The sequence below is a fragment of the Rhodococcus sp. G6(2025) genome, assembly GCF_058628105.1.
In genome coordinates this window covers 6,383,476-6,441,146 of the sequence record NZ_CP179750.1, presented here as the reverse complement: position 1 = coordinate 6,441,146, position 57,671 = coordinate 6,383,476, and the positions used below count along the sequence as shown (strand labels likewise).

48 protein-coding genes, 1 pseudogene and 2 riboswitches (2 of these 51 only partly in view) are annotated in these 57,671 nt (G+C 68.4%); of the genes and pseudogenes, 27 read left to right on the top strand and 22 right to left on the bottom strand.

Annotation, left to right across the window (positions count from 1 at the left end; translation table 11 throughout):
• The 3 genes in view from ACLIVD_RS29860 to ACLIVD_RS29850 are tightly spaced (each overlapping or abutting the next) and all read left to right on the top strand, a layout consistent with a single transcriptional unit that may run on beyond the window.
• Positions 1 to 483: the 3' portion of a condensation domain-containing protein gene (locus ACLIVD_RS29860; protein ID WP_491931084.1), read on the top strand. It extends 3,948 nt beyond the left edge of the window; only the last 483 of its 4,431 coding nucleotides appear in the window; its start codon lies beyond the left edge, outside the window; it ends in the stop codon at positions 481 to 483.
• The gene (locus ACLIVD_RS29855) at positions 480 to 1,340 is read left to right on the top strand and encodes a 3-hydroxyacyl-CoA dehydrogenase family protein (protein WP_491931083.1); all 861 of its coding nucleotides are present in this window, start codon (positions 480 to 482) and stop codon (positions 1,338 to 1,340) included. The genes ACLIVD_RS29860 and ACLIVD_RS29855 overlap by 4 nt, the downstream gene beginning before the upstream one ends.
• Positions 1,327 to 12,861 (top strand): amino acid adenylation domain-containing protein, encoded by an 11,535-nt coding sequence (locus ACLIVD_RS29850; protein WP_491931082.1) that lies wholly within the window; start codon positions 1,327 to 1,329, stop codon positions 12,859 to 12,861. Before ACLIVD_RS29855 ends, ACLIVD_RS29850 begins: the two co-directional genes overlap by 14 nt.
• Here the strand turns inward: ACLIVD_RS29850 and ACLIVD_RS29845 are convergent.
• On the bottom strand, positions 12,817 to 13,776 hold the full coding sequence (locus tag ACLIVD_RS29845; RefSeq protein WP_491931081.1) for an alpha/beta hydrolase: 960 nt from the start codon (positions 13,774 to 13,776) through the stop codon (positions 12,817 to 12,819). The two genes, ACLIVD_RS29850 and ACLIVD_RS29845, sit on opposite strands and share 45 nt — an antisense overlap.
• Before the next feature lie 92 nt (positions 13,777 to 13,868).
• Here ACLIVD_RS29845 and ACLIVD_RS29840 point away from each other — a divergent pair, with 92 nt between their 5' ends.
• Both ACLIVD_RS29840 and fgd read left to right on the top strand, forming a co-directional pair.
• Positions 13,869 to 14,210 carry a YidH family protein gene (locus ACLIVD_RS29840; protein ID WP_005264833.1) on the top strand — a complete coding sequence of 114 codons (342 nt, stop codon included), beginning with the start codon at positions 13,869 to 13,871 and terminating at the stop codon, positions 14,208 to 14,210.
• 55 nt (positions 14,211 to 14,265) lie between these two features.
• A complete protein-coding gene (gene fgd, locus ACLIVD_RS29835) occupies positions 14,266 to 15,273 on the top strand; it encodes a glucose-6-phosphate dehydrogenase (coenzyme-F420) (protein WP_105421293.1) in 1,008 nt (335 codons plus the stop codon).
• 69 nt (positions 15,274 to 15,342) lie between these two features.
• Here the strand turns inward: fgd and ACLIVD_RS29830 are convergent, their stop codons facing one another.
• Positions 15,343 to 16,257 carry an AurF N-oxygenase family protein gene (locus ACLIVD_RS29830; protein WP_283336664.1) on the bottom strand — a complete coding sequence of 305 codons (915 nt, stop codon included), beginning with the start codon at positions 16,255 to 16,257 and terminating at the stop codon, positions 15,343 to 15,345.
• 255 nt (positions 16,258 to 16,512) lie between these two features.
• Here ACLIVD_RS29830 and ACLIVD_RS29825 point away from each other — a divergent pair, with 255 nt between their 5' ends.
• Positions 16,513 to 16,773, top strand: coding sequence for a hypothetical protein (locus ACLIVD_RS29825; RefSeq protein WP_283336665.1), 261 nt, complete (start codon positions 16,513 to 16,515; stop codon positions 16,771 to 16,773).
• Between the two features lies 1 nt (position 16,774).
• On the opposite strand, the gene ACLIVD_RS29820 is transcribed toward ACLIVD_RS29825, so the two are convergent.
• Entirely contained in the window at positions 16,775 to 17,398 is a 624-nt protein-coding gene (locus ACLIVD_RS29820; protein WP_477952766.1) for a CatB-related O-acetyltransferase, read from the bottom strand.
• Between the two features lie 186 nt (positions 17,399 to 17,584).
• On the opposite strand from ACLIVD_RS29820, the pseudogene ACLIVD_RS29815 reads away from it, so the two are divergent.
• A pseudogene (locus ACLIVD_RS29815) lies at positions 17,585 to 18,767 on the top strand (HNH endonuclease).
• On the opposite strand, the gene ACLIVD_RS29810 reads toward ACLIVD_RS29815, so the two are convergent.
• Positions 18,713 to 19,222 carry a nitroreductase/quinone reductase family protein gene (locus ACLIVD_RS29810; RefSeq protein WP_477952746.1) on the bottom strand — a complete coding sequence of 170 codons (510 nt, stop codon included), beginning with the start codon at positions 19,220 to 19,222 and terminating at the stop codon, positions 18,713 to 18,715. The pseudogene ACLIVD_RS29815 and the gene ACLIVD_RS29810 sit on opposite strands and share 55 nt — an antisense overlap.
• A 62-nt stretch (positions 19,223 to 19,284) precedes the next feature.
• On the opposite strand from ACLIVD_RS29810, the gene pta reads away from it, so the two are divergent.
• Positions 19,285 to 21,405: a phosphate acetyltransferase gene (pta, locus tag ACLIVD_RS29805; RefSeq protein WP_418338749.1), complete on the top strand. Its 2,121-nt coding sequence runs from the start codon at positions 19,285 to 19,287 to the stop codon at positions 21,403 to 21,405.
• Positions 21,402 to 22,595, top strand: coding sequence for an acetate kinase (locus tag ACLIVD_RS29800; protein ID WP_477952749.1), 1,194 nt, complete (start codon positions 21,402 to 21,404; stop codon positions 22,593 to 22,595). The genes pta and ACLIVD_RS29800 overlap by 4 nt, the downstream gene beginning before the upstream one ends.
• Positions 22,596 to 22,598: 3 nt before the next feature.
• On the opposite strand, the gene ACLIVD_RS29795 is transcribed toward ACLIVD_RS29800, so the two are convergent.
• The 3 genes from ACLIVD_RS29795 to ACLIVD_RS29785 are packed head-to-tail and all read right to left on the bottom strand — an operon-like array spanning position 22,599 to position 27,267.
• On the bottom strand, positions 22,599 to 24,920 hold the full coding sequence (locus ACLIVD_RS29795; RefSeq protein ID WP_491931080.1) for a serine/threonine-protein kinase: 2,322 nt from the start codon (positions 24,918 to 24,920) through the stop codon (positions 22,599 to 22,601).
• 8 nt (positions 24,921 to 24,928) lie between these two features.
• Positions 24,929 to 25,909: a glutamate ABC transporter substrate-binding protein gene (locus ACLIVD_RS29790; RefSeq protein WP_477952752.1), complete on the bottom strand. Its 981-nt coding sequence runs from the start codon at positions 25,907 to 25,909 to the stop codon at positions 24,929 to 24,931.
• A complete protein-coding gene (locus tag ACLIVD_RS29785) occupies positions 25,906 to 27,267 on the bottom strand; it encodes a GlnX family signal transduction membrane protein (protein ID WP_491932933.1) in 1,362 nt (453 codons plus the stop codon). Before ACLIVD_RS29785 ends, ACLIVD_RS29790 begins: the two co-directional genes overlap by 4 nt.
• Before the next feature lie 145 nt (positions 27,268 to 27,412).
• Between ACLIVD_RS29785 and ACLIVD_RS29780 the strand changes: the two genes are divergently transcribed.
• On the top strand, positions 27,413 to 28,171 hold the full coding sequence (locus ACLIVD_RS29780) for an NUDIX hydrolase (RefSeq protein WP_280779799.1): 759 nt from the start codon (positions 27,413 to 27,415) through the stop codon (positions 28,169 to 28,171).
• Here the strand turns inward: ACLIVD_RS29780 and thiE are convergent, their stop codons facing one another.
• Complete coding sequence (gene thiE / locus ACLIVD_RS29775; protein ID WP_144287983.1) at positions 28,172 to 28,870, bottom strand: thiamine phosphate synthase; 699 nt, start codon at positions 28,868 to 28,870, stop codon at positions 28,172 to 28,174.
• A gap of 24 nt (positions 28,871 to 28,894) precedes the next feature.
• Positions 28,895 to 29,007: riboswitch (TPP riboswitch) on the top strand.
• Between thiE and thiO the strand changes: the two genes are divergently transcribed.
• The 7 genes from thiO (at position 29,006) to ACLIVD_RS29740 (ending at position 35,416) form a co-directional block, all read left to right on the top strand.
• The gene (gene thiO / locus ACLIVD_RS29770) at positions 29,006 to 30,073 is read left to right on the top strand and encodes a glycine oxidase ThiO (protein WP_317568326.1); all 1,068 of its coding nucleotides are present in this window, start codon (positions 29,006 to 29,008) and stop codon (positions 30,071 to 30,073) included. Its footprint overlaps the riboswitch before it by 2 nt.
• 2 nt (positions 30,074 to 30,075) lie before the next feature.
• Positions 30,076 to 30,300 carry a sulfur carrier protein ThiS gene (gene thiS, locus ACLIVD_RS29765; protein ID WP_280779801.1) on the top strand — a complete coding sequence of 75 codons (225 nt, stop codon included), beginning with the start codon at positions 30,076 to 30,078 and terminating at the stop codon, positions 30,298 to 30,300.
• Positions 30,293 to 31,060: a thiazole synthase gene (locus ACLIVD_RS29760; RefSeq protein ID WP_491931079.1), complete on the top strand. Its 768-nt coding sequence runs from the start codon at positions 30,293 to 30,295 to the stop codon at positions 31,058 to 31,060. The genes thiS and ACLIVD_RS29760 overlap by 8 nt, the downstream gene beginning before the upstream one ends.
• 113 nt (positions 31,061 to 31,173) lie before the next feature.
• Positions 31,174 to 32,115 carry an ABC transporter ATP-binding protein gene (locus tag ACLIVD_RS29755; RefSeq protein ID WP_280779803.1) on the top strand — a complete coding sequence of 314 codons (942 nt, stop codon included), beginning with the start codon at positions 31,174 to 31,176 and terminating at the stop codon, positions 32,113 to 32,115.
• Positions 32,115 to 32,909, top strand: coding sequence for an ABC transporter permease (locus ACLIVD_RS29750; RefSeq protein ID WP_037240603.1), 795 nt, complete (start codon positions 32,115 to 32,117; stop codon positions 32,907 to 32,909). The genes ACLIVD_RS29755 and ACLIVD_RS29750 overlap by 1 nt, the downstream gene beginning before the upstream one ends.
• Before the next feature lie 145 nt (positions 32,910 to 33,054).
• Positions 33,055 to 34,509, top strand: coding sequence for a M20/M25/M40 family metallo-hydrolase (locus ACLIVD_RS29745; protein WP_491931078.1), 1,455 nt, complete (start codon positions 33,055 to 33,057; stop codon positions 34,507 to 34,509).
• A gap of 52 nt (positions 34,510 to 34,561) precedes the next feature.
• Complete coding sequence (locus ACLIVD_RS29740) at positions 34,562 to 35,416, top strand: adenylate/guanylate cyclase domain-containing protein (protein WP_005563843.1); 855 nt, start codon at positions 34,562 to 34,564, stop codon at positions 35,414 to 35,416.
• A gap of 32 nt (positions 35,417 to 35,448) precedes the next feature.
• On the opposite strand, the gene thiD is transcribed toward ACLIVD_RS29740, so the two are convergent.
• Positions 35,449 to 36,294 (bottom strand): bifunctional hydroxymethylpyrimidine kinase/phosphomethylpyrimidine kinase, encoded by an 846-nt coding sequence (thiD, locus tag ACLIVD_RS29735; protein WP_105421232.1) that lies wholly within the window; start codon positions 36,292 to 36,294, stop codon positions 35,449 to 35,451.
• 10 nt (positions 36,295 to 36,304) lie between these two features.
• The gene (gene thiC, locus ACLIVD_RS29730; RefSeq protein ID WP_283354300.1) at positions 36,305 to 37,951 is read right to left on the bottom strand and encodes a phosphomethylpyrimidine synthase ThiC; all 1,647 of its coding nucleotides are present in this window, start codon (positions 37,949 to 37,951) and stop codon (positions 36,305 to 36,307) included.
• Positions 37,944 to 38,051: riboswitch (TPP riboswitch) on the bottom strand. Its footprint overlaps the gene before it by 8 nt.
• Before the next feature lie 133 nt (positions 38,052 to 38,184).
• On the opposite strand from thiC, the gene ACLIVD_RS29725 reads away from it, so the two are divergent.
• From ACLIVD_RS29725 to ACLIVD_RS29715, 3 genes are all read left to right on the top strand, one after another.
• On the top strand, positions 38,185 to 38,571 hold the full coding sequence (locus ACLIVD_RS29725) for a GNAT family N-acetyltransferase (RefSeq protein ID WP_283354299.1): 387 nt from the start codon (positions 38,185 to 38,187) through the stop codon (positions 38,569 to 38,571).
• Between the two features lie 100 nt (positions 38,572 to 38,671).
• Positions 38,672 to 39,034 (top strand): GNAT family N-acetyltransferase, encoded by a 363-nt coding sequence (locus tag ACLIVD_RS29720; RefSeq protein ID WP_283336511.1) that lies wholly within the window; start codon positions 38,672 to 38,674, stop codon positions 39,032 to 39,034.
• A gap of 92 nt (positions 39,035 to 39,126) precedes the next feature.
• On the top strand, positions 39,127 to 39,804 hold the full coding sequence (locus ACLIVD_RS29715; RefSeq protein ID WP_491931077.1) for a hypothetical protein: 678 nt from the start codon (positions 39,127 to 39,129) through the stop codon (positions 39,802 to 39,804).
• On the opposite strand, the gene ACLIVD_RS29710 is transcribed toward ACLIVD_RS29715, so the two are convergent.
• From ACLIVD_RS29710 to ACLIVD_RS29700, 3 genes are read right to left on the bottom strand one after another with little or no spacing between them, the layout of a single operon-like run.
• The gene (locus ACLIVD_RS29710) at positions 39,771 to 40,574 is read right to left on the bottom strand and encodes an exodeoxyribonuclease III (RefSeq protein WP_025433168.1); all 804 of its coding nucleotides are present in this window, start codon (positions 40,572 to 40,574) and stop codon (positions 39,771 to 39,773) included. The two genes, ACLIVD_RS29715 and ACLIVD_RS29710, sit on opposite strands and share 34 nt — an antisense overlap.
• Positions 40,575 to 40,608: 34 nt before the next feature.
• Positions 40,609 to 41,574, bottom strand: a complete 966-nt coding sequence (locus ACLIVD_RS29705) for an N-acetylglutamate synthase, CG3035 family (protein ID WP_317568331.1) — start codon at positions 41,572 to 41,574, stop codon at positions 40,609 to 40,611.
• Positions 41,564 to 42,154 (bottom strand): peptide deformylase, encoded by a 591-nt coding sequence (locus ACLIVD_RS29700; RefSeq protein WP_317568332.1) that lies wholly within the window; start codon positions 42,152 to 42,154, stop codon positions 41,564 to 41,566. The genes ACLIVD_RS29705 and ACLIVD_RS29700 overlap by 11 nt, the downstream gene beginning before the upstream one ends.
• A 178-nt stretch (positions 42,155 to 42,332) precedes the next feature.
• Here ACLIVD_RS29700 and napA point away from each other — a divergent pair, with 178 nt between their 5' ends.
• The 5 genes from napA (at position 42,333) to ACLIVD_RS29675 (ending at position 46,624) form a co-directional block, all read left to right on the top strand.
• On the top strand, positions 42,333 to 42,671 hold the full coding sequence (gene napA / locus ACLIVD_RS29695; RefSeq protein WP_144287974.1) for a nucleoid-associated protein NapA: 339 nt from the start codon (positions 42,333 to 42,335) through the stop codon (positions 42,669 to 42,671).
• 24 nt (positions 42,672 to 42,695) lie between these two features.
• A complete protein-coding gene (locus tag ACLIVD_RS29690; RefSeq protein WP_283336514.1) occupies positions 42,696 to 43,247 on the top strand; it encodes a LytR C-terminal domain-containing protein in 552 nt (183 codons plus the stop codon).
• Positions 43,248 to 43,320: 73 nt separating this feature from the next.
• Positions 43,321 to 44,022, top strand: coding sequence for a superoxide dismutase[Cu-Zn] (gene sodC / locus ACLIVD_RS29685; RefSeq protein ID WP_280779814.1), 702 nt, complete (start codon positions 43,321 to 43,323; stop codon positions 44,020 to 44,022).
• Between the two features lie 75 nt (positions 44,023 to 44,097).
• Positions 44,098 to 45,222 (top strand): glutamate--cysteine ligase, encoded by a 1,125-nt coding sequence (locus tag ACLIVD_RS29680; protein ID WP_491931076.1) that lies wholly within the window; start codon positions 44,098 to 44,100, stop codon positions 45,220 to 45,222.
• Positions 45,223 to 45,340: 118 nt separating this feature from the next.
• Entirely contained in the window at positions 45,341 to 46,624 is a 1,284-nt protein-coding gene (locus ACLIVD_RS29675) for a phosphatase PAP2 family protein (RefSeq protein ID WP_283354311.1), read from the top strand.
• On the opposite strand, the gene mnhG is transcribed toward ACLIVD_RS29675, so the two are convergent.
• The 6 genes from mnhG to ACLIVD_RS29645 are packed head-to-tail and all read right to left on the bottom strand — an operon-like array spanning position 46,593 to position 52,773.
• The gene (gene mnhG, locus ACLIVD_RS29670; protein WP_005251747.1) at positions 46,593 to 46,931 is read right to left on the bottom strand and encodes a monovalent cation/H(+) antiporter subunit G; all 339 of its coding nucleotides are present in this window, start codon (positions 46,929 to 46,931) and stop codon (positions 46,593 to 46,595) included. The two genes, ACLIVD_RS29675 and mnhG, sit on opposite strands and share 32 nt — an antisense overlap.
• Positions 46,928 to 47,188 (bottom strand): monovalent cation/H+ antiporter complex subunit F, encoded by a 261-nt coding sequence (locus tag ACLIVD_RS29665; protein ID WP_005251754.1) that lies wholly within the window; start codon positions 47,186 to 47,188, stop codon positions 46,928 to 46,930. Before ACLIVD_RS29665 ends, mnhG begins: the two co-directional genes overlap by 4 nt.
• The gene (locus tag ACLIVD_RS29660) at positions 47,185 to 47,757 is read right to left on the bottom strand and encodes a Na+/H+ antiporter subunit E (RefSeq protein WP_491931075.1); all 573 of its coding nucleotides are present in this window, start codon (positions 47,755 to 47,757) and stop codon (positions 47,185 to 47,187) included. Before ACLIVD_RS29660 ends, ACLIVD_RS29665 begins: the two co-directional genes overlap by 4 nt.
• Complete coding sequence (locus ACLIVD_RS29655) at positions 47,754 to 49,376, bottom strand: Na+/H+ antiporter subunit D (protein WP_005264385.1); 1,623 nt, start codon at positions 49,374 to 49,376, stop codon at positions 47,754 to 47,756. The genes ACLIVD_RS29660 and ACLIVD_RS29655 overlap by 4 nt, the downstream gene beginning before the upstream one ends.
• Complete coding sequence (locus ACLIVD_RS29650; RefSeq protein WP_007301319.1) at positions 49,373 to 49,942, bottom strand: Na(+)/H(+) antiporter subunit C; 570 nt, start codon at positions 49,940 to 49,942, stop codon at positions 49,373 to 49,375. The genes ACLIVD_RS29655 and ACLIVD_RS29650 overlap by 4 nt, the downstream gene beginning before the upstream one ends.
• Entirely contained in the window at positions 49,939 to 52,773 is a 2,835-nt protein-coding gene (locus tag ACLIVD_RS29645) for a Na+/H+ antiporter subunit A (RefSeq protein WP_491931074.1), read from the bottom strand. Before ACLIVD_RS29645 ends, ACLIVD_RS29650 begins: the two co-directional genes overlap by 4 nt.
• A 195-nt stretch (positions 52,774 to 52,968) precedes the next feature.
• On the opposite strand from ACLIVD_RS29645, the gene ACLIVD_RS29640 reads away from it, so the two are divergent.
• Positions 52,969 to 53,385, top strand: coding sequence for an NUDIX hydrolase (locus tag ACLIVD_RS29640; protein ID WP_280780017.1), 417 nt, complete (start codon positions 52,969 to 52,971; stop codon positions 53,383 to 53,385).
• Here the strand turns inward: ACLIVD_RS29640 and ACLIVD_RS29635 are convergent.
• Complete coding sequence (locus ACLIVD_RS29635; RefSeq protein ID WP_491931073.1) at positions 53,382 to 54,722, bottom strand: hypothetical protein; 1,341 nt, start codon at positions 54,720 to 54,722, stop codon at positions 53,382 to 53,384. The genes ACLIVD_RS29640 and ACLIVD_RS29635 overlap by 4 nt on opposite strands.
• 112 nt (positions 54,723 to 54,834) lie before the next feature.
• Between ACLIVD_RS29635 and ACLIVD_RS29630 the strand changes: the two genes are divergently transcribed.
• Positions 54,835 to 55,587, top strand: coding sequence for an isocitrate lyase/PEP mutase family protein (locus ACLIVD_RS29630; RefSeq protein WP_009474832.1), 753 nt, complete (start codon positions 54,835 to 54,837; stop codon positions 55,585 to 55,587).
• Between the two features lie 113 nt (positions 55,588 to 55,700).
• Here the strand turns inward: ACLIVD_RS29630 and ACLIVD_RS29625 are convergent, their stop codons facing one another.
• The gene (locus ACLIVD_RS29625; protein WP_491932853.1) at positions 55,701 to 57,332 is read right to left on the bottom strand and encodes a transposase; all 1,632 of its coding nucleotides are present in this window, start codon (positions 57,330 to 57,332) and stop codon (positions 55,701 to 55,703) included.
• Between the two features lie 90 nt (positions 57,333 to 57,422).
• Positions 57,423 to 57,671, bottom strand: the 3' end of a protein-coding gene (locus ACLIVD_RS29620) for an AAA family ATPase (protein WP_283336518.1). 1,935 nt of this gene lie beyond the right edge of the window; only the last 249 of its 2,184 coding nucleotides appear in the window; its start codon lies beyond the right edge, outside the window; the stop codon is at positions 57,423 to 57,425.

The window sequence follows — 57,671 nt, the reverse complement described above, 5'->3', positions numbered from 1 at the left end:
CTCCTCGCCGCCTGGCTCACGCTCCTCGCCTGGTACACGGCGCAGGACGAGGTGGCGGTGGGCACGGCCGCAGGACCGGAGGCATCGCCGCGGATCGTGGCCGTGGACCTGTCCGGCGACCCCACCTACCCGGAACTGGTGGAGACCGTACGCCGGGAGCTGTCTTCGGGCAGTCGCGCGGCCGACACGGCGACGCAGCACTTCCCGGTGCGCTACGACGGGGAGCGCGACGACAATCCCGAGCGGGCAGACCTGTCACCCGTCGAACTCGGGCTGTCGTGGACCCGCGGCCCCACAGCCCTCACCCTCGAACTCGACTACGCCACCGACCTCTTCGACCGGACCACGGCCACCGCGATGCTCACCGACCTCCGGCGGCTGCTTGCCGGACTCGTGACTCATCCCGACCTGCCCACCCAGGAGGTGGCGATGGAGTACGTGCACCAGGACGACACAGGCTTTTCGACGGAGGCGGCGCGATGAGTGAAGGCAGTGCGATGAGCGTCGGTGTGGTGGGGGCGGGGACCATGGGCGCCGGGGTGGCCGAATGTCTCGCGCAGGCCGGCCACGACGTGATCGTCGTCGACCCCGACCCGCAGGCCGTCGACCAGGCGCGATCTCGGATGCGCGACTCGCTGCGGCTCGCGATACTCCTCGGCCGGGCCGGTGGTCCGAAACCCGCCGAGGTCACCGCGCGGGTGCACTGGACCGGGCAGCTGACCGATCTGCGGGACGCCGCCGTCGTCATCGAATGCGTCCCCGAGCGAATCGACCTCAAGGAGAAGGTCTTCGCCGAACTGGACCGTGTGTGCGCACCCGACGCGCTACTCGCGTCGTGTACCTCCGGCATCCCCGTCGACCGACTCGCCTCGAGTACCACGAGACCGGAACAGGTTGTCGGACTGCACTTCATGAACCCCGCCCCGCTCAAGGACACCGTCGAGGTGGTGCGGGGGCCGCGGACGTCGCCGCAGTCGCTGGACCGTGCGCTGACGCTCCTCGCCACACTGGACAAGACCGGCATCGTCGTCGGCGACGGACCCGGATTCCTGCTCAACCGTGTCCTCATGCTGTGTATCGTCGAGGCGGCAGCCGCGCTCGGCGACGGTATCGCCGACGCGGAGACCACCGATGCGTTGTTCGAAGGCTGCCTCGGCCATCCGATGGGACCACTGCGGACCGCGGATCTGATCGGCCTGGACAACGTCCACGACACGATGACCGCGCTGCGCGAATTGACCGGCGACGATCACTACCGCCCGCCCGAGTCGCTCGTCGCCCTGGTCGAGGCCGGTCATCTCGGGCGTAAGACCGGGCGAGGATTCCATGAGTACCGGTGAGGTGCTGCCCCTCACCTACGACCAACTCGCGGTGCTCCGTGCCGGGGCACACGACGCCTCCTTCGGTCAGTATCTCGAACTCGACGGGCCGCTCGACGAAGACCGACTCTGCCGGGCACTGCAGAAGACGTTGGCCGAATGCACCGGCCTGCACAGTACTTTCGTGCTCGACGGCCCGGAACCCGGCCAGGTCACCGGCGCCGCGGTGACCGGCCCGGACGTCCTCGACGCCGCCGGGTCCGACGATCCCGGCCGACTCGTGACGACGTGGATCGACCACGAGCTGAACCGGCCCATGGACCCCGGCACCGGACCGCTGTACGTGCACGTCCTGTTCCGGCTGCCGCACGGCGGATACGGGTGGTTCCAGCGTTACCACCGGCTGGTGAACGACGAACCGGGCATGACGGCGATCGTCCGCCGCGCCGCCGAGGCCTACGAGACGGGGGACGCCGCTCCCACCTCGCCGCCCGAGTCCCGGCCGTTCGTGTCGCCCTCCGTCCCGCTGACCGCGGATGCGCGATACCGCGAGAGCGCCGCGTGGGCGGACGACCGCCGCTACTGGGAGCACCTGCTCGCCGGAGCGCCGCGACACGAGACCCCGCCCGGACCGATCGCCGAAGGGGAGAACCTCGGCTCGTTCACCATTCCCGCCGACGGCGCGCTCGTGCGGCTCGCACGCCGCAGCGGTGGTGGTCCCGACGCCGTTCTGCTCGCCGCGCTGGCGGTGTACTGGCACAGCCGCACCGCCGTCGAAGACGTGCTGGTCGGGCATCGGTCGCACGGGTCCACCACACCCGTGAGGCTTTCCCTCGCACCGCAACTCACGTTCGACGCGCTGACACGGCACGTGGGTCTGCAACTGCGAAGATCCCGACGACACCGGTACCTCGTTTCCGAAGATGGTGCGGCGGACTCCTGGCCGGTGGCGGGCGGCATGCGGGAACCGCTCGGCGTCGAGCGCATCGGTGAGGGTGCTGTCGCCGTCGTGAAGCGATGGGACTCCGGCGGCGACGGGATGGTCGTGGAGGTCGACGACCGCGACGGGTCCTGGACCGTCGACGTGCACGGTCCCGGCGACGCGCAACGTGTCGCCCACATTCTCGCCGCCGCGATCGGGGCACCGGATGCGCCGCTCGCCGGGCTGGATGTGTTGGGTTCGGGTGAGCGGGGTGTGTTGGTGCCGGTGCGGGGTGGGGTGGGTGTGGGGGTGCGGTTGTTGCCGGAGATTTTGGCGGGGGGTGTGGGGTTGGGTGGGGGTGGGGTGGCGGTGTCGTGTGGGGGTGTGGAGTTGTCGTATGGGGAGTTGGATGAGTGGTCGAATCGGTGGGCGCGGGTGTTGATCGGGCGGGGTGTGGGTCCGGAGTTGGTGGTGGGGGTGGCGGTGCCGCGGTCGGTGGAGTTGGTGGTGGCGGTGTGGGCGGTGGTGAAGTCGGGGGCGGCGTTCGTGCCGGTGGATCCGGGGTTGCCGGAGGTGCGGGTGCGGGAGTTGTTGGTGGATTCGGGTGCGGTGGTGGGGTTGTCGGTGTCGGGGGTGGTGTTGCCGTCGGTGGTGGAGTGGTTGCGGGTTGATGATGTGTCGGTGGTGGCGGGGGTGTCGGGGGGTGTGGTGTCGGATGGGGAGCGGACGGGGCGGTTGGTGGGTGGGTGTGCGGCGTATGTGATGTATACCTCGGGGTCGACGGGGCGTCCGAAGGGGGTGGTGGTGACGCATGGGGGGTTGGCGAATTTGGTTGAGGAGGTGCGGGTTCGGTTTGGTTTGTGGTCGGGGTGTCGGGTGTCGCATGTGGCGTCGCCGAGTTTTGATGCGTCGGTGTACGAGTGGTTGATGGCGTTTTCGGTGGGGGCGCGGTTGGTGGTGGCGCCGCCGGGGGTGTTCGGGGGTGCGGCGTTGGGGGAGTGGTTGGCGGTCAATGGGGTGACGCATTGTTTTGTGACGCCGTCGGTGTTGGCGACGGTGGAGGAGGGGGCGTTGGGGTCGGTGCGGGTGTTGGTGGTGGCGGGGGAGGTGTTGGGGCCGGAGTTGGTGGCGCGGTGGGCGCCGGGGCGGGAGTTGTTCGATGCGTATGGGCCGACGGAGGTGACGGTTCAGGCGACGGTGAGTGATGCGTTGGTGGCGGGGGGTGTGGTGACGGTGGGTGGTCCGGCGGTGGGGGTGGAGGTGGTGGTGCTGGATGGGTGGTTGCGGCCGGTGCCGGTGGGTGTGGTGGGGGAGTTGTATGTGGGGGGTGCGGGGTTGGCGCGGGGGTATTTGGGGCGGGCGGGGTTGACGGCGGGGTCGTTTGTGGCGGATCCGTTCGGGGGTGTGGGTTCGCGGTTGTATCGGACGGGGGATTTGGTGCGGTGGGATGGGTTGGGGTCGTTGGTGTTTGTGGGGCGGGCTGATTTTCAGGTGAAGGTGCGGGGGCAGCGGGTGGAGTTGGGGGAGGTGGAGTCGGTGTTGGGGCGGTGTCCGGGGGTGGCGGCTGCGGTGGTGGTGGTGGGTGAGGGTGGTCGGTTGGTGGGGTATGTGGTGCCGGAGGTGGGGGTGCGGGTGGATCCGGGTGTGGTGGTGGAGTTTGCGGGGTCGGTGTTGCCGGGGGGTGTGGTGCCGTCGGTGGTGGTGGTGTTGGGGGAGTTGCCGGTGACGGCGAGTGGGAAGTTGGATCGTGCCGCACTCCCAACTCCCGTCGTTGCGCGTGGGCCACACCGCGCGCCCCGGACAGCGGCGGAGCACACGCTGGCGTCGGTGTTCGCCGAGGTGCTGGGGCTCGACCAGGTCGGGTTGGACGAGTCGTTCTTCGCGCTGGGCGGCGACAGCATCCTGTCGATCCGGCTCGTATCCCGCGCCAAGGCACGCGGATTGGTGTTCACGCCGCAGCAGGTGTTCGAGCACCGGACCGTGGCAGCGCTCGCGGCGGAATCGGCGATTGCGGACGGTGAGACCACAGTTGCCCTCGCCGAACTCGCGGGCGGCGGAATCGGCACGTTCCCGCCGACGCCGGTGATCCGGTACCTGATCGAGCGCGGCGGGCACTTCGAGCGGTTCAGCCAGAGTGTGCTGCTCGACCTCCCGGAAGGCATCGACCCGGACCGGCTCCTCGCGACGATCACGGCGGTGCTCGCACGACACGACATGCTGCGGTCGCGGCTCTACCAGGACGCGAACGGGCAGTGGCAGATGGAGACTCGTGCCGCGACCGAGATCGACACCGACACACTGGTCCGGCGTATCGCCTTCGACCCGGCGACCGATCCCGGCATGCTGGCAGAGCTGATCGCGACCGAACACCAGGCGGCCGTGGAGAGATTGCGCCCGTCCGACGGAGTTGTCGTCCAGTTCGTGTGGCTCGACCCGGAGCCCGCCGCCGCGGCCCCGGCCCGGACGGGACGGGTGATCGTGGTCGCGCACCACCTCGCGGTCGACGGGGTGTCGTGGCGGATTCTGCTGCCCGACTTCGCCGCCGCCTGGTACCAGGTCAGCACCGGGAGCGTGCCGTCCCTCCCGGAACCGGCGACGTCGATGCGCCGGTGGGCGCACGCGCTGGCCGACGAAGCTGTCCGGAGCGAGCGAGCCGCCGAACTGGTGTGGTGGCAGAACGTCGTCGACGGACCCGACCCGCCGATCACCGAACGCCCCCTCGACCCCGGCCGGGACCTCGCGACCGCGCTGCAAGACGTGAGTGTCGAGACCTCCCCCGACGACACGTCCGTTCTGCTCACCCGCCTGCCGGAGCTGTATCACGGGGGTGTCCTCGACGTCCTGCTGACGGCGCTGGTGGTGGCGTCGTCGAGGTGGCGAGCCGAGCGGGGGATCCCGGGAAGGTCGATGCTGATCCGGCTCGAAGGGCACGGCCGGGAGCAGCAGGTGGTGCCGGGCGCCGACCTGTCCCGCACCGTCGGCTGGTTCACGACGGTCTTCCCTGTCCGCGTCGATCTCCAGGGCATCGACCTCGACGACGCGCTGGCCGGCGGCCACGACATGGGCAGCGCCGTGAAACGCGTGAAAGAACACCTCCGGGCAGTGCCCGACATGGGGATCGGTTACGGACTGCTCCGCTACCTGAACCCGGACACGGTCGGCAGTCTGCCGAGAGCAGAACCCGGGCAGATCAGCTTCAACTATCTCGGCCAGGTTCCGGATTCGGCCGATCACGACACCGCGGTCGGCTGGAGTCCCGCAGCCGGGTTCGGCGACCTGCGGTACGTCCCGGACCCCGACATGCCGGCGTCTGCCGCCGTCGAGATCAACGCGATCGTGATCGGCGGACGACTCCGGGTCGGGTTCGGTTTCCCGGACACCCTGCTCGCGCACGCCGAGGTGGACCGGCTGGCGAAGCGGTGGCGGGAAGCGTTGTCCGCGTTGGTGTCCCACGCTCGTGGTGGGGACGCAGGCGGACTCACACCGTCGGACGTTCCCCTCGTCGACGTGACCCAGAGCGACCTCGACACGTGGGAGGAGTGCTTCGGCGCGCTCACCGACGTGTGGCCGCCCGCACCCCTGCAGGCCGGCTTGCTGTTCCACGCCCTGCTCGCGAAACCGTCGATCGACGCGTACACGGTGCAGGTGGAACTGCACCTGCAGGGGGCCGTCGACCCGGCCCGGATGCGCCGCGCCGCACAGGCATTGCTGGAGCGGCACGCGAATCTGCGGGTGGCGTTCGTCCCCGCCCGAGACGGAACCTTCGTCCAGGTGGTTCCCGCGGCCGTCGACCTGCCGTTCCGCGAAATCGACCTCACGGACCTGCCCGAGGCCGCGCGCACCGCCGAACTGGACCGGGTGCTCACCGCCGATCGGGCCGTACCGTTCGACACGTCCCGGGCCCCACTGGTGCGGTTCCTGCTCGTGACCACCGGCAGCCACGAATCGCGGCTCGTGTGGACCAATCACCACACCCTCCTCGACGGATGGTCGATGCCGCTGGCGATCCGCGAACTGCTCGCGCTCTATGTGGCCGGAGACGATGGGTCTGCGTTGCCGCGACCCCGGCCCTACCGAGACTTCCTGTCGTGGCTGCACCGCCGGGACCCCGCGGAATCACGAGCGGCGTGGGCGACCGCGCTCGCCGGCGTCGACGGTCCGACACTGCTGCTGCCGGACGCACGGGGACGGCCGTTGTCGGCTCCTCCCGAGAGCGCCCTGTTCACCGTGTCCGGGGATTTGACCGCCGGCCTCACCACCCTCGCGCGTACCCGCAACACGACACTGAACACGGTGACGCAGGTGGCGTGGGGCATCGTGCTCGGCGCGGCGACGTCCCGCCACGACGTGACGTTCGGAAGCACCGTGTCCGGACGGTCGCCGCACCTGACCGGGGTCGAATCGATGATCGGATTGTTCGTCAACACCGTGCCCACACGCATCACACTGAACCCCCGGGAAACGCTGGGCCGACTGCTCGACCGGACACAGGCGGAACAGGCGGCCCTCCTCGACCACCACCACCTCGGTCTCGCCGACATCCAGCGAGCAGTCGGCCCCGACATCGGGTTCGACACGGCAACCGTCTTCGAGTCGTACCCGATCGACCGGGGAGGCCTGACCGAGAACACCGACCTCGCCGGCATCCGGGTGGTCGACGTGCGCGGCGTCGACGCCACACATTATCCGCTGAGCGTCGCCTTCTCGGTGGACACGCAGCTGCGCATGACGTTTCACTACCGACCCGACCTGGTCGACAGGGCCACCGTCGACGCGATAGCAGGCCGGGTCACCCGGGTGCTCGAGGCGATGGCCTCCGATCCGGACGTCACGGTGGCTCGGGTGGATGTGTTGGGTTCGGGTGAGCGGGGTGTGTTGGTGCCGGTGCGGGGTGGGGTGGGTGTGGGGGTGCGGTTGTTGCCGGAGATTTTGGCGGGGGGTGTGGGGTTGGGTGGGGGTGGGGTGGCGGTGTCGTGTGGGGGTGTGGAGTTGTCGTATGGGGAGTTGGATGAGTGGTCGAATCGGTGGGCGCGGGTGTTGATCGGGCGGGGTGTGGGTCCGGAGTTGGTGGTGGGGGTGGCGGTGCCGCGGTCGGTGGAGTTGGTGGTGGCGGTGTGGGCGGTGGTGAAGTCGGGGGCGGCGTTCGTGCCGGTGGATCCGGGGTTGCCGGAGGTGCGGGTGCGGGAGTTGTTGGTGGATTCGGGTGCGGTGGTGGGGTTGTCGGTGTCGGGGGTGGTGTTGCCGTCGGTGGTGGAGTGGTTGCGGGTTGATGATGTGTCGGTGGTGGCGGGGGTGTCGGGGGGTGTGGTGTCGGATGGGGAGCGGACGGGGCGGTTGGTGGGTGGGTGTGCGGCGTATGTGATGTATACGTCGGGGTCGACGGGGCGTCCGAAGGGGGTGGTGGTGACGCATGGGGGGTTGGCGAATTTGGTGGAGGAGGTGCGGGTTCGGTTTGGTTTGTGGTCGGGGTGTCGGGTGTCGCATGTGGCGTCGCCGAGTTTTGATGCGTCGGTGTACGAGTGGTTGATGGCGTTTTCGGTGGGGGCGCGGTTGGTGGTGGCGCCGCCGGGGGTGTTCGGGGGTGCGGCGTTGGGGGAGTGGTTGGCGGTCAATGGGGTGACGCATTGTTTTGTGACGCCGTCGGTGTTGGCGACGGTGGAGGAGGGGGCGTTGGGGTCGGTGCGGGTGTTGGTGGTGGCGGGGGAGGTGTTGGGGCCGGAGTTGGTGGCGCGGTGGGCGCCGGGGCGGGAGTTGTTCGATGCGTATGGGCCGACGGAGGTGACGGTTCAGGCGACGGTGAGTGATGCGTTGGTGGCGGGGGGTGTGGTGACGGTGGGTGGTCCGGCGGTGGGGGTGGAGGTGGTGGTGCTGGATGGGTGGTTGCGGCCGGTGCCGGTGGGTGTGGTGGGGGAGTTGTATGTGGGGGGTGCGGGGTTGGCGCGGGGGTATTTGGGGCGGGCGGGGTTGACGGCGGGGTCGTTTGTGGCGGATCCGTTCGGGGGTGTGGGTTCGCGGTTGTATCGGACGGGGGATTTGGTGCGGTGGGATGGGTTGGGGTCGTTGGTGTTTGTGGGGCGGGCTGATTTTCAGGTGAAGGTGCGGGGGCAGCGGGTGGAGTTGGGGGAGGTGGAGTCGGTGTTGGGGCGGTGTCCGGGGGTGGCGGCTGCGGTGGTGGTGGTGGGTGAGGGTGGTCGGTTGGTGGGGTATGTGGTGCCGGAGGTGGGGGTGCGGGTGGATCCGGGTGTGGTGGTGGAGTTTGCGGGGTCGGTGTTGCCGGGGGGTGTGGTGCCGTCGGTGGTGGTGGTGTTGGGGGAGTTGCCGGTGACGGCGAGTGGGAAGTTGGATCGTGCCGCACTCCCCGCACCGGACGCTCCGGTGCGCCGATTCCGTTCTCCGGCAACCCCGTTCGAGGCCGTCGTCGCCGAAGTGTACGGCGACGTCCTCGGTGTCGACCGCGTCGGTGCCGACGACGACTTCTTCCGGTTGGGCGGAGATTCGCTGTCGGCCACCCGGGTCGTCGCACGGGTCGATGCCGCTCTCGGCGTCGGTGTCGGCGTGCACGCCCTGTTCGAGGCGCCCACCGTGGCCGGGTTCGCGGAGCGCGCGGCGAAAGCCGGAGTGCTGACGCACCGGCCGGAGTTGCGGGCAGCGCCGCGCCCCGAGCGTATTCCCCTGTCCCTGGCCCAGACCCGCATGTGGTTCCTCAACCAGTTCGACACCTCTTCGCCCGCCTACAACATCGCCATGGCGTTCCGGCTCACCGGCGCACTCGACCTCGACGCACTGCGGGCCGCGATGACCGATGTGGTGGAGCGCCACGAATCGCTCCGAACCCGATTCCCGATGGCCGGCGACGAACCGGTGCAGGTGATCCTCTCCGCTGCGGATTCGATGCCGGACCTGCCTGTCACGACCGTGTCGAGCGACGAGGAGTTGCGGGAACGGCTGTCGGCGGCTGTCTCGGAAGGGTTCGACGTTACCGGGCAGATCCCCTTGCGGGCAGCCGTATTCGAGACCTCCGACACCGACCGGGTGCTGTTGGTCGTGGTCCACCACATCGTCGCGGACGGCGTGTCGATGGTCCCGCTCGCACGCGACATGATGGTGGCCTACACCGCGCGGGCGGCCGGGCACGCCCCGGAGTGGCACCCGCCGACAGTCCAGTATGCCGATTTCACGCTCTGGCAGCGTCAACTCCTCGGATCGGAAGACGATCCGCAGTCGATGGTGGCGCAGCAACTGGACTACTGGCGCACCACGCTCGCCGGTCTCCCCGCCGCCCTGGACCTGCCCTCCGACCGCCCACGGTCGATGCAACGCACACCCGACGGGAGCAGGGTCGGATTCGAGATCGAGGCCGGCCTGCACCGCCGGCTGCTGGCGACGGCGTCGGCGCACCAGTCGACCGTGTTCATGGTCGCGCACGCCGCCCTGGCCGCCTTCCTCGCGAGGATGTCCGGTACCGAGGACATCGCCGTCGGCACCCCGGTGGCCGGGCGCGGCGAGGCCGCACTCGACGACGTCGTCGGGATGTTCGTCAACACCGTGGTGCTGCGGACCGTCGTCTCCGACGCGAGCCGGTTCTCCGAACTGCTCGAACAGGTGCGCGACGTCGATCTCGGTGCGTACGCCCACGCCGAGGTGCCGTTCGAGAAGGTCGTCGAAGCGCTCGATCCGCCCCGCTCGACGGCACATTCACCGCTGTTCCAGGTGCTGCTCGAGTTCCAGAACGTCGAGCGCCCCGACCTTTCGCTGCCCGGCGTCGAGGTCGAGGGCATCGACCTCGGTGCCACGATCGCCAGGTTCGACCTGCAACTGACGTTGTCCGAGGAGTACACGGACGACGGAACGCCGGCAGGCATCACCGCCGGTTTCACCTACGCCACCGACCTTTTCGACGCCGAAACCGTCGCCGGCCTGGCCGACCGGTTCGTCCGGATGCTCGATGCGGCCGTGTCCGATTCGTCGATCAGGGTCGGCGACCTCGAGATCCTCGACGCCCTCGAACGGGACGAACTCGTGCCCATGCGCGGCTTCCCCGCGGCCGCGGAACGTACCCTCCCGGACGTCCTCACCGCGGGCGCCGCGCTCGCACCGGGGGCTACCGCGGTGTCGTGCGACGGCGTCACCGTGTCGTACCGGGAACTCGACGAGCGGTCGAACCGGCTGGCCAGGGCGCTGATCCGTCGCGGTGCCGGCCCGGACTCCTTCGTCGCGATCGGCGTGCCGCGATCGATCGAATGGGTGCTGTCGGTGTGGGCGGTCGCGAAATCGGGGGCGGCCTACGTGCCGGTCGATCCCGCCCTGCCGCCCGCGCGCACCGGCGGCATGCTCGAGGATTCGGGTGCGGTGCTCGGGTTGACGGTGACGGAGCACCGTGACCGGTTGCCCGGGGTGGTGCCGTGGCTGCTGCTCGACGATCCCGACGTGGCGAACGGGTACTCGAGCGACCCGGTGACCGACGCCGACCGTCTGCGTCCGCTGAGAGTCGAGCACGCCGCGTTCCTGCTCTACACGTCGGGATCGACGGGAACACCGAAGGGCGTCGTGATCACGCACGGCGGTCTCGCGAATCTCGCTGTGGAGGAACGGGAACGGTTCGCGTCGATGCACGGTGCCCGGGTGTCGCACCTGGCGTCGCCGAATTTCGACGCGTCCGTGTTCGAACTGCTGATGGCGTTCGCCGTCGGCGCGACTCTGGTGATCGTGCCGCCGAGAATCTTCGGGGGAAGGGAACTGGCCGAACTGCTCGAGGCCGAGCACGTCACGCACGCCTTCTTCACACCCACGATCCTGGATACCCTCCGCCCCGAGGACCTCCCCTCCCTGCGGATACTCGCGATGGGGGGCGAACGGTTCCCCCCCGAGTTGGCGGACCGCTGGACCCCGGGGCGCTTCGTCTTCAACGGGTACGGCCCGGCCGAGGCCACGGTCCAGACGACGATCAGCGAGGTGCTGTCCCCCGACGAACCGGTGAACGTCGGAGGCCCCGGGCGGGGCGTCGAGGTGATCGTGGTGAACACGTGGTTGCAGCCCGTTCCGGTGGGCGTGATCGGGGAACTGTGCGTCGCGGGGCCGGGGCTCGCGCGCGGCTACCACCGGCGGTCGGCGCTGACGGCCGCGTCCTTCGTGGCGAACCCGTTCGGCGAACCCGGCTCCCGCATGTACCGGACCGGCGACCTCGTGCGGTGGAGCGAGGTCGGCAGGCTGGAGTATGTGGGACGCAACGACTTCCAGGTGAAGATCCGGGGCCAGCGGGTGGAACTCGGCGAGATCGAATCGGTGCTGGCCCGCTGCGACGGCGTCGGCCGCGCGGCGGTCACCGTGCACAGCGGCACCGGCGACCGGCTGGTGGGATACGTGACCGCCGAAGCCGGTGCGAGCATCGACACCGCCGAGGTGCTCCGATACGCCGGATCCCATCTCGCCCCGTACATGGTGCCCACCCAGCTGGTGGTGCTCGACCGGCTGCCCGTCGGCCGCACCGGCAAGCTGGACCGGCGAGCGCTACCCGCACCGGTGCTCGCGCCCAGAGAGTTCCGGGCACCCGCCACCCCGGTCGAGGAGGCGGTGGCGGAGGTCTTCGCCGACGTCCTCGGCATCGACCGCGTCGGGGCCGACGACGACTTCTTCGAACTGGGAGGGAACTCGCTCGTCGCGACCCGGGTGGCGTCCGCGCTCCGCGACCGGCTCGGCACCGACGTCGTCCTGCAGTGGATTTTCCGCAACCCCACGCCGGAGGGCCTGGCCCACCGCATCGTCGACCCGTCGGCGCTCGGAAGCATGCCCGCCGACGACGTGCTGAACGTCGTCGTCCCGTTCCGGGCGTCCGGTGCGCAACCCGCGCTGTTCTGCGTGCACCCGGCGGGCGGACTCGCGCTGGGATACGCCGGACTGATGAAGTACGTCTCACCCGACCGTCCGGTGTACGGGCTGCAGCTGCCGATCCTCAGCGGCGGAACGACGTTCGAGTCGATGGAGCAGCTCGCCCACCGGTACGTCGTCGAGATGCGCGCAGTGCAGCCCCAGGGCCCCTACCACCTGCTGGGCTGGTCCCTCGGCGGTGTCATCGCCCAGGCCGTCGCCGTCGAACTCCGCGAGTCCGGCGCCGAGGTCGGCACGCTCGCGATGATGGACAGCTACGTCGCGGAGGGCGAAAACTTCGGTGACCTGGAGGTGAACGCCGAGGAGTGGCTGCACGGGCTGGGTGTCGAGTTCGAGGGCGAGGGCGAGGGCGGCACGTCGTACCGCGAGCAGCTGGTCGAGATGCTCGGACGATCCTTCGGCCGCGACCCCGCGTTCGCGTCGACCCTCCTCGGTCGCATCAGCACCGGCCTGGAGAACTCGAAGCAGATCTCCACCGGATACCGGCCGCGGGTGTTCGACGGCGACCTGGTGTTCTTCAGCGCCGCGCAGTCCGCCGACGGGGAGGAAGGCGAACGGCCGTCGCCGAGCGTCTGGCAGCCCGCGATCACCGGCGTGATCGTCGAGCACAAGGTGGAATGCGACCACCTGCGGATGACCACGCCGGAAGCCCTCGCGGTCATCGGGCCGATCCTGGAACACTCCCTGGGGTCACGCCCCGATCGCACTGCCGATGACGGGCCAGGACTCCCGTAACTCGGTCTCGAACAGCCCCCACGAATGCGTGCCCTGCGAGACGTAGGCGAACGTGGCGGGAATCCCCAGCGAGTGCAGCCGCGACTGGATCGCGGCCGCACACACGTTGGTCACCATCTCGACGACGCTGCCGCCGATCGTCTGGGGCACCACCAGCGCGGGGTCGTGGTTGTCGATGCTGCCGGGAAGCCCGTTGCCGCTCGAGACGAACAATTCTGTGCCGCGCAGTCGTTCGGCATTCAGCATCGGGTCGTGTACCCGCCACCGCGCATCCATGGCGGAGCCCCACATGTTGGCCGCATTGCCGCCGCCCCGCAGTTCCACCATCGACCGCACCATCGCCTGACCCAGCAGTCCGCTCGTCGCGGCACACCCGCTGTACGAGCCGACGGCCCGATAGAAACCCGGAGCCTGAATGGCGAGGTCGAGTACCGCGCCGCCCGCCATCGACACCCCGCCGATGGCGTTCGCCCCGGTGGTCTCGAATCGGCTGTCGATGGCTGCGGGGAGTTCACTCGTCAGGTACGTCTGCCACTTGTTCCGGCCGAGGACCGGGTCGTCGGCATCCCAGTCGGTGTACATGCTGTACTGGCCGCCGATCGGCATTACCACGTTGACGTGCTTGTCGGCGAAGAAGTCCCGCACACCGGTGTTGTTGAACCAGGAGATCCCGTCCGACCCGCCACCGATTCCGGTGAGCAGGTAGAAGGTGGGCGCCGGAGCGCCCGATGCGGGAGAGATGACGTCGTTGGCCACCCACCGGCCCATCGACTCCGAATACACGTCCACCCTGGTGATGCGGGGCTCCGCCGAAACCGACGGCGGGCCGAGCGCCGCCCACCCGGAAACGACCAGCAACATCACCGCCAGCACACGCAGAGAGAACGCGGATCGCAGAGCTTCGAACGGTCGCATGGACGCCCCCTGGCTGTGGCCTGCCCTTCCAATCTAGGACTGCGGGGTACCTGCTTGGTGCGGTTCCATCGAACCGGTGTAAAGATGATTCGGTGACCGACAACGACCGGCCCGACGAACGTTTCACCCTCGCAAGCGAGCGGACATTCCTCGCCTGGATGCGGAGTTCTCTTGCACTTCTGGCCGGTGGCATCGCGATGATCCACCTGGTCCCCGAATTCAGCACCGGGTGGGTGCGGACGACCCTCGGCCTGATCCTGATTGGTCTCGCCGCGGCAGCCGCCCTCGTCGGCATGCGGCGGTGGTCGCAGGTCGAGAAGGCCCTGCGCGACGGCGCACCGATGCCGCCGCCCCACGAGTTGTGGCTGTTCGCGGTGACACTGACGGTGGTGGCACTGGGAGCGGCGCTCGCCAGCCTGGTGGCCGCGCTCTAACCTGCAGAAGAGGTTTGCATCTCGCGAACCGGACGTGAAGACGAAGGAGTACACGGTGGCCCACGAACTCAAGCTCGGTTACAAGGCGTCCGCGGAGCAGTTCGGTCCGCGGGAGTTGGTGGAGCTGGGTGTTCTGGCGGAGGCGCACGGTATGGATTCGGCGACGGTGTCGGATCATTTTCAGCCGTGGCGGCACGAGGGTGGTCATGCGCCGTTCTCGTTGGCGTGGATGACGGCGGTCGGGGAGCGCACGGAGCGGCTGCAGTTGGGGACGTCGGTGATGACGCCGACGTTCCGGTACAACCCGGCGGTGGTGGCGCAGGCGTTCGCGACGATGGGGTGTCTGTACCCGGGGCGGATCATGCTCGGCGTGGGTACCGGTGAGGCGCTCAACGAGATCGCGACAGGCTTTGCGGGGGAGTGGCCGGAGTTCAAGGAGCGGTTCGCGCGGCTGCGGGAGGCGGTCCGGTTGATGCGTGAGCTGTGGCTCGGCGACCGGGTCGACTTCGAGGGTGAGTACTTCAACACGAAGGGCGCGTCGATCTACGACGTGCCCGAGGGTGGGATTCCGGTGTACATCGCCGCCGGTGGTCCGGTGGTGGCCCGGTATGCCGGTCGGAGCGGCGACGGGTTCATCTGCACGTCCGGTAAGGGCATGGAGTTGTACACGGAGAAGTTGATGCCTGCGGTCGCGGAGGGGGCCGAGAAGGCGGACCGTGATGTGGCGGAGATCGACAAGATGATCGAGATCAAGATTTCGTATGACACGGATCCGGAGTTGGCGCTGGAGAACACGCGGTTCTGGGCGCCGTTGTCGTTGACGCCGGAGCAGAAGCATTCGATCGACGATCCGATCGAGATGGAGAAGGCGGCGGATGCGTTGCCGATCGAGCAGGTGGCGAAGCGGTGGATCGTGGCGTCGGATCCGGATGAGGCGGTGGCGCAGATCCGCCCGTATCTCGATGCCGGGTTGAACCACCTGGTCTTCCACGCTCCGGGCCACGATCAGAAGCGGTTCCTGGAACTCTTCGAGCGGGATCTGGCGCCGCGGTTGCGGGGGTAGGCGGCCTCGCCGCCCGTGCGCCTTTTTGGTAGTGGGTGCTACCAGAAAGGCGCACGGGTGCGGAGCGCCTCAGAGCATGTTCACGCGCTTGTAGAGGTGCCGGGAAGGACCGCCCAGCAGATCGGCGTCGTCCAGGAACCGCATGAGCGGCTGCGAACTCTCGCGGATCTTCTCGGCCCGGAATCGGTTGTTCTTCGCCTCGCGGAGCGCGCGTTCGGTGTCAAGTCCGGCTGCCGCGTAGACGGCGGGATTGATCATGCTGGAGACGATCAGATTGGACGCGATCGCGATGCAGGCGCGGCTCGCAGCACGGTGCGCCTTGCTCATGCCCTGGGCCCGTCGCAGGGTCTCCTCCCGGGCGAAGCGCATGTGCCGGGCTTCTTCGACCACGTGAATCTTGCTGGTGACGCGGACGATCGGCTGGACGCGTGTGTCCTTCATCCAGTCGCGCTGCATGACGTCGAGGATCTCCTCGGCGACGAGAATGCCGGCGTACGCGACCTCCCCCGAGGCGAGTGCCTTGAACCCGCGACCCAGCGTGACCACCGACTTGCGTGGAACGTAGGAGGGGCAACCGAACTTCTCGGCGGTGCGAGCGAACATCACCGAGTGCCTGCACTCGTCGGCTACCTCGGTCAGCGCGAACTGGAAGTGGGCCTGCGACGCGTCCTTGGCGTACATGTCCCGGATGACCATCTGCTGGAGGATCATCTCGAACCAGATTCCGGTGCCCATGATCGAGGACACCTCATGCTTCGTCAGCGTGATCTGCTGCTCGAACGTCATCTCGTCCCACATCGGCGTGCCGTACAGCGAGGACCACTCGGGGGTGAGGCCGTACAGGTCGTCGGGGACGGGCGCGTCCCAGTCCACCTCGACCGTCGGGTCGTACGACATGCGGGCGGAGGACTGGAGGAGCCGGGCGCCGGTGTCCTGGCGATCCGTGATCTTCGGATTGCGGATATCGAGCGTCGAGCGTGCCATGAAATTCCTCCATGTCAGTGTGACCGGCAGTTACACCTAATCATGTCGAAGAAGTCTCTTGACGTCAATGCCTCTGGTGTACAAACAGTGGACAAAAGTCGGGTCGTTCTGCGTACGTCAAGGTCTCGGTGATGATCCCCACAACTCCGACGCAAGGCTTGCTCAAAATTTGCCGATCGTCTGTAGTGAGTTCTCGGCAGCGGGCCCGGATGATCCCTTGCCCCGGCATCACCCTGCAGAAAGCGGAATGAACCCATGTCTGATCAGAAGAGTGCCGCCCAGCCCCACAGCCCCGACGTCGTCGTCGGCGCTCGCGTCCGGGTCCGCCGCGACTCCGATGCTCCCGCGCCCGGTGTCGTGATCGAGGATTTCGCGGACCTGTCCCAGTCGGAGGGACTGCTCGGACGTGATTGGGCGCCCGTGCACCGCTGGGCCGTCGCTCTCGACGACGGACGCCTCGTATTCGCCGACGACGGCGAACTCGACCTCGAAGCACCGCAGGCGGCGCGCGGCTGATTCAGCCGAGTCCGTCGGCGACATCCTGAAGTTGCTCGACGGTGCCTGCGGCGATGGTCCGCACATGTTCGGTAACGATGGAAATCGGCCAGTCCCACCACGCGATCCGCACCAGCGCGGCGATCTCGGTTTTCGAATAGCGGTCCTTGATGTGGACGGCCGGATTCCCGCCCACGACCGCATAGTCCGGCACGTCCCGCGTCACTACCGAACCGGTCGACACGATCGCACCGTGCCCGATGCGGACGCCGGGCATGATCGTCGCGTTGCCTCCGATCCACACGTCGTTGCCGACGACGGTGTCGCCGCGCGACGGTAGGTCGGCGAGTAGATCGGAATGCTCGGCCCACGCCCCTCCCATGATCGGAAACGGGAAGGTCGAGACTCCGCTCATTCGATGATTCGCGCCGTTCATGATGAACGTCGTCCCGGTCGCGAATGCGCAGAACTTGCCGATGATCAGCCGGTCCGGCCCGTAATGGTGCAGGACATTGCGCGTTTCGAACTCGTCCGCGAACTCGGGGTCGTCGTAGTAGCTGTACTCCCCGACCATGATCAGCGGGTTCTCGATCAGAGGTTTGAGCAGGACCACCCGAGGCTGACCCGAAACAGGGTGCAGGGTCATCGGATCCGGTGCGGCATTCGTGGGCAACTACTTCTCCATTCCTCGGCGCAGGCGTGCGCGATCTCTTGTATAGCGCCGTACGGTCCTGTGCTGCACGCACTTTTACGGCGTGCGGCTATTGCCATTGTTCACGAACTGTTGCTAGAGTCGAACATGCATTCGAACGACCTTGGGGGAGGGTTGGTTGTGGGGGAATCGATGGCGCCGGATCTGGATGAGCTGCGTGCGTTCGCGGCGCGGTTGCGGGTGGTGTCTGCTGACGGGGATGCGGGGTTGGGGATCGAGTGGCTCGATGCGCTCGAGGTGTTGAAGTCGGTCGGGTGTGCGGTGCAGGCGGTGATCACCGATGGCGTCGCCACGTGTATCCGTGCGGATCGCAGGGCTCGGGGGTTGCCGCGGGTGGAGTGGGACCGCGGCATTGCCTCGCAGATTGCGTTGGCGCGCAGGGAATCCCCGAACCGTGGTGGTCGGCATATGGGGTTCGCGCAGGCTCTGGTGCACGAGATGCCGCACACCCTGGCGATGTTGCGGTCGGGCAGGTTGAACGAATGGCGAGCGACGTTGTTGGTGCGCGAAACGGCCTGCCTATCAGCTGCGGATCGGGCGATCGTGGACCGCCGGTTGTGTTCGGACCCGGCCACTCTCGACGGGGTCGGCGACCGCGGTCTGATCGCACGCGCGAAAGCGTTGGCGGTCGAACTCGATGCCGCAGCGGTCGTGGCCCGGCACCGCAAGGCGGTGTCGGAGCGTCGGGTCACGACGCGGACGGCCCCAGATTCGATGGCCTACCTGAGTGTGTTGATGCCGGTGGAGCAGGCGGTGTGTGTGCGGGCCACGCTGGGTCGGGATGCCGACAATCTGATCGCCACCGGCAACAGTGGCGGCCGGACTCGCGGGAATTGCCCGGCAGCTGGTGGCCGAGGCCGTCGACAGTGGCACCGAGACGTCGTTGCGGCGCGTGTATTCGTGCCCGCAGTCGGGTGCGTTGACGGCGATGGAATCGGAGTCGCGCACGTTCCCCAAGAGCCTGCGACAGCTGATCGACCTGCGGGATCGGACGTGCAGGACTCCGTGGTGCGATGCGCCGATCCGGCATCACGACCACATCCGCTCACGCCGAGAATCCGGTGCCACGACGGCGGACAACGGGTCCGGCCTCTGCGAGGCATGCAACTACGCGAAGGAAGGCGACGGATGGTCCGCCCGCCCCGTAGACAACCCCGGTGTCACCCACCTCCTCGACTTCGGCACCCCGACCGGACACCACTACCGATCGGCGGCGCCGCCGCTTCCGTCTGCCGCGCGATGGTCTGCTCACGAGGCGGTGAGAGCGAACACCCGCATCGTGCGGTTCGTTCGGTGCTCGTAGACGCCGTAGACGCGCACCATCTCGTCGAATTCGCGATAGATCCGTGTCCGCTCCGGTTCGGCGAGGAGGGTCGCGGTGACGGGGATGTCCTTCCCTCCGATCGTGACCTTCGCGTTCGGCTGGGCGAGGAGGTTCCCCGACCACGCCGGGTGGTGATCCTGCCCGAAGTTGCTGCCCACGACGAAGATCTGCTGTCCCTCGCAGTAGTACAGGAGCGGGCTCGTCCGCGGTGCGCCCGACTTACGACCCGTCGTCGTCAGCAGGACCACCGGTGCGGCGATCGGACCGAGGATCGTGAAGCGTCCTCTGCTCTTCTGGAGGAGCCGGCGGTCGACCCCGGCGAGATTCCGGATCACCCACGATCCGGGTCGGGTGGCGGCAAATTTCGCGGCGGGTTCGCGGAGGAAGCTGTTCCCGCTGCCCCACCGGACGTCGGGGAAGGGTGATTCGGCCATAGGTCATCTGACCGCCGGGCGGGTGCGGTGTCAATCGCCGGGCGGCGGCGGCCGGATACGCTATGGCCATGGCTGCGCCAGCGACACCCTCACCCGTGAATCCGCCCGCACGTCCCCAGCCGTCGAGCGTCTACATCGCCTCACCGGAGGGGGACACCGGCAAGTCCACCATCGCGCTGGGTGTCCTGCAGATGCTGTGTGCGTCCGCGGCGAGGGTGGGCGTCTTCCGTCCCATCGCCCGATCGACACGGGAACCCGACTACATCCTCGAGCTGCTCCTCGAACACACGACGGCCGACGTCGGCTACGAGGAGTCCCTGGGGGTCACGTACGAGCAGGTCCACGCCGATCCCGACGGGGCGCTCAGCGAGATCGTCTCCCGGTATCACCAGGTGGCGGCGCAGTGCGACGCCGTCGTGGTGATCGGCAGTGATTACACCGACGTGGCGAGCCCGAGCGAACTCGGCTACAACGCGAGGATCGCCGCCAACCTGGGCGCACCCGTGCTGCTCGCCGTGAAGGGAGCGCGGCGCACCCCCGAGGAGGTCGCGCAACTCGCCCATCTCGCGATCGGTGAACTGACTTCTCACCACGCCCATCCGCTCGCCGTGGTCGCGAACCGCTGCGACCCGGATCAGCTCGATGCGGTCACCGCCGCGTTGGCGTCCACCGGTGTGCCCGCGTGGAGCCTGCCCGAGATCCCGCTGCTGGTCGCACCGACCATGGCCGAACTCCTCGAGTCGATCGACGGCAGCCTGTTCAGCGGCGACCCCGAGCTTCTCCACCGCGAGGCGCTGCGGGTGATGGTGGGCGGAATGACGGCGGAGCACATTCTCGAACGGTTGACCGAGGGCACGGTGGTGATCGCCCCGGCCGACCGTTCCGACGTGCTACTGGCGATGGTGAATGCGCATGAGGCCGAAGGTTTCCCGTCGCTGGCGGGCATCATCATGAACGGCGGCCTGATGCCGCACCCGGCGATCGCGAAGCTGATGGCCGGCCTGAAGCCGCGGTTGCCGATCCTCACCACCGGACTGGGCACGTTCGACACGGCCAGTGCGGCCGCGCAGACCCGTGGCCGGGTGGCGGTCGGTTCGCAGCGCAAGATCGACACCGCGCTGAGCGTCATGGAACTGCGGGTGGACGCACCCACACTGCTGGAGCGGTTGAAGTTACCGATCCCCTCGGTGGTGACTCCGCAGATGTTCGAATACCAGCTGATCGACCGTGCCCGCCGCGACCGCAAGCACATCGTGCTCCCGGAAGGCGACGACGACCGCATCCTCCGCGCGGCGGGGAGACTGTTGCAGCGGCAGGTGGCGGCGCTGACGATTCTCGGCGACGAGGTGCAGGTGCGGCGCCGCGCGGCGGAACTCGGCGTCGACCTCGGTGACGCACAGGTTCTCGACCCCCGGACGTCCGACCACGCCGGGCCGTTCGCCGAGGAGTACGCGCGGCTCCGCGCCCACAAGGGCATGACCGTGGAGCGGGCCCGCGAGGTGATGGGCGACATCTCGTACTTCGGAACCATGATGGTGCACTTGGGAATCGCGGACGGCATGGTTTCCGGTGCCGCGCACACCACGGCGCACACCATCCGGCCGTCGTTCGAGATCATCAAGACGCAACCGGGGGTGTCCACGGTGTCGAGTGTCTTCCTGATGTGCCTGTCCGATCGGGTGCTCGCGTACGGGGACTGCGCGGTGGTACCCGACCCCACCGCCGAACAGTTGGCCGACATCGCGATCTCCTCGGCGCAGACGGCGGCTCAGTTCGGCATCGATCCGCGCATCGCGATGCTGTCGTACTCGACCGGCGACTCCGGCAGCGGCGCGGACGTCGACAAGGTGCGCTCCGCGACGAAACTCGTCCGCGAGCGTCGCCCGGACCTCCTGGTGGAGGGCCCCATTCAGTACGACGCCGCCATCGAGCAGAGCGTGGCCGACAAGAAGATGCCCGATTCGGCGGTGGCCGGGAAGGCGACGGTCTTCATCTTCCCCGACCTCAACACCGGGAACAACACGTACAAGGCCGTGCAGCGCAGCGCCGGCGCGATCGCCGTCGGACCGGTGTTGCAGGGCCTCGACAAACCCGTCAACGACCTTTCGCGAGGGGCGCTGGTCGAGGACATCGTGAACACCGTGGCCATCACCGCCATCCAGGCGCAGGGAGCAGAGCAGTGACCGAGGGGTCCGTACTGGTAGTCAATTCCGGTTCGTCGTCGATCAAGTTCCAGCTGATCCACCCGGACACCGGTAAGGCCTCGGCGTCCGGGCTCATCGAGAGGATCGGGGAACCCGAGGGGCGCATCGTCTACCACCACCGCACCGGATTGGCGGAGCGCCACGTTCACATCGCCGACCACCGGGCCGGGCTGAAGATGGTGTCGGACATCGTCGCGGAGGTGGGCCGACCGCTGAGGGAGGCCGGGATCGTCGCGGTCGGTCATCGCATCGTCCACGGCGGCGACGTGTTCTTCGAACCTACGATCATCGACGACGCGGTGGTGCAGTCCATTTCGGATCTCTCGAACCTTGCACCGCTGCACAATCCGGCGAATGTGATCGGGATCGAGGTGGCGCGGGAGGAGCTGCCGGACATCCCGCACGTCGCGGTTTTCGACACCGCGTTCTTCCACACCCTGCCCGCGGAGGCGTCGACGTATGCGATCGACCTGCAGGTCGCGAAGGAGCACTCCATCCGGCGGTACGGCTTCCACGGCACGTCGCACCAGTACGTGTCGGCGCGCGCGGCCGAGTTCCTCGGCAGGGACCTGTCCGAGCTGAACCAGATCGTGTTGCACCTGGGGAACGGCGCCTCGGCGTCCGCGATCCGCGGGGGGCGGGCCGTCGACACGAGCATGGGGCTGACCCCGCTCGAGGGGCTCGTCATGGGCACCCGGTCCGGGGACGTCGATCCCGGTGTCATCCTGCACCTGCACCGCAGCGGGATGGGTGTCGATCAGATCGACGACCTCCTGAACCGGCACTCCGGACTCAAGGGCCTGTCGGGGGTCAACGACTTCCGGGCGCTCCTGACGCTCGTCGGTGAGGGTGACGAGGCCGCGGCGTTGGCGTACGACGTGTACGTGCACCGACTCCGCAAGTACATCGGCGCCTACCTGGTGGAACTGGGCGGCGTCGACGTCATCACGTTCACCGGGGGAGTCGGTGAGAACAATGTCGACGTCCGCCGCGACAGTCTGGCCGGGCTGGGGCGGCTCGGCATCGTCGTCGACGACGACCGCAATCGCACGGATTCCCGGGACGCACGCCGTATCTCGGCGGACGAGTCCGACGTGCAGGTGCTGGTCGTGCCCACCAACGAGGAGTTCGCGATCGCCCGTGCCGCGGCGGACCTGATCGGGGCCTGAGCGTTACAGCAGGCTCTTGGGCCGGATGGCGTTGGCCAGATCCACCAGCGTGTACCGGTGAGTGCGCTCGGGGGCGTTGCGGGCCAGCGCCCGCAGGCCGGCCTCGGCGCCCTTGCGGAGGCCCCGTTCGGTGAACGGCACACCGAGGATCTGGTCGCGTTCCGTCGCCGACGTGTGACCGGCGCGCATCCAGTCCAGTGCGGTGCCCAGTACGAGCGTGCGCATCTGCAGTGCCCGGCTCTCCTCGGGTGCGAGCGCGGCGACACGGAGTGCGGCCTCCCGGAGGGCTGCTTCGTCGATCTCCTCGATCGGCTTGCCGGACAACAGCATCAGCACACTCGTCATCCGGGCCATGGTGAAGTGCCGGGAGGTCGCGGGAACCTGATCGAGGGCGGCGATGGCACCGGGCAGGTCTCCGCGTTGGGTGAGTTGCCGCGCCAGCCCGAATGCCGCACTCACCATGCTGTGGTCGGTCCGCCACACCGTCCGGTAGTACTTCTCGGCGAACGTCCGCCACTGATGGGGATCGGAACTCTCCCAGTGCTGCAGAATCAGTTCGGCGGTGGCGGCCAGCGCAAGCTTGGGAGCCGTCTCCCCGGGCATCGCCTTCAGCACGGATTCGAAACGGGAGAACGCTGTCTCGTATTCGCCGGCGATGAGCGTCGCGAGTCCGGCGTACCAGTCGACGCGCCAGTTCCCGCCCATGTCTCCCGCCACGTCGCGGAGAAGTTCGGTGGCGGTGGCGGCGTCACCGAGATCGAGGTGCGCCTTGATCTCGGCGAGCGTGAGTTCCCGGGAGAACGACACGTCCAAGTCGCCGACGACTCGTTCGATACCGTTCTCGCGCGCGTGCCGAATGGACTCCAGTGTCTGCTGCGGTTCGCTGTGCACCGCGGCGGCCAGGAGTGGGGCATTGGGATCGGTCGGGTCGATCAGGGGCACCGCCAACGCCTGCGCCACGGACTGCGGATCGAGATTCTCGTCCCGTTCGACGCCGTCGACGTACACGTCGGTCTGCTCGACGGCCTCGTTCGTGCCGAACGTCGTTCTCTGCTTGCTGAACACGGTCGACAGTCCGGGATGCTCCTCGCCGGTCTGCTGCGCGAGCACCTCCCGCAGTACTGCCGTGAGCTGACCCGCCATCTCCTCGGCGGACGCGAAACGCCGGCTCGGATCGGGGTCGGTGGCGCGCAACAGGAGTCGGTGGAAGAACTCGTATTCCGCGAGGAGCGGCGCCTGCTCGGGGGACGGGATCCCGTCGAGGTACCGGCCCTTGTCGGACGGCATGTCGAGCGTCAGGACGGCGAGTGTGCGCCCCACCGTGTAGATGTCGGACGCCACGGTCGGGCCCGTCTTGACGATCTCCGGCGCCTGAAACCCGGGTGTGCCGTACAGGTAGCCGTAGTCCTCGATGCCCGCGACGGCCCCGAGGTCGATCAATTTGAGGGCGTCCTCGGTGACCATCACGTTGTCCGGTTTGAGGTCGTTGTACACCAGGCCGGTGGAGTGCAGATACGCCAGTGCGGGAAGGATTTCGAGCACGTAGGCGATGGCCTGCTCGACCGGCATGCGCTCGGGCTTCTCGTGCGTCGACAGCACGTCCCGCAGCGAGTGACCGCCCACGTACTCCATGACGATGTAGCCCATCGGGGTCCCGTCCGACCGGGGATGCTCCACGAAGTTGAAGATCTTCACGATGCTCGGGTGGGCCACCTCGGCGAGGAACTGGCGTTCGGCGACCGCCACGGCCTGAGCCTCGGCGTCGCCGAAGTGCAACAGGCCCTTGAGGACCACCCACCGGTCGCTGACGTTGCGATCGATGGCCAGGTAGATCCAGCCGAGGCCGCCGTGCGCGATGCAGCCCTGCACCTCGTACTGGCCGCCGATCAGCTCGTTCGGGTCGAGAAGCGGCCGGAAGTCGTAGGTGGCTCCGCACGAGGGGCACAGACCGTACTCGGAGCCCTCCGACGTGGCACTGGTGCGGCCGACCGGTTTGTTGCATTTCCAGCAGAAGCGCTTGCTCTCGGGGACTTTCGGGTCGGTCATCACGGCGGACGCCGGGTCGAGCGTCTTCACGACGGGAACCTCGACGAGACCGCCGCCGAGTCGCAGGCGCCGCCCGGACCGGGTGCGCGGTGAGCGCGTCGAGCGGCCGGTGCCGGACGCATCGGACGGCCGGGACGTCGGCCTCGCCTGGGTGGCCGGACCCTCGTCCGGTTCTTCCCGGACCGCGGCCTGTGTGGCCTCCTCTTCCGGCTCCCGGACGGCGGCCTGGGTGGCGATGTCCGGGTCGGTGGACTCCGGGTTCTTCGAATGCTGCGGCATGTGTCCCCTCAGTCCTGGTACACGGCGGACGGCGGGGCGGGGGACGGCCCCAGCATCGACAGCCACTGGTCGTACATCCTGGTCCAGGTACCGTCGCGGCGGATGCGTTCGAGCGTGCCGTTGACGAATCGCACCAGGTCCTCGTTCGCCTTGGTGATGCCGACGCCGTACGGCTCGGCGCCCATGCTGTCTCCGACGATCTCGAGATACGGGTCCTGGGACGCCAGGCCGGCGAGGATCGTGTCGTCGGTGCTCACCGCATCGACCTGCCGTTGTTGCAGGACCACCAGGCAATCCGACCACATGGGCACCGTCAGGATGTCCGCGGTGGGCGCCACCTGCTGCAGCCGTGTCAGCGACGTCGTGCCGCGGACGACGCAGACCCGCTTGCCGTCCAGGTCGGCGGCGCTGCGGATCGGGGAGCCCTTCACGACGAGGACCCGCTGCTGCGCCTCGAAGTACTCGGAGGAGAACGCCACCCGTTCCTTCCGATCGCAGGTGATGGTCATCGTCTTGGCCACGATGTCGACCATCGACTCCTGCAGTGCCTTCTCACGATTCGCCGACGTGAGGATGCGGTACTCGAGCCGGTCGGGATCGCCGAACAGGTCCCGCGCGATCTCGCGGGCGATGTCGACGTCGAAGCCCTGGATGGCGCCGGTCGCCGGGTCGCGGAAACTCATCAGGTTGCTGCCCGTATCGAGGCCGACGACGAGACGGCCCCGCGCGCGGATGGCGTCGACCGTCGGCATCGGCGGTGCGGCGTCGGCATCGGGGAACGGGCGCAGGCTCGCGGTGGGATCGCCGCAGTCCTTCTCCGGAGTCGGCGGCGCAGCGCTGGTCTCGGGCGCCGGCGTCGCGGCCGCGGGTAGCGGGGGCTCGGTGTACGACACGCTCGGCGATCCGACGTGCTCCGGACTCGACTCGGCGCACCCGCCGATCAGCAACGTGGCCGCCACCAGCGCCAGCGCGATCCGGCGCCCCCTCACTGGTATTCCCGCAACCGAGGCCACAACCCGATGATAATTCCGCCGAACGCGATGAGCGTCAGGACGAGGGCACCGGAACCGAGCGCGGTCAGCACGCGGGCCGCGGATTCGACATGCGACCGCAGACGGTCGCGGGCGGTGCCGATTCCGTCGGTGAGCGCGTCGTCGACGGCGGTGAACTGCGCCGCGGAATCCGACGGTCCCGGTCCGATGGCGACTGTTGCCGCCGAGGCGAAGTCGCCCTCGGCGAGGATCTCGTTCATGCGGTCGTGCGCCGAGGACCAGAGCGTCCACGCCTCCTGCGCCCGCGCCACCTCGTCGTGGCCGACCGCGCGGTCGCCGTCGTGGGGGTAGCTCGACAGCAGGGTGTCGAGCTGACCGGACTTGTCCTCGAAGACGGCGTCGTAGTCACCGTTCGAGTCGCGGCGGACCAGTTTGAGAGTCTCCTCGGTGCGCGCCTGCTGGGCCAGGATGCGGGCGGCGGTCAACTCGTGCATCGGGCGGGCGCCCTCGGTCAGTGCCCGCTTGGTGTCGACGGAGGAGACCAGACCGGCGACCAGCATCCACACCAGGAGGATCGCCGTGCACGACGACGCCACGATCAGCCCGAGATTGAACGTGCGCCGACTGAGTCTCGCGATGACGATCTGGGCGCCGAGCAGCGCGACGAGCGCGACGAGGATCAGGATCAGCGCCAGCCAGGGCGGGCGGGAGTAGTCCCGTTGCGTGTCCGCGACGTCAGCCTCCTGCTGGGCGTGCAACTGCTGCGCCATCGGCAGCATGCTCGTCTGCATCAGCGTGGACGCCTCGCTGAGGTAGGCCGCGCCGACGGGATGGCCGGTGCGATTGTTGGCCCGCGCGGTCTCGACGAGACCGGCGTAGACGCTGAGGTCGCTGGAGATGGAGGCCAGCAGACGGCGGCTGTCCACGTCGCTCGCCGCGAGACCGCCCGACGCGTACACCAGGTCGGCGGAGGCCGTGCCGATCGCCTGCGCGTAGGTGTCGCGGAGTTCGGGAGGTTCGAGACCGCCGGAGATGAACGCCGTCGTGGCCGCGGCATCCGCCACGGACAGGGCGCTGTAGAGGTTCTGCGCCGAGAACGACAGTGGTTCCGTCTCCGCGAGGACGCTGTCGAGAGTGGCTTCCCTGCTGTTCACCGTCGAGGCGGCCACCAACCCGGCCGCGAGTGTGAGCAGGACCAGGAGGGCTCCGAGGGCGGTGAGTTTGGCGGGAGTCGACTCCAGGAACGCGCGCAGTTCCTTGCGGCGTGCCACCGCGGGGTCGACGTCGTCGTCCGCGACGGCAGACAATGCGCGGCTGCCGTGGGGTTCGATCGACGGTGCCTCACGCAGAACCACCTCGCACCCCTCCCGTGTCATGGCCGCACCTTGTGGGGAGCATATAAGCAGCGGTCGGTTCACGACTGCCGACGGGCAGTTCCGGAAGAAACCGTTAGTGTGAGGGAACTGCAGGGAGACCCATCAGGTCGGACAGGGGTAGTCGATGCGTGGTGACGGTGACGGTTGGGCAACCGGGCCGGACGGCAGTCGTCATTGGGGCAAGCACGGTGCGGCCGGGTTGTTGCTGCGTGCGCCGCTCCCCGACGAGACGCCGGCCGTGCTGCTGCAGCACCGTGCGGTCTGGAGTCACCAGGGCGGTACGTGGGCGTTGCCCGGCGGTGCCCGGGACAGCCACGAGACCACCACCCACGCCGCGGTACGCGAGGCCCACGAGGAAGCCGGCATCGAGAGCGCGGCCATCCGCGTCCGCACCGAGGTCGTCACGATGAAGGCCGCGAGCGGCTGGAGTTACACCACGGTGATTGCCGACGCCGAGCGCCCACTGCCCACCGTCGCGAACGGCGAGAGCACCGAACTGCGCTGGGTGCGGGAAACCGACGTCGCCGGGTTGCCGCTGCACCCGGGATTCGAAGCGGGGTGGCCGCAACTGCGCACCACCGAGGTGCGATTGCTGCTCGACCGGCACGACGTGCTGGGCGAACGCGGCGCGCTGGCGCAGTTGTCGAAGGCACTGCCCCGCACGGTGCACCTGCCCGACGGCACCTACGGGTGGTTGCCGCGCGTCGAGGTGCTCGAAGCCCTGGACGCGGTCGGCAGCCTCGCCGAACCGGCCGGCCACGGCACCACACTGGGAACGGTGACGGCATTCGTCACCACCGACCCCGACCTGATCGAACAGTTGCCGGCCACAGTCGTGGTCCTGCCGCCCGCTACGGTGCTGGACTGGCTGGACCAGCCGTAACTACGCGTTCTGCTGCAACAGGGCGGACAGCGAGCGCGCGGCGGCCTGCGGGTCGCGGGCCTCGGTGACGGCCCGCACGACGACGATGCGGGAGGCCCCCGCGGCGAGGATCTCCGGAACGCGGGACTCGTCGATGCCGCCGATCGCGAACCACGGGCGGTTCGGCTCCGAGTCGGCGGTCGATCGCACCAGATCGATGCCCGACGCGGTCCGCCCCGGCTTGGTGGGGGTGGCCCACACCGGACCGGTGCAGAAGTAGTCGACGCCGTCCTCGATCGCCGCGAGACTGGCCTGCGCGCGACTGTGGGTGGAGCGGCCGATCAGGACGTCGGAACCCACCACGGTCCGTGCGTACGGGACGGGCAGGTCGCCCTGGCCGAGGTGCAGCACGTCGGCCCCGGCCGCCAGCGCCATGTCGGCGCGGTCGTTGACCGCGAGCAGCGCTCCGTGCCGCCTGGCCGCGGCCGCGAGCACCGACAGTGCCGCCAGTTCGTCCCGGGCGTCCATCGTGCCGAACTTCTTCTCTCCGGCCGAGCCCTTGTCGCGGAGCTGGATGATGTCGACGCCGCCGGACAGTGCGGCCTCGGCGAACTGCGCCAGGTCGCCCTTCTCGCGCCGAGCATCGGTGCACAGGTACAAACGTGCTGTTCCGAGGCGGCGCCGACGGTCCGTGAGGTTGCTGTGATGCGAGGTGGTCACGGCATGACGGTAGCCTCTACGGTGAAAGTGCAACACGGGAGTCCCGGGGAACGTGGGGCTGAGAGGGGCTCACGCCGAGCCCGACCGTCATACCTGACCCGGATCATGCCGGCGCAGGAAGTGAGGTGGAGTTCAATGGCGAGATCGGTATCCGTCGTCGGAGGCGGAGTGATCGGCCTGTCCATTGCGTGGCGCGCAGCCCGCAACGGGTGGTCGGTACGGCTGTACGACCCGTCGATCGGTTCGGGAGCGTCCTGGGTGGCGGGCGGCATGCTCGCCCCGTTGTCCGAGGGCTGGCCCGGCGAGGAGAGCGTCCTCGAACTGGGGAGCGCGTCGCTCGACCGGTGGCCCGAATTCGGGAAGGAACTCGAGGCCGGGGCCGGCGTCGAGCTGTTCACGTCGGAGAGTTCGCTCACCGTCGCGCTGGACGGCGCCGACGCGGAGGACCTGCGGACCATCGCCGAATGGGTGGGTGCGCAGGGGCGGGAACTGCAGATCCTGGGTCGCGCCGAAGTTCGGGCCCTCGAGCCGATGCTGGGTCGCGGAGTCCGGTTGGGACTTTTGGCCGTCGACGAACTGGCCGTGGACAACAGGCTGCTGTTGCAGGCGTTGCAGCGGTGCGCCGTCGACGCCGGAGTGGAGCTGATCGGGGAGGCCGTGCACAGCCTCGACCGGCTGAGCACGGACCAGATCGTCGTCACCGCGGGCATCGCGTCACCGGCCCTGTGGCCCGGGCTTCCGGTTCGCCCCGTGAAGGGCGAGATCCTGCGGTTGCGCTCGCGTCCCGGGGTGACCCCCGCGCCCGGCCGCACCATCCGCGGCAGCGTGCACGGCAGGCCCGCCTACCTGGTGCCACGGGCCGACGGCATCGTCGTCGGTGCCACCCAGTACGAGTCGGGCAACGACACGCAGGTCACGGTGGCCGGCGTGCGAGACCTGATCGCGGACGCCGAGGCGCTGATGCCCGCCATCGGCGAGTACGAACTGCGCGAGACCTCGGCAGGTCTGCGCCCGATGACCCCGGACAACCTGCCGCTGATCGGCCGGGTGTCCGATCGGGTCGTGGTGGCGACGGGACACGGCCGTAACGGCATCCTGCTCACCCCGGTGACCGCCGACGCGACGGTGGCATTGTTGGAGGGCTCGGCACTGGTCGAGGCGAAAGCCGCCGACCCCGAACGTTTCGAGAAAGTAGCGAGGTAGAGATGAGTGAGCAGCAACTAGTGGTGCCGATCGGCATCAGCGTCAACGGCGAGGACCACGAGTTCACGGAACCGTTGACCGTCACCGGGCTGCTGGAGGTGCTGAACCTGCCCACCAAAGGCATCGCGGTGGCAGTGAACGGCGCCGTGTTCCCGCGCGCCCGGTGGGACGAGCTCGTGGTCCGGGGCTGGGAGATCGAGATCCTCACGGCGGTGCAGGGTGGCTGACGCGACGCCCGGCGTGCAGAAGGGCCTCACGATCGCGGGCCGCACGTTCGGTTCACGGTTGATCATGGGCACCGGCGGCGCCGCCAACCTCACGGTGCTCGAAGAGGCGCTCGTCGCGTCCGGCACCGAGCTGACCACGGTCGCGATGCGCCGCGTCGACGCCGCAGGCGGCACCGGTGTGCTGGACCTGCTGCGCCGGCTCGACATCGCGCCGCTGCCCAACACGGCCGGGTGTCGCGGTGCGGCCGAGGCGGTGCTGACGGCGCAACTCGCCCGTGAGGCGCTCGAGACCGACTGGGTGAAGCTCGAGGTCATCGCCGACGAACGCACCCTGATGCCCGACGCCATCGAGTTGGTCAGCGCTGCAGAGCAACTGGTCGACGACGGTTTCGTCGTCCTGCCGTACACCACCGACGACCCGGTGCTGGCCCGCAGGCTCGAGGACGTCGGCTGCGTGGCCGTGATGCCGCTGGGTTCGCCGATCGGCACCGGGCTCGGTATCGCGAACCCGCACAACATCCAGATGATCGTGGAGGGTGCCGGGGTTCCCGTCATCCTCGACGCCGGCATCGGGACCGCCAGCGACGCGACCCTCGCGATGGAACTCGGCTGCGATGCCGTGCTGCTGGCCACGGCTGTGACCAGGGCGAAGGACCCGGCACTCATGGCTTCGGCGATGCGCGGGGCCGTGGTGGCGGGCTACGAGGCACGTCACGCGGGCCGCATTCCCAAGCGGTTCTGGGCGCAGGCGTCGTCGTAGTTCTCGGGGTCGCGTCGGGGTCTCGCTCAGGGTCCGACCGGTACCAGGGGACGAGTCAGGTGTAGACCTGCGGCCGATGCGCGCCGGCCGCAGGTTCCGGCATCCTTCTCACCATGATTGAAGTGAGGGGACTTTCAAAGACCTTCGGTGCGACGAAGGCGGTGGACAACCTGACGTTCAACGTGAAGCCGGGTATGGTCACCGGCTTCCTCGGCCCGAACGGTGCAGGCAAATCGACGACCATGCGCATGATCCTCGGGCTGGACCGCCCCACGGCGGGCACCGCGTTGATCGACGGCAAACCGTACGGAGACCTGGTGCAGCCGCTGCGGACGGTGGGGGCACTGCTCGACGCGAAATGGGTGCACCCCAACCGCTCGGCCCGCGCCCACCTGCAGTGGATGGCGGCGTCCAACTCGCTGCCCAAGAGCCGGGTCGACGAGGTGCTGCACCTCGTCGGGCTCACCGAGGTGGCCGGGAAGAAGGCAGGCGGGTTCTCGCTCGGCATGTCCCAGCGACTGGGCCTGGCCGCCACGCTCCTCGGCGACCCGAAGGTGCTGCTGTTCGACGAGCCGGTGAACGGGCTCGACCCGGAGGGCATCGTCTGGATCCGGAAGTTCATGCAGCGCCTCGCCGCGGAGGGACGCACCGTGCTGGTGTCGAGCCACCTGCTGTCCGAGATGGCGCTCACCGCCGAACATCTGGTGGTCATCGGCCGGGGGCGTCTGATCGCCGACACCACCGTGTCCGAGTTCGTCAGCAAGTCCTCGGAATCGACGGTGCGCGTGCGGAGCCCGCAGCTGGACGCGCTGCGCAGCGCGCTCACGTCCAACGGGCTCACCGTGCGCGAGGACGGATCCGACGGGCAGCAGGCGCTCGTCGTGGTGGATTCGTCGACGGACGTCGTCGGCGGGATCGCCGGTTCGCAGGGCATCGTCCTGCACGAGTTGGCATCTCAGCGTGGATCGCTGGAGGACGCCTTCATGAAGTTGACCGGAGACGACGTGCAGTACCACGCAGAGGGCGTCGAAGATGTGATGAGGGGTGCACTGTAATGGCTGTTCTCAATGCCGAACGGATCAAGATCACGTCGACGAGGTCGCCGTGGTGGTGCACGGTCATCATCATCGTGCTGGGTCTCGGCCTCGCCGCGGTCATCGGGCTGAGCGCCAAGGCGAGCATCAACTCCTTCAACAACCAGATCGCCGACGGTAAGCAACCGGATTTCGATCCGTTCCTGCCGCAGATGTCGGACGCGGTCGGCGGGGTCTCCGGATTCGGCGTGCTGGTCCTGATGATCCTCGCGGCGCTCGCCGTGACCAGCGAATACCGGTTCGGCGTCATCCGCACCACGTTCCAGGCCATCCCGAACCGCGCGTCCGTCCTCGTCGCGAAGGCCGGCCTGATCGGCGCGTTCGGCGCCGTGCTGACGTTCGTGCTCACCTTCGGTGCGTACGCCATCGCGAAGGCGACCGCGGGTGACGAGGCCGGAGCGGCGCTCACCTTGTCGGGTGACGACGCGTGGCGGTCGATCTACGGCGTCCCGATCTACGCGTTCCTGTGCGTGGTTCTCGCCGTCGGTGTCGGCACGCTGCTGCGTCAGTCGGCGGGCGCGATCGCACTGCTGCTGCTGTGGCCGCTGCTGATCGAGAGCCTGTTCAACCTGTTCGGCTCGTTCGGCGAGAAGATCATGCCCTTCCTGCCGTTCCTCAACGCCAACAACTTCCTGGGGGCGCCGCAGGGGGTCGAATTCCACTGGGGCCCGTGGGGCAGCCTGGTGTACTTCGCGGTGTTCGTCTTCGTGATCTTCGGGGCCGGCCTGGTGGTCGTCAACAAGCGCGACGCCTGACACCCGATACAGTACTTTCGCCCCGCTCCTCCGCCAGGTGATCGTCGGGAGACCTGGCTGAGGGTGACGGTGGGGCGGGAGCCTGTGGGCCGGTGCGAAATCCATTCGCGCCGGCCCACCGGTGCTTCTGCGTTAGGCTCCCGACATGCGACTACGGGGAGCCTTCACAGTCGGAGTGGCCGGTGCGATGATCTTGGCCGGGTGCTCGTCGACGAGCGAACCCGATTCGCCGCCGGTCGACGCGAGCGCTCTCGCGGCCTCGGTCACCGAGGGCGGTGTGGTGGCACACCTGGAGCAACTGCAGACGATCGCCGAGAACAACAACGGCAACCGCGCGGCCGGAACCTCCGGCTACGACGCCAGCGTCGACTACGTCGCACAGGTGCTGGAAGACAAGGGCTTCGACGTCGAGACGCCCGAATTCGAGTTCCACAAGTTCGACGTCCGGACGGAGGCACTCAGGTCCGGCGACCGTGACTTCGAGGTGCGTGCGCTGTCGTATTCGCCGTCGACCGGTCCGGAGGGGATCACCGCCCGCCTGGTACCCGCCCCCAAGGACGAGAGTCCGGGATGCGAGGTCACCGATTACGACGGCCTCGACGTCACCGGGGCGATCGTCCTCGTCAACCGCGGGGTGTGCCCGTTCGCGGCCAAGCAGCAGTTCGCGTCCGAGCGCGGCGCCGCAGGCGTGATCGTCGTCAACAACGAGGACGGACCGATGAACGGCGGAACCCTCGGCGACCCGGACGTGGGCAAGGTGCCCACCGGCGGAGTGAGCAAGGCGGACGGCGCCGCACTCGAGCAGGCCGGGGGCGACGTCACCCTCACCCTCGACACCACCACCGAGTCGAGCACCGCTCGTAACGTCATCGCCCAGACGAAGACCGGTTCGGCCGAGGACGTCGTGATGGTCGGCGCCCACCTGGACAGCGTCCCGGACGGTCCCGGCATCAACGACAACGGCACCGGCGTCGCCGCGACCCTCGAAACGGCGGTGCAGCTCGGCGGTTCGCCCGACGTCGACAACGCGGTGCGCTTCGCGTTCTGGGGCGCCGAGGAATTGGGTCTGCTCGGTTCGGAGGCCTACGTGAACAGCCTCAGCCAGGACCAGCGGAACGACATCGCGCTGTACCTGAACTTCGACATGCTCGGTTCCGAGAACGCCGGCTACTTGGCGTACGACGGCGACAACTCCGACAACGTCGGCGAGGGGCCCGGACCGGAGGGTTCCGCGGGCATCGAGCGCACGTTCATCGAGTTCTTTAAGGGCAACGGGGTCGCCGCCGACGGCACGGACTTCGACGGCCGATCCGACTACGGTCCGTTCATCGAGCACGGCATCCCCTCGGGCGGCGTGTTCAGCGGCGCCGACGAGACGAAGACCCCCGAGCAGGCACAGAAGTGGGGCGGCACCCCGGATGTGGTGTACGACGAGAACTACCACAGCGCGACCGACACTCTCGAGAACGTGAACCGGGCCGCGCTCGCCAAGAATGCCGCCGCGGTCGCGTATGCCGTCGGGGTCTATGCGGAGTCGCTCGCCGGGCCGAACGGTGTCCCCACCGGCGCGGACCGGGAGAAGGCGCGGGCGGCGGAGTGATGTCCGATTCGACACGGGTTTGTGCATGTGACGCTGGGTTACCCTTACTCTCGTGAGCGACGACCCGGCCGAAGAGGACAGTGCCGAACTCGACGCTGCGCAGACACCGAAACGAGGCGACAAGGTTCTGGGCTGGATGGGATCGGTGAACCGGCAGCCACAGCTGATCGAAGGGCTGCGGAGGGTTCGTCGTGCGCTACCCGGCGATCCGGCGTTCGGCGATCCACTGTCGACGGCAGGCCCCGGCAGCGCACGGGCCATCGCCCGCGTCGCCGATCGCTTCCTCGACCACCAGCCGGGCGCGTCCCGCGAGATGAGCCTCGGCGCGCTGCAGGTGTGGCAGGCGCTGCTCGAGCGCACCGGACGCGGCCGGGGAACGCAGGAAGTGACCATTGTGTTCACCGACCTGGTGGGGTTCTCCAGTTGGTCGCTGCCCGCCGGTGACAGCGCCACCCTCGCCCTGCTGCGTGACGTCGCCCGAGCCGTCGAGACCCCCATCGTCGACCGCGGAGGACACGTGGTGAAACGCCTGGGGGACGGCGTGATGGCCGTCTTCCCGAGCCCGGACCGCGCGATCGACGCCGTCTTCGCCGCGCAGGAGGCGCTCGCGGAGGTGGAGGTGGACGGCTACCGCCCCCGGATGCGCGTCGGCATGCACACCGGTGTGCCCCGGCAGATCGGCAGCGACTGGCTCGGCGTGGACGTGACGATCGCGGCACGCATGATGGAACTGGGCGGCGACGGCAACGTGATGGCGTCGTCCGCCACGCTGGAGAGTCTGCAGCCGGGCACCCTCGACGAACTGGGTGTCGGCGTCAAACCGTGGCGACGCGCCTTCTTCGCCCCCGCGCCGAGCGGGGTGCCCTCCGACCTCGGTATCTGGCGGTTGCGGCTCCGCCGCCCGTGAGTACTTCTCAACCGCCGGACGTTAATAAGTACTCACGGGTGACGGAGTCGCCACAGTGGAGAGACGGGGCCGTGACCGGCACCCAGGTCGTACGACGCCTCCAGGCACTTGGTGACCCATTCCTTACCGAACGCCACCGCATCGGGCACGGACCACCCGTGGGCGAGCGCGCTCGCGATGGCGGCCGCGAGGGTGTCACCGCCGCCGTGGTCGTTGCCGGTGTCGATGCGGGGACTGCTGAACTCGAGGAACCTGTCGCCGTCGAACAGCAGATCGGTGCTCGACGCCGACGTCCGGAGATGCCCGCCCTTCACGATCGACCACTGCGCCCCGAGCGCGTGCAGCGCTTCGGCGGCGCGGCGTGCGGTCGCGTCGTCCACCACCTCGATGCCGGTGATCAACCGGATCTCGTCGAGGTTCGGGGTGACCACCGTGGCGATCGGGATCAGCGTGTTCCGCACGGCGTCCAGCGCCTCGGCGTGCAGGAGCGGATCGCCGTGCATCGACGCGCACACCGGGTCCACGACCAGCGGGACCGGTAGGTCGCGGCCGATCCCGACCTCGGTGCACACGGCGGCGACGGCCTCGATGATGGCCGTCGACGCCAGCATGCCCGTCTTCGCTGCCCCGACCCCGATGTCGTCGACGACGCACCGCACCTGCGCGGCCACCGTCTCCGGCGGAATCTCGTGGAAACCGCTGACGCCCACCGAGTTCTGCACCGTCACCGCGGCGACCGCGACGCATGCGTGGACGCCGCACAGCGCCATCGTCCGCGAGTCGGCCTGGATCCCGGCGCCACCGCCGGAATCGGTGCCTGCGATGGTGAGGACTCGGACGGGGGTCTGGCCGTCGGGGGTCAGGGGCAGCAGCTTCACGAAGGGGACCTTACCGATTCTCTGAGGTGACGGACTCGACGGGCAGATACACGCGACCACCTGCGTCGACGAACTCGCTCGACTTCTCGGCCATGCCCGCCTCGATGGCTTCGACCGAATCGAGTCCATGTTGCTGTGCGTACTCGCGCACGTCGGCGGAGATCCGCATCGAACAGAACTTCGGGCCGCACATCGAGCAGAAGTGGGCCGTCTTTGCCGGCTCGGCGGGCAGCGTCTCGTCGTGGAACTCCCGCGCGGTATCCGGGTCGAGGGACAGCGCGAACTGGTCGTGCCAGCGGAATTCGAACCGGGCCTTCGACAGCGCGTCGTCCCGCTCCTGCGCCCGCGGATGCTGCTTCGCGAGATCCGCCGCGTGCGCCGCGATCTTGTACGTGATGACCCCGGTCTTGACGTCGTCCCGATTCGGCAGTCCCAGGTGTTCCTTGGGTGTCACGTAGCAGAGCATCGCGGTGCCGGCCTGCGCGATCATCGCCGCGCCGATCGCGGACGTGATGTGGTCGTACGCCGGCGCGATGTCGGTGGCGAGCGGCCCGAGCGTGTAGAACGGCGCCTCCTCGCACAACTCTTCCTCGAGGCGCACGTTCTCCACGATCTTGTGCATCGGGACGTGCCCGGGACCTTCGATCATCACCTGCACCCCATGGGATTTCGCGATCCGCGTGAGCTCCCCGAGGGTGCGCAGTTCCGCGAACTGGGCTTCGTCGTTGGCATCCGCGATGGAGCCGGGGCGCAGACCGTCACCGAGCGAGAACGTGACGTCGTAGCGGTGGAGGATCTCGCACAGTTCGCCGAAGTGGGTGTACAGGAATGACTCTCGATGGTGGGCCAGGCACCAGGCCGCCATGATCGACCCGCCGCGGGAGACGATTCCGGTGACCCGACGTGCTGTCAGCGGGATGTAGCGAAGCAGTACACCGGCGTGGACCGTCATGTAGTCGACGCCCTGCTCGCACTGTTCGATCACGGTGTCGCGGTAGATCTCCCATGTGAGCGCGGTCGGGTCGCCGCCGACCTTTTCGAGCGCCTGGTAGATCGGCACGGTTCCCACGGGCACGGGCGAATTGCGCAGGATCCATTCTCGTGTCTCGTGGATGTTCTTGCCGGTGGACAGGTCCATGATGGTGTCTGCACCCCACCGCGTCGCCCACACCATCTTCTCGACCTCTTCCGCGATCGACGACGTGACCGCGCTGTTGCCGATGTTCGCGTTGATCTTCACCGCGAACGCCTTGCCGATGATCATCGGCTCGAGTTCGGGATGGCAGCGGTTGGCCGGGATCACGGCGCGTCCCGCCGCGACCTCGGTGCGCACCGTCTCGGGTGAAACACCCTCGCGTGCAGCGCAATACTGCATCTCGGCGGTGACGACGCCGGCGCGAGCGGCATCGAGTTGGGTGCCCTCCCGGCCGGCGATCCACGGTGCGCGCAGATGCGGCAATCCCGCTCCCAGGTCGATCGTGGCGTCCGCGTCGGTGTACGGACCCGACGTGTCGTACACGTCGAGGTGTTCACCGTTGGTGAGGTGTACGCGCCGGACCGGCACCCGGATGTCGTCGCCCGACAGCAGGTACTGCTTGGTGCTGCCCTCGATCGGCCCCGTCGTGACGGACGTGGCTGTAGATACGTGTGTGCTCATCGATGATGCTCCCTACGCCGGCATTACCCGGACAGGTTCGACGGTCGACGGCCCTAGCCGTCCTCTCAGCCCGCTGGTGCGAGCCCCCGTGGATGTGTAGTTGTCACACAAACTGTAACCGAGATCTCTGTGATCAATCATTCGGGTGAAACTTGGACAGCGGTTCCCGGCATCGGTATAAAGGGTGATGAACATCACATTTCGATTACGACACATACCCCCAGGAGATAGCCATGCTGACAGACGCGCAGGTTGTGGACGTGATCGACAACGCCGATCAGAACCGATTCGAGCTACGCCTGAGTGGTGATCTGGTCGGCATCCTCGGGTATTTCGACCTCGCGGACACCCCGCCCGGCGCCGGTGCCGGCGAGGGCGTGGTGGCCGCTCGGCCGCCGGGCCCGAAGAGTCGAGGGCGGCAGGCGCCCGTGGTCTCGTTCATGCACACCGTGATCGTGGAGGACTTCGGCCACCGCGGACTCGCCGCCCTCATGGTGGGTCGCTCCCTCGACCTCGCCCGCGGGTACGGCTGGAAGGTCCGGCCCGTGTGCACGTACGTGCAGCGCTTCGTTTCGGCGCATCCCGAGTACCGCGACCTCGTCGTTCCGGTGGACGGCTGACTGCGGCGGGCCACGAATCGGGCACTCGTCGGCAACGAAACGGTTCCGGGAGCGGCGATTCCGCTCGCGAGGATGCCGCCTTACTGATTCCATGAGTGGCATGGATCACATTTCGAACAGTTCCGAGTCGTCGGGGAACATCACGGCCGCTGATGCTCGCGTGCTCGACAACCCTGCCCATGAACGATTCGATCTGTGGCTGGGGGACGAGTTGGTCGGCATCCTCGGCTACCGGGACGAGGACGACATTCCCGGATTCACCGCGAAGCCGGGCGAGGTGGTCGCGTTCATGCACACGGTCGTCAAGGAAGAGTTCGGTGGGCGCGGGCTGGCCGCGGTCCTCGTGGGCGAGGCGCTCGGCTCGGCGCGTCGGCGTGGCTGGAAAGTGCGTCCCATCTGCACGTATGTCCAGCGCTACTTGGCGCTCAATCCTGAGTACCTCGACGTCCTGGTTGCCGAGTAGCCCCACTCGCGAGAGCACTGCTCTTGCCATCTGCGACTCTGCTGTGAATACTGCTCTGCATAGAGAGCGGTGCTCACAATGGAGGAGTCGTCATGACCGTGTCGGATCGGATCGAGAGTCGTACCGGGGTCGCACGGATCTGCGCCGCGGCGCTGTTCGCCCTCGCCGGCGTCCTGTTCGTCGTGTACCCCTTGGTGCGTCCCTACGCAGCGGGCGGGGCGCCGGACGGGCGGGCCGAGTTCGCCTCACCGTCGTGGCTCGTCGCACACCTCGCCGCGGTCGGCGGATTCATCGCGTTCGGGCTTGCGCTCGTCGCGCTCAGCGGACTGCTGAAAGGGACGGGCGGTGAACGGGCGGCGGTGGTCGCGGTGGCGGCGTCGTGGATCGGGACAGGGCTGACGCTGCCCTATTACGGGGCCGAAACGTTCGCGCTGCACGCCCTGGGCGGCAGCGACCTCGACGAGAATGCGGTCACAACCCTCACCGAAAGCGTGCGGATGGGGGCGGCGCAGGCGACGCTGTTCGCCACCGGTCTGCTCCTCGTCGCGGTCGGCGCAGCCGCTGCCGCCGTGGCGATCGCCCGGTCCCGGCTACTCGCCGGGTGGGCGGGGATCCCGATGGCAGTGGGGTTCGCGCTGTTCATCCCGCAGTTCTACGTCGACGCCCCACTGCGCATCGGGCAGGGAGTGCTCATCGGATTCGGGTGCGCGGTTGTGGCGCTCGGTGTGCTGCGTTCTCAATCGCCGAGGTCGACGATGACCGGCGCATGATCGCTGGCGCCCTTGCCCTTGCGTTCGTTGCGGTCGATCTCGGCCTTGTCGACGCGGCCGGCGAGGGCGGGCGAACCCAGCACGAAGTCGATGCGCATTCCCTGCTTCTTCGGGAACCGCAACTGGGTGTAATCCCAGTAGGTGTAGACACCGGGGCCAGGGGTGTGCGGCCGGACGACGTCGGCGAATCCGGATTCGACGAATGCCTGGAACGCCTCACGCTCGGGTGCGGACGTGTGCGTCTTGCCTTCGAACAGCGCCGGATCCCAGACGTCCTCGTCGGTGGGGGCCACGTTCCAGTCGCCGACCAACGCGATCTGCGCGTCCGGGTTCTGCCCCAGCCACCCGACCGCGTCGGTGTGCAACTTCGCCAGCCAGTCGAGCTTGTACGTGTAGTGCGGGTCGGCCAGCTCACGGCCGTTGGGGACGTACAGGCTCCAGATGCGGACGCCGTTGCACGTGGCGCCGATGGCGCGGGCTTCCTGCGCGGGCGCGACCTCCGGGTCCTTGTGGAAACCGGGCTGATCCTCGAACCCGATCTGCACGTCGTCGAGACCCACGCGGGACGCGATCGCGACGCCGTTCCACTGGCTGAGGCCCACGTGCGCGACCTCGTAGCCCAGTTCACGGAAACGCTCGTACGGGAACTGCTCATCCTTGCACTTGGTTTCCTGCATCGCCAGCACGTCGACGTCGGACCGCTGGAGCCAGTCCAGGATCCGGTCGGTACGGGCACGAACAGAGTTCACGTTCCAGGTTGCGATGCGCACGGCAGCCACCCTAGCGGCACTCTCCGACAGGTCGTCAGCCGCCAGGTTCGGTGGCGTAGCGGTACCGGTGGTGCGCCACGAAGCCGAGGTTGCGGTACATCGCCTGGGCGCCCTCGTTCTCGACGGCGACCTGCAGACACGCGTGGGTCGCGCCGTGTTCGCGTCCCCAGTTGATCATGTCGCCGCAGATGAGGCTGCCGATTCCGTGGCGGCGGTGAGCCTCCGCGACCTCGACCGCGGTGAGCCCGACCCACCGGCGGTCGTCGGGCGCGGACGTGACGGATCCGCGGGCGACGGCCAGCAGCGTCGAGTCGGCGGCGCCGATCCGGCCGAACCCGAGGGTGCCGCCGCGGACCGAGTCCAGCACGTCGACGGCGAAGTCGGGGAGCGCGGACCCGCGGTAGCGGTAGAGGGCGAGCCAGTCCGGATCGGGGTGATCGGTGACGGTGGTGGTTCGTGGGCCCTCGGGCAGTGCCAGGTTGTCGATGTCCGCCGCCATGACGACCACTTCGTCGCTGACGTTCCAGCCGAGCGGCACCTCGCCCAGCCGGTCGGGGATCAGCAACCGCAGGGGGCGGTCGCGCTCGGCGTACCACTCGCGCAGACGGTCGAGCGTGCCGCCGGGGGAGGCGTCGTCCAGGCTGCCCACCGACCCACGGTCGCCGAGCGGGGCCGCCGAGTTGGCGCGTCCGGTGAAGCCGTGACCGTAGCGGGCGAGCCACCCGTCGATCCACGTGTACTCGACACCCGGCCAGCCGTCGGCGGAGGCCAGTTCGAGGGATCGGATCTCGCTCGCGCGCACCGGTCGTGCGGGGACGGCCTTCAGCGCGACCACCCGCTCCGGATCCACCTCGACGACCGAGCCGTCCGCGGCGCGGACGATCACCACCGGGTCGACGCTCTCCAGCACCCCGATGACGTCGGTCATCGGATGGCTGTGGCCGGGTGGCAGCTGGTATCGCAGCACCACCCGGCTTCCGAGCGGAATGTCAGTCGTCATGCCCGAACGGGTCGTCGACCGTTCCCGGCACCCAGCTGAGGCCGGGAACGCCCCAGCCGGCGCGCTTGATGGTCTTCTTGGCGGCGCGCGCGTTGCGGCCGACCAGCATGTCGACGTAGAGGAAGCCGTCGAGGTGACCGACCTCGTGCTGGAGCATGCGTGCGAAGAAGCCGTGCCCCTCGATCTCGACGGCGTTGCCGTCGGCGTCGGTGCCCGTGACCTTCGCCCACTCGGCCCGCCCGGTGGGGAACTGCTCGCCCGGCACCGACAGGCAGCCCTCGACGTCGTCGTCCGGATCCGGCATGGTCTCGGGTCGTTCCGACGTTTCGAGGACCGGGTTGACGACGCAACCCCGGCGGCGCAGCGCCGTGCCGTCTCCGTCGACGTCCGGGCAGTCGTAGACGAACAACCGCAGCGGCAGGCCGACCTGGTTGGCGGCGAGCCCGACGCCGTTGGCGGCGTCCATCGTGTCGTACATGTCGGCGATGATCTCAGCGAGTTCCGCAGGTGACTGGGACACTGCCTCGGTCGGTTCGTGCAATACCGGGTCGCCCACGATCCGGATGGGGAGGATGGCCATGGTCGTCAAGGATAGTGCGGCGCGCCCGAGCCGTTCGCACTGCCCGCGGCGTTCGTCGTGGTTGAATAGTCGCTGAAGTACAGCGGTGTAATTCGTTGCTCGGTCGGCCACGCGATCGAGGAGCCGGGGGAACGTGGTTTCGCTGAGGTCGAGCGAGAGCTAGTAGTCGAGGAGTGAGATGGACGGCGCAACAGCGCGTAGTCGGACCCAGTCCGAGCGCATCGACGGCGACAACTCGGCGGGGGTCAAGGACGTCGGCGACGACGGCCTCTCGCGTCGGGAGCACGACATCCTGTCCTTCGAGCGCCAATGGTGGAAGTACGCCGGCGCGAAGGAAGAAGCGATCAAAGAGCTGTTCGACATGTCCGCCACCCGGTATTACCAGGTTCTCAACGCACTGGTGGACCGGCCGGAGGCACTCGCGGCCGACCCGATGCTCGTGAAGCGGCTGCGACGGCTGCGCGCGAGCAGGCAGAAGGCCCGCGCCGCCCGTCGCCTCGGGTTCGACGTCACGTAGCACCCGGTCGCTAAGGTCGACATCGTGAGTACTCCGAAACCCGAATCGTCCGGCCCGCCGTTACGTGCCCTCGCGATGGTGCTGATCGCCCTCGCGATTCTCTTCGCGGGTCTCGGGTTCGCCTCCCTGGGAGGCTCGGACTCGGAGGAGACCGCCGCCACCGTCACGACCACGGCGGCCGCCACGACCACTCCCGCCGCGCGCCCGACGACGGCTGCCGGAGCGGCGGGCGCCACCTCGACGTCCGCGGCGAGCACCACGTCCGGTGCCTCGAGCACCTCGAAGTCCGCCGCCGCGGCGTCGGTCCCGGTGCGGGTGCTCAACAACAGCAACGTCACCGGTCTCGCGAGTCAGACGGCCACCGAACTGATGTCCTCGGGGTGGACGGTGTCGGAAACCGGCAACTACAGCGACGGCACCATCTCCGAAACCACGGTGTACTACGGCACTTCCGCCGCCGAGAAGGAAGCGGCGACGGAGATCGCCGCGCAGCTCGGGGTGTCGGCCCAGCCGCGGTTCCCGGGTATCGCCGATTCGTCCGCCGGTGTGATCGTCATCGTCACCTCCGCGCAGTAGACCGGACGGTCGGTGCACCGTCGCCGCGGTTATGATCAGATGCACTTCTTCGCCACCCCAAAGGAGCGGTTTGATGGCCTCGAGTTCTACCCGTCGGATGTCCTGGCGCATTGTCACCCCGGTGGTGGCCATTGCAGCACTCGGACTGACCGCCTGCAGTAACAACGAGGAGCCGACCGACGTTCCCGGCACCACTCCTCCCGTCTGGACCGGCGCCGCCGATCCCAGCGCCGCAGGCGTTCCCGGCGACGCCGAGAGCGGTTCCGGTGAAGCCGCGGAGAGCGGCGCGGTCAGCGCGGCGCTGAAGAACGCCGAGGGCGAAGACGTGGGCACCGCCACGTTCAAGCAGGCAGGCAGCCACGTCGAGGTCACCGTTTCCGTCAAGGATCAGACACCCGGATTCCACGGTTTCCACGTGCACTCCGTCGGCAAGTGTGAGACGAACTCCGTGGCACCGACCGGGGGTGCGCCCGGAAACTTCCTGTCCGCCGGCGGGCACTTCCAGGCCGAAGGCCACTCGGGGCACCCCGCGAGCGGTGACCTCACCTCGCTGCAGGTTCTGGCCGACGGCACGGCCGAATTGGTCACCACCACCGACGCCTTCACGGTCGAGGACCTGAAGAACGGTGACAGCGGTACCGCCGTCATGATCCATTCGGGTTCCGACAATTTCGCCAACATCCCCACCCGTTACGCACCCGCCCCCGATCAGGAAACCCTGAACACCGGGGACGCAGGTTCCCGGGTGGCCTGCGGTGTCATCGGCGCCAGCTGAGTCGCGTGACATCCCGGCTTCGGCCGGGATGTCGGTGCGCTGCCGTCCACTGCGGCCTGTGGTTGGATCGAAACCGTGGTAGTTCCTTTTCCCGGTTCGCCGCGGCCGACACTGGGCGTCGAGTGGGAGATCGCGCTGGTCGACAGGGTCACGCGGGATCTCTCCAACACGGCCGCGGAGGTATTCGACGCGGTGGCGAATCTCGCCGGTCCCGAGGATCCGCGGATCACCAAGGAGTTGCTGCGCAACACCGTCGAACTCGTCACCGGTATCCACTCCACCGTCGGTGAGGCGATGGACGACCTCGACGAGTCGCTCGACCTGTTGCGGCGGGCGGCGAACCCGCTCGGCGTGGATCTGATCTGCGCGGGAACGCACCCGTTTGCACAGTGGTCGACCCAATTGGTCACGCGCACACCGGATTACGACGAGCTGATCGAACGCACCCAATGGTGGGGCCGTCAGATGCTCATCTGGGGTGTGCACGTCCACGTCGGTGTGTCCTCGCCGCAGAAGGTGTTCCCGATCCTCAACGCGCTGCTGCAGCGGTACCCGCATCTGCTCGCGCTGTCGGCGTCCTCACCGATGTGGGCCGGCGTCAACACGGGGTACGCGAGTAATCGTGCGCTGATGTTCCAGCAACTTCCCACCGCTGGACTGCCGTACCAGTTCGCGAACTGGGGGCAGTACGAGGATTTCATCAGCGACCAGATGAAGACCGGGGTGATCACCAAGATCGGCGGGATGCACTGGGACATCCGGCCGGCGCCGCGGTGGGGCACCATCGAGGTCCGCGTCTTCGACGGCATCTCCACCCGCGCCGAACTCAGTTCCCTCGTCGCGCTCGTGCACTGCCTGATCGTCGACCTGGACCGGCGTTTCGAGGCGGGCGAGAACCTGCCCAACTTGCAGCCGTGGCACGTGAAGGAGAACAAGTGGCGGGCCGCGCGGTACGGGCTCGACGCCGAGATCATTCTCGACGAGGACAGCAACGAGCGGCTCGTCACCGACGACCTGAACGACCTGCTCGACAAGCTGGCCCCGACCGCCGTGCGACTCGGCTGCGCGGACGAATTGGCCGCCGTCGCCGAGATTCCCCGTCGCGGGGCGTCCTACCAGCGGCAACGTCAGGTCGCGGCGGCGACCGGCGGTGACCTTGTGGCCGTGGTCGATGCGTTGGTGAAGGAGCTCGGGACCTGAAAGACGGTCTCGGGCAGGACACTCGTCCACTTCCCGTTCACGTGTTGTTTACACTTGGCGGGTGTCGATCGACGATGTTGCCGTTGTACGGCCGGGTGGGTCCGTCGATCGTTCCCGCATGTTCGTGGCGGGCGGGGCGCTCGGGGTGGCGATCCTGCTGGTGGTCGTCCAATCGGTCGCGTCCATACAGGGTTTCCAGGGTCCCCTCGAAAGCCTTTTCCACGACTACGTCCTGACCCCCAAGTCGGCGTCGGTCCCGTGGGCCGGCCTGGCGCTGGCGATGGTCGGGCTCACCAATCGCCAGCGCGTCGTGGCACTCGCCGCCGCGGCCGGCATCGATATCGTGGTCGCCGCGGTGCGCTATCTGTCCGGTGGACCGCTGACCGTCGGAAACGGCGCGACCTGGGTACTCACCGGGGTGGGCGTGTATGCGGCGGTCCGCTGGACCGGCGACCACCGGCGCAGCGCCCTCAAGGGTGTCGGCCTCGGTGCGCTGCTGATTCTCGCGACCAAATTCGGCGACGCCTGGCTGCAGGTCACGATCATGGCCGGGCCGATGGTCCTCGACGAATACGCCCAGCTGGCCGACCACGCGCTGGGCAGCCCGTCGTGGCACCTGGGGCAGTTCGTCGACGCCCTCGGACCCGTCGGCTACGGCATCCTCCACTGGGTCTACATCGAACTGCCGGTCGCGGCCATCGCGGTGGCCGTCTACCAGCTGCGGAACGGCTGGCCGTCGCACTACCTGGTGCGCACGTTCCTGCTGATCGGTCTCATCGGTCCCGTGTTCTACGTGCTGTTCCCGGTGGTCGGACCGATCTTCGCGTTCGGCACCGAAGGGCTGGGGTTCCAGGTCAGCGACTACTGGCCCAACGTCGTCCCGACACCCGACTTCGCGCCCGAACCGATGTCGTTCGATTCGACGACCCCCCGCAACTGCATGCCGAGCCTGCACACGGCGTGGGCCCTCGCCCTGTTCATCCACTCCCGGCAGGGCGCCTGGTGGCTGCGCCTCGGCGGCACGTTCTGGCTGGTGTGCACGCTGACGGCGACCCTCGGGTTCGGCTACCACTACGGCGTCGACCTGGTCGCCGGCGCCGTTCTGTGCCTCACCATCGAATCCGCGTTGCGCGACCCCGAACGGGGGTGGGGCTGGTTCCGGGTCCGTCTCGTCGGAGGCGGCGCGCTGGTGCTGGCCGGACTGCTCCTCAGCTACCGCTACCTCGCGGTGCCGATGGGCCGATTCCCCGAGGTGTCCGGACCGCTCGTCCTCGGTGCCCTCGCCGCGATGAGCCTCGGGTTCTACGCGACGTTCTTCGCCCGGCCCGACACCGCACTCGCGCGGTGGGGAAGTTGCGCGAAGGCAGCGGTCACTGATGTTCTGGCGGCTCCAACTCGTTGATCATCAACAGCCCGTCCTGATCTCGCTGCTCCCGGTACGCCACCCGTCCGACGCTGTGCGCGATGACCGGCGCGGTGAACAGGGTGAAGATGCCGACGAGGATCAGCATCCAGATGTCGACGTTGCCACGCAGTTCGAGGACAGCGCCCGCGAGAACCATGATGAGACCGACCACCTGCGGTTTGGTGGCGGCGTGCATGCGGCGCAGGGTGTCCGGGAATCGCACGATGGCGATGGCGGCCGTCAGTGCGAGCAGGGAGCCGCACAGCATGAGCGTGGCCCCGATGACGTTCAGCACGGTGGTCACGACTTGTCACTCACCCGGAACCGGGCCACCGACACCGAACCGATGAACCCCACCAGCGACAACGCGACGATGGCGGGCACGATCGTCGTGTCGCCGGTGTACGCGGCCCACACGGCGAGCCCGCACATGGCGAGCGCGATCAGGGTGTCGAGAGCGACGAGGCGGTCCAGCGAGTTGGGCCCGTCGAGCAGCCGGAACGTCGTCAGGACCCCGGCGACGACCAGGATGATTCCGGATATGACCGAGACGACTGTCATGATCTGTCCTCCTGAGTGGGGTCGTCGTACTGCAGGTCGCGGTTGTGCCAGGGGCTCGGTTTCCAGTCGGAGTCGCGTTCGAACGCCTCGACGAACAACCGTTCCAACTGCGCGACCGTGCGGTAGAACTGGCTGACCGCCTTCTGCGAGCCCATGTCCAGGACGTGCACGTAGACGATCCGCCGCACCTGGTCGATCTCGAGAACCATGGTGCCCGGAATGAGGTTCAGGACGTCGATGCACAGCGTCAGGACGAGGTCCGACTTGATCCCCAGCTGGTAGCGCAGGACCCCGGTGACGGGCGGCGGCCCGGGCCGGAGCGCGAGGTACGCGATCTGGAGGCTCGACTGGAGCGAGTAGTACACGAACATCATCGCCAGCCGGAGCAGCGGCAGGACGTGCACACGGCCTTCCACCGGCACCCGCGGCAGCGGCATGAGCACCATGATGAGCGCGCCGACGGCGAGCCCGCCGAGAATGTTGCCCCAGCTGACGTTGCCCCACAACAGGATCCACACCGCCATCAGCCACAGCAGCGCGCCGAACTGGAGAAGTCTCTCGCGTTTCATCGCGGTGCCTCCTGCGCTTCGCCGCCGGGGTGCCCGCCGAGGACGGCGTCGATGTAGATGGACCGGTTCTGCAGATCGCTCGCCGCGCGATCGCTGATCTGGATGATCTGGCCGGCGAACACCGTCATCGCCAGCCCCACGGCGACGAGGGCGACGGTGGGGATGAGCATCATCGCGGGGATACGGCCCACGTCGGCGCGGTCGTCGAACGAGATGTCGGCCTCGGACTCGTCGAGCAGCGCCGACGGGCTGACGTCCGCCAGGTCACCCTCGGGGGCGTCGGCGCGGGCCCGCCAGAACGCCTTGGTCCACACGCGGGCGACGACGTACAGCGTGAGGAGGCTGGTGAGGGTGCCGCCCGCGACGAGGATCCACGCCAGCACGCTCGCATCCGCCGAGCCGGCCTGCAGCAGCGCGACCTTGCCGATGAACCCGGAGAACGGGGGAATGCCGCCGAGGTTGAGGGCCGGGACGAGGAACACGATGGCCAGGACGGGGCTCGCCGCGGCGAGCCCGCCCAGACGTCGCAACGACGACGACCCGGCCTGGCGTTCGATCAGACCGACCACCAGGAACAGTGTGGTCTGCACCAGAATGTGGTGGGCCACGTAGTAGATGGCGCCCGACAGCCCCGACTGGGTGGACAGCGCGACACCGAACACCATGTACCCGATGTGGCTGACCAGGGTGAAGGACAGTAGTCGTTTGATGTCGCTCTGCGCGATCGCACCGAGGATGCCGACGAGCATCGTCAGGAGGCCGCACACCATCAGCACGTTGTCGAGTTCGCCCTCCGGGAAGAGCAACGTGTGCGCGCGGATGATCGCGTACACACCCACCTTGGTGAGCAGGCCGGCGAACACGGCGGTGACCGGGGCGGGCGCGGTGGGGTAGGAGTCGGGCAGCCACGTCGACAGCGGGAACACCGCCGCCTTGATACCGAACGCCACGAGCAGCACACCGAAGATGGCGGTGCGCGTGCCGGACGGGATGCCGTCGAGGCGGGTGGCCATGTCGGCGAGGTTGAGGGTTCCGGTGGCCGCGTAGGCGAACGCAATACCCGCCAGGAAGATCAGCGACGACACCATCGACACCATCACGTACGACACACCCGCACGGACGCGGTCGGCGCTCGCACCGAGCGTCAGCAGCACGAAGCTGGCGGCGAGGAGCACCTCGAAGCCGACGTACAGATTGAACAGGTCGCCCGCCAGGAACGCGTTGGAGATGCCCGCCGTCAGCGCCAGATACGTCGGCAGGAAGATCGAGACGGGCTGGTCCTCACTGCCGTCGCGGATACCCTGACCCACGGCGTACGCCATGACGGCGAGCAACACGATCGACGAGACCACCAGCATCATCGCGGACAGCCGGTCGACCACCAGCGTGATGCCGATCGGCGAATCCCAGCCACCCACCTGAATGGCCGTCGTCCCGTCGCGGTCGGCCAGGAACAGCAGCAGTCCCGACACGACGAGGACGCCGATCAACGCGACGAGCGTGATGATCCGCTGGGCCCGCGGACGACGGCCGAGCACCAGCGTGGCCGCGGCGGCGAGCATCGGGACGAGAACGGGTAGCGGCGCGAGGGCCGTGATGATGTGCGGGGAAATGGTCACGACTTCTCCCCGATCCCGGCCTTGTCGGAGTCCTCTTCGTCGTCGAAGTCACCCTCGTGCAGGTCTTCGTAGCATTCGAGGTCTTCGAGGTTCTTCAGCTCTTCCAGGGGAATGGGGTTTCCGTCCTTGTCGAATGCGTCGCCGCTGAAACTCGGCTCGCCGGTGACCGGGTCGTCGGAGCGGTCGCGGTCGGGTGCCTCGGCGGGCGACCGGCGACGCAGGACCTTGGTGTCCTCGGGGTCGTTCTCGACGGCGTCCTGCGTGGTGATCTTGAACGACCGGTACGCGAGCGCGAGCACGAAGCCGGCGATGCCCATCGTGATGACGATCGCCGTCAGGATCATCGCCTGAGCCAGCGGGTCGGCCATCGACTCGTGAATGGACTCGCGGCCGACAATGGGCGGATTGCCGTCCGTACCGCCGGACGTGAGGATCAGGAGATTGATGCCGTTGCCGAACAGCAGCAGTCCCAGCAGCATGCGGGTGATGCTGCGTTCGATGAGCAGGTAGACGCCGGCCGACACCAGGACGCCGATGATGACGAGAAATCCGATGTTCGCGCTCACCGCTGGTTCACCTCGATCTGTGCGTCGAGACGCGCCCCGAGACTGCGGAGCACGTCGAGTACGAGACCGACCACGATGAGATACACACCCAGGTCGAAGAACAGGGCGGTGACCATCTTGACGTGGCCGACCAGCGGCAGCGTCACCTCGAACACCGCGGAGGAGAGCGCCGGGGCGCCGAGGAACAGCGACGCCAGCGCGGTGCCCGCGGCAAGCGTGAGCCCGAGGCCCAGGATCTTGCCCGCGTCGATCGGGACAGTTTCGCCGAGTTCGTACCGTCCGCCGGCGAGGTATCGCAGGACCAGCGCGAGACCGGCCGTGAGGCCGCCGGCGAACCCGCCGCCGGGCGCGTTGTGACCGGCGAAGAAGAAATAGACCGACAACACCATGATGGTCGGGAAGATCAGCCGGGTCGTCACCTCGAGGACCAGGGACCGGTGTTTCGGATCGATGAGGTCGCCGCCGAGTAGCCACGTGGTCTCGGAATGCGACGCCGACGAATCGGCCGTGACCGCTGGAGCGTCGGACACCCGGGGGGCGCTGCCGAAGCGGCGGTTGCGGAACACCAGGCTCGCGACACCCGTGGCCGCCACCAGCAGCACCGAGATCTCACCGAGCGTGTCCCAGGCACGGATGTCGACGAGCAGGACGTTGACGACGTTCTTGCCGTTGCCGAGGTAGTACGCCGCGTCGGGGAGTCGCTCGTAGATCGGCACCGAGTTCCGCGCATTGATGGCGTACGCGCCGATCGTGGTGATGGTGGCACCGACCGCGACCGCCAGCAGTGCCCGCGGAATCTTGAATCCGATGGCCCGGCGCTCGTCGACCTCGGCGGGCAGCTTCCGGAACACGAGCACGAAGATGACGAGCGTCAGCGTCTCCACCAGGAACTGGGTGAGTGCGAGGTCGGGGGCACCGTGGAGGGCGAACAGCACACCGCAGCCGTAACCGCTGAGACCGACGAGGATCACGCTGGCCAGACGGTTGCGCATCACCGTGGCGGCGAGCGCGGCCGCGACCATCATCAGCCCGATCACGAACTGCACCGGCGAATCCCACAACCGGACGTCGGCGCCCGTATTCGTGCCGACGACGAGCAGTACCAGCGGCACCACCACGAGGGTGCCGAGGATGGTCGCCTGGGTCAGCGGCAGCGAACCGCGCTGGGTGGCGCCGGTCAGCCGCATCGACAGCGCGTCCATGCCGCGCAGCGTCGCGTCGTAGATGCGGTCGGCGTTGCCGAGCGGAGGATGCTCGAACCGCAACCGGTTGACCCAGCGCTGCGCCACGAAGAGCGCGGTGCCGACGGCGAACACCAGCAGGGTGAGCGCCAGCGCGGTGTTCATGCCGTGCCACAGCGCGAGGTGGTAGTCGGAGACGCCCTCGGCGGGCAGGGTCTGCGAGTACGGCGTCAGCAGCTTCTCGAGCTGCGACGCCGCGAGTCCCGCCGCCAGGCTCAGTACCGAGAGAACGGCGGGCGCGCCGAGGAACAACGGTCCGGGTGCGTGCATGCCCTGCACGGCCGGGCTCGGCCGCGCGAGCCGCTTGCGACCGAAGGCTCCCCACATGAAGCGCACGCTGTAGGCGAGTGTCAGGATCGAACCGAACACCACGACGCCGACGGTGACGATCCGTGCCGGGTCGGCCAGGACGGTCGTGCTCAGCAGGGAGTCGAATGCGGCTTCCTTGCCGACGAACCCGAGGAACGGGGGAAGCCCGGCCATGCTCGCCGCGGCCAGTGCGGCGACGACCGCGAGCGCGGGCGCACGGTCGCCGAGGTGCGCGAGCTTGCGGATGTCGCGGGTGCCCGTCGTGTGGTCGATGATGCCGACCACCATGAACAGCGCGGCCTTGAACATCGCGTGCGCGACCACCATCGTCATGCCGGCGAGCGCGGCGTCGCGGGTGCCGAGGCCGACCAGCACCATCATGAAACCGAGCTGGCTGACGGTGCCGAACGCGAGCACCAGTTTGAGGTCGAAGGCGCGCATCGCCCGCCACCCGGCGAGGACCATCGTCAGCAGGCCGAGCGTGATGATCGTGAACCGCCAGGGCGCCGAGTCGGCGAAACCGGGCGACAGTCTGGCCACGAGAAAGATGCCGGCCTTCACCATGGCCGCGGCGTGCAGATAGCCGCTGACCGGGGTCGGGGCGGCCATCGCTCCGGGCAGCCAGAAGTGCAGCGGCACGATCGCGGACTTCGACAGCGCGCCGATGAGGACCAGCACGACGGCGACACCGGCGAGCCAGCCGCGAGGTGCGACCTCGATCAGTTCGGACAGGTTGTACGTGCCGCTCACCTGGCCGAGGATGATGATGCCGAGCAGCATGGCCAGACCACCCGCGGTGGTGACGAGCAGCGCCTGCGTGGCCGCCCGGCGACTCGACGCGCGTTCGGCGTAATGCCCGACCAGCAGGAACGACAGGACCGTCGTCAGTTCCCAGAATATGTACAGCAGCAACATGTTGTCGCTGGCGACGAGGCCGAACATGGCGCCGGCGAAGGCCACCATCTCGGCGGCGAAGATGCCGAGACGAGGTTCGTCGTCGGTGAAGTAACGCGCACAGTAGACCAGGATCAGCGTGCCGATGCCCAGCACCAGCACCGACATGATCGCGGCCAGCGGATCGAACCAGAAGTCGAGGTCCATCGACAGGCCCGGAGCCCACACGATGGACACAGTCTGCTCCGTGCCCCAGTTCGCGATCACCCAACCGAGCGACGCCAGCGGGACGAGGGAGAGAGGGTAGAAACCGTTGCGGCCGAACTTGCGCACCACAAGCGGAGCCAGAACGGCGGCAACGGCATGGGCGAGCAGAACAGCAAGCAAAAGGCACTCCGTCGGGGGTCAGCGGGCGGCGGGGTGTCGGAACGAAACGAACCGAGTCGTGTAGACCGTTCGCTTAGCTAGCGAACTGGGCTACGGGGTACATCCTACTGGGTCGGTTATTCGGACTCGCAATCGCGGCAAATCGGACTATTGGGGCGCGTGTGTTATGGGCGGCCGACCGGACTGTTCTATCTTGTGACGGTGCCCGCCGAGATCCGAACCGCCGCGCTCGCCCACATCCGCGACCGAAAACTCCTCCAGACCCGATCGGTGGGGAAGACCGCGTTCTACATGGCAGGCGGAAAGATCGATCCCGGCGAGAACGCCGAACAGGCTCTGCACCGCGAGATCCGGGAGGAACTCGACGCCCGAATCGTCGATGGGACGCTCGAACATCTGGGGGTCTTCGAGGCGCCCGCGTACGGACATCCCGAGGGCACCGACCTGCACATGACCTGCTTCCTCGCCGAACTGAGCGCCGAGCCGCGGCCGACGAGCGAGATCGCCGAACTCCGGTACTTCACCGTCGACGAATACGCGGCCATGCCCGACGTCGCGCCCGGCTCGATGCTCGTGTTCCGCCGGCTTCAGTCGCTCGGCCTCCTCGACTAGCTGCCTTCCGGGGTACTGCGCCGCTCGTGCACCGAGTAGACGCAGAACGCCACGACGAGCAGCATCACGAAGCCGACGAGATGGTCGGACGCAGCGGTCGAGGCAGGCGACGACGGCAGACGGTGTTCGCTGCTCGCGCCCGAGTAGACCACCCGGCTGCGGGGAACGGTGGTCGCCGCCACGAACACCAGCGACGCGAACGGCAACGCGAAACCGAGTACCGCGACCGGCGCCGACCCCGGCAAAGCGGTGGCGAGCGCGAAACCCGTGCCGCAACCCAGCACGGCCAGCCGGATCAGCAGTGCGACGCCGTCGTCGCCGACGTCGGGCCACACGGCGGCGAGCAGCGGAACGACGGCGGCCAGGCAGAGTCCCCACTGCGGGCGCCGCCACTTCGGCGGGACCCGGACCGCCACCGCGATTCCCGCGGCGAGAGCGACGACGCCGACCGCCAGCAACGCCGGCGCGGGCGTCGTCACCCGCGGAGTGCGGAGGTCGTCGAGGACGAGCACGGCCGCCGCGGTGACACCGGTCGCGGCGAGCAGGAAGCGTCCGTCGATCCCCGGGAACCGGCGTGCGATCAGCACCGTGGCCGTCAGAATCACGGCGAGCGAGAACGCGACGATCAGCCAGACCGTCAGGGGCTCGCCGAATTCCTGATCGTCGATCCACGCCCCGAACAACCGGTTGAGCAGGGCGAGAGCCACGGCGCCGACCAGCGCGGTCAGCAGGGTCCTCCGGTCCGGACGCTGCACCCGGAACTGCGACCGCGCCACCACCGCCGACGCGAGCGCGAGCACGAGAACTCCCAGCAGCAGCCACTGCGGGGGTTCGCCGATCGCGGAGGTGCTCATACTCGCGGGCTCGACGTACGCGGTGTCACTACGCGGCAGTCGCTGCACACTCGCGAGAAGGAACGCGCTCGCGACACCGAGAGTCAGCGCCAGATGCGAAACCCAGCGACCCCACACCGCGGCGACCGCCGCGCCCAGCAGGAACCCGGCAGTCGCGGTCTTCGCGAAGTGCAGGGCGATCAGCGTGTCGACCCCGCCGGCATTCGGCACCGCCCAGCGCGCGCCGATCAGGGCGAGCGCGCACGCCGCCGCCAGGATCCACGACACCCGCCGGGAGCCGGACCGTTGCAGACCGGCCACCGCGACGACGGCGAGAACGAGAGCCACCACGACACCCGTCGGCTGGCTGCTGAGCCACCGCTCGATCTCCCGGTCGGACGCGTTGATCGTCCAGGCCCGGTTGCGGGGATTGGTGAGGACGAAACCGGCCAGTGCGCCGGACGCGAGAGCAGCCGCGGCCGACAGAGGTTCCCGGAAGTCCATTCGCTCACGGTACTCGAGCGGGAAGGAATGGAAATGGCGAACCCGGCGTTGGCACCGAAGGCGTGCCCGAGAACGACTTCGATCGAATACAACCGAGGCGAGGAGCCCACCTATGACGTCGATCAACGAGAAGGCCACCACCCTGCTGGGGCTGCACCAGCCCGGCAACCCGGTCATCCTTCCCACCGTGTGGGATGCCTGGTCCGCGAATCTGGCTGTGTCCGCTGGGTTTCAGGCGCTGACCGTCGGGAGCCACCCGGTATCCGACTCGATCGGCAAGCCCGACAACGAGGGGATCACGTTCGACGAGCTGCTGCACCGCATCTCGCAGATCACCGCGGCGGTGGAGTTGCCGCTGTCGGTCGACATCGAATCGGGATACGGGCTCGAGCCCGCCCGGCTGATCGAAGGTCTGATCGGCGCGGGAGCCGTGGGCCTGAACATCGAGGACACGGTCCACAGCGAGGGCGGGCGGCTCCGCGAACCGCAGGAGCACGCCGACTTCGTCGGAGGGCTGCGGCAAGCGGCCGACGCTGCCGGCGTCCACGTGGTCGTGAATGCGCGCACCGACCTGTTCGTGAAGCAGGTGGGCGACGAGTCCGACCGTGTCGACCGCGCGATCGCTCGGCTGAAGCTCGCCGCCGAGGCCGGCGCCGACGTGCTGTACCCCGTGGGCCGTCACGACGACGCCACCCAGAAGCGGCTCACGTCGGAGCTCCCGCTGCCCGTCAACGCCATCGGCCTGCCCGATCAGGACGATCCGGCGAGCTTCGGGCCGCTCGGCGTCGCGCGGGTGAGCTTCGGGCCTTTCTTCCAGGCCGCCCTCGCCGCACACGCGGCTACGCTGCTCGGCCGCTGGTCCTGACCCGTGAGTACTTGTTAACCGCGGGGGGGCTGTTGCGGAATTGAGTGAGGGCGGTCCGGGTGCGGGTGTCTCATGCCGAGGTGGGTGCCGGTGCGGGGGTGGCCCCCGCCGGGTCAGGGGGTGGCCGGGAGCGGGGTGCCTCCGGTCAGGTGGGTGAGGATCTTGCCGAGGTTGTGCACGGCGGCGTGGAACGCCCATTCGCTGCGGGCGCGGTCGAGGCCGCGGCTGGTGAAGCGGCGGAATCCGAGGTTGTGTTTGGCGTGCCCGAACACGGTTTCGGCGATGGGTGAGCGTTTGCGGTAGGTGGCGATACCGGCCTCGGTGCGCAGCCGGTGGGTCATGGCCTGGATCGGATCCGCTTGCGGCGGTGGCGGTCCGGTGACCGGATCAGCGGTGGCGGCGGCCTCGAGGTGACGGGATTTGCCGGTGGCGATCAACCGGTCCGGGCCCGGCGCGGTGAGGTTCTCGCGGGAGCAGTAGCCGGCGTCGAAGAGCATCACCCCGATCAGCTCCTCCGGGCTCGTGCCGGTCGGTTCCTTCCCACGTCGGGTGGTGTCGATCAGGTGCGCGGCCGCCCCGGCCTTGTCGACCATCTCGGGGAAATAGTCGTAGTCCGCCGGGCCGGTCCCGACCCCGGTGGCCAGGATCAACCCGTCCTCGCTGGTGAAGGCCTGACAGTTGTAGCCCTGCACCCAGCCGCCGCCGCGCAGCGGCTGCAACCGCGAATCGGGATCGGTGGTGTTGCGGCGCCGCTGCCCGGCGGCGGCGGCGCGCTCACCCTGTTTGCGGAGGGCGGTGTCGAGTTCGGTGCGCCGGCGCCGGACCAGGTGGTGCTTCTCGACCGGTTTCGGTGCGAACCGGGTGCCCCCGCCCCCGGCCTCGGTGCCACCCTGGAACCGCTCGATCACCGCGTGCTGGGCGGCGACCGCCTCGGCCAGACGCCGCTCGGCGGCGGCGACCTCGGCCCCGACCGGCACCCGGCCCATCACCGTCTGGCCCGCGTCGAGCCGGGCCAGATAGTCCTGCGCCTTCTGGTCCCGCTCGCACCGTTCGGCGTCCTTCTCCGCGTCGAGCTGGGCCAATGCCTCGGCGATCCGGGCCGAGCGGGTGCTGGGATCGGCCAACTCCGCCGGCACCTGTCCCGGGCCCGGATCGTCCTCGCCGTAGAGGTCGTCCTCGGCGTCATCGGTGGCGGCGTGCGCGGCCACCGCGGCGGCGGCGATCCGCGCGGCCTCGGCCTCGGCTGCCCGGCGCAGCCCGTCCTCGGTGCGGTTGGCGTCCTTCGATGCGTTCGAGGCGATCTTCACCCCGTCCAACGCGATCGTCTCGAGTCGGCCCAGACCCAACCGTGCGGCCAGGATCAGGACCTGCGTGAACAGGGCCTCGCAGGCGGTGTGGTTGTCCTTGCGGAACCGTGAGATCGTCACGTGATCGGGGGTGTCGCCGGCGCAGATCACCCGGTAGGACACCACCTCCGAGCAGGCCCGCTCGATCTGCCGCGACGACCGCACCCCCCGCGACCACGCCCAGATCAGCAGGGTCACCAGCATGTCCGGGTCGTACCCGGCGCGCCCGGCACCCCCGGTGCGGCGAGAGCCGTGAAAAGCGCTGGTGTCGAGATGGGTGTCGACGATCTCGATCACCGTCCACACCGGATGCGTGGGCGGCACCCACTCCCGCATGTCCGGTGGCAACAAAAACTGCTGATCACGATTCACCGGTCGATACCCCTTGGCCACCAACACATTATCCAAGAAACATCAGGTCGGGGCGCCGCGGCACGCGGACACCCCGACCCGGAAATTTGAAACAGCCCCCGGGCGGTTAACAAGTACTCACGGGCGCGACAGCGCATAGGACTCGAGGTGCGCCACTTGCTCGGGATCGAGTGAGGGGCGCACCTTTTCGCGTGCCTCGGCCACGTCGGCCGCGGTGACGTCGGCGGCGTCGATGTTCCGGCGCATGGCGGCCAGCGCGGCTTCCCGCAGCAGCGCCGAGCAGTCGGCGGCCGAGTAGCCGTCGAGGTCGTCGGCAAGGGCGTCGAGGTCGACGTCGTCGGCGAGGGGCACCGACTTCCCGGATGT

Excerpts from the sequence above, each read along its gene's own strand:
- thiS (WP_280779801.1), top strand. The coding sequence starts at position 30,076 with ATGAGTGAGCAGCAACTAGTGGTGCCGATCGGCATCAGCGTCAACGGC.
- pta (WP_418338749.1), top strand. The coding sequence starts at position 19,285 with ATGGCCATGGCTGCGCCAGCGACACCCTCACCCGTGAATCCGCCCGCA.
- napA (WP_144287974.1), top strand. The coding sequence starts at position 42,333 with ATGGACGGCGCAACAGCGCGTAGTCGGACCCAGTCCGAGCGCATCGAC.
- ACLIVD_RS29630 (WP_009474832.1), top strand. The coding sequence starts at position 54,835 with ATGACGTCGATCAACGAGAAGGCCACCACCCTGCTGGGGCTGCACCAG.
- ACLIVD_RS29725 (WP_283354299.1), top strand. The coding sequence starts at position 38,185 with ATGCTGACAGACGCGCAGGTTGTGGACGTGATCGACAACGCCGATCAG.
- ACLIVD_RS29635 (WP_491931073.1), bottom strand. The coding sequence starts at position 54,722 with ATGGACTTCCGGGAACCTCTGTCGGCCGCGGCTGCTCTCGCGTCCGGC.
- ACLIVD_RS29755 (WP_280779803.1), top strand. The coding sequence starts at position 31,174 with ATGATTGAAGTGAGGGGACTTTCAAAGACCTTCGGTGCGACGAAGGCG.
- ACLIVD_RS29660 (WP_491931075.1), bottom strand. The coding sequence starts at position 47,757 with ATGAAACGCGAGAGACTTCTCCAGTTCGGCGCGCTGCTGTGGCTGATG.
- ACLIVD_RS29780 (WP_280779799.1), top strand. The coding sequence starts at position 27,413 with ATGCGTGGTGACGGTGACGGTTGGGCAACCGGGCCGGACGGCAGTCGT.
- ACLIVD_RS29720 (WP_283336511.1), top strand. The coding sequence starts at position 38,672 with ATGGATCACATTTCGAACAGTTCCGAGTCGTCGGGGAACATCACGGCC.
- thiC (WP_283354300.1), bottom strand. The coding sequence starts at position 37,951 with ATGAGCACACACGTATCTACAGCCACGTCCGTCACGACGGGGCCGATC.
- ACLIVD_RS29855 (WP_491931083.1), top strand. The coding sequence starts at position 480 with ATGAGTGAAGGCAGTGCGATGAGCGTCGGTGTGGTGGGGGCGGGGACC.
- ACLIVD_RS29795 (WP_491931080.1), bottom strand. The coding sequence starts at position 24,920 with ATGCCGCAGCATTCGAAGAACCCGGAGTCCACCGACCCGGACATCGCC.
- ACLIVD_RS29750 (WP_037240603.1), top strand. The coding sequence starts at position 32,115 with ATGGCTGTTCTCAATGCCGAACGGATCAAGATCACGTCGACGAGGTCG.
- ACLIVD_RS29745 (WP_491931078.1), top strand. The coding sequence starts at position 33,055 with ATGCGACTACGGGGAGCCTTCACAGTCGGAGTGGCCGGTGCGATGATC.
- ACLIVD_RS29830 (WP_283336664.1), bottom strand. The coding sequence starts at position 16,257 with ATGGCACGCTCGACGCTCGATATCCGCAATCCGAAGATCACGGATCGC.
- ACLIVD_RS29700 (WP_317568332.1), bottom strand. The coding sequence starts at position 42,154 with ATGGCCATCCTCCCCATCCGGATCGTGGGCGACCCGGTATTGCACGAA.
- ACLIVD_RS29705 (WP_317568331.1), bottom strand. The coding sequence starts at position 41,574 with ATGACGACTGACATTCCGCTCGGAAGCCGGGTGGTGCTGCGATACCAG.
- ACLIVD_RS29715 (WP_491931077.1), top strand. The coding sequence starts at position 39,127 with ATGACCGTGTCGGATCGGATCGAGAGTCGTACCGGGGTCGCACGGATC.
- thiO (WP_317568326.1), top strand. The coding sequence starts at position 29,006 with ATGGCGAGATCGGTATCCGTCGTCGGAGGCGGAGTGATCGGCCTGTCC.
- ACLIVD_RS29845 (WP_491931081.1), bottom strand. The coding sequence starts at position 13,776 with ATGCGACCGTTCGAAGCTCTGCGATCCGCGTTCTCTCTGCGTGTGCTG.
- ACLIVD_RS29825 (WP_283336665.1), top strand. The coding sequence starts at position 16,513 with ATGTCTGATCAGAAGAGTGCCGCCCAGCCCCACAGCCCCGACGTCGTC.
- sodC (WP_280779814.1), top strand. The coding sequence starts at position 43,321 with ATGGCCTCGAGTTCTACCCGTCGGATGTCCTGGCGCATTGTCACCCCG.
- ACLIVD_RS29665 (WP_005251754.1), bottom strand. The coding sequence starts at position 47,188 with ATGACAGTCGTCTCGGTCATATCCGGAATCATCCTGGTCGTCGCCGGG.
- ACLIVD_RS29850 (WP_491931082.1), top strand. The coding sequence starts at position 1,327 with ATGAGTACCGGTGAGGTGCTGCCCCTCACCTACGACCAACTCGCGGTG.
- ACLIVD_RS29675 (WP_283354311.1), top strand. The coding sequence starts at position 45,341 with ATGTTCGTGGCGGGCGGGGCGCTCGGGGTGGCGATCCTGCTGGTGGTC.
- ACLIVD_RS29820 (WP_477952766.1), bottom strand. The coding sequence starts at position 17,398 with ATGACCCTGCACCCTGTTTCGGGTCAGCCTCGGGTGGTCCTGCTCAAA.
- ACLIVD_RS29810 (WP_477952746.1), bottom strand. The coding sequence starts at position 19,222 with ATGGCCGAATCACCCTTCCCCGACGTCCGGTGGGGCAGCGGGAACAGC.